The sequence below is a fragment of the Amphibacillus sp. MSJ-3 genome, assembly GCF_018919165.1.
In the GTDB taxonomy this organism is placed as follows: Bacteria; Bacillota; Bacilli; order Bacillales; family Amphibacillaceae; genus Amphibacillus.
Window position 1 is genome coordinate 1 of record NZ_JAHLQM010000013.1, and the last position, 57671, is coordinate 57671.

Below are 57671 nucleotides of genomic sequence, written 5' to 3' on the forward strand. Positions count from 1 at the left end.
TATAAAATTAGCGGGTGAAATACGCGAGACTCCTACGGGAACAGCACGACCTGAAGATCCACCTAGTCAAGCGAACTGTGCTTGACTAAGTTAGCTGAAGGCGTGCCCGTGGAAAGGGAACGTATTTCACCTGCGGGTATTCATTTCTATTTCGTAAGAAATGTCACTTATTTAATTTCGACTCATTAGAATCTCTGACCAACACCATTTGACATAGAGCCAAAAAGAAAAAAGCCCTTGATATACAAGGGCTTTTCGCAAATTTCCAAGGAAATTTTTCTGTGTTTATTTTCTAATTTCTTTAATACGCGCTGCTTTACCACGACGATCACGTAAGTAATATAGCTTAGCACGACGTACACGACCACGGCGAGTAACTTCAATCTTATCTACTCGTGGAGAATGTACTGGGAAAGTACGTTCTACTCCAACACCGTAAGAAATTTTTCGCACAGTGAATGTTTCACTAATTCCACCGTTTTGGCGCTTAATAACAACACCTTCGAAAATTTGGATACGTTCACGAGTACCTTCTACAACTTTCACGTGAACCTTTACCGTATCACCTGCACGAAAATCAGGTCGATCTGTACGAAGTTGATCTTTTGTAATGTCTGCAAGTAATTGTTGCATTTGTATACACTCCTTCTTAACTAATGCTCATGACCATTAAATATGTCAGCGGAACATCGTTTTATAGCAAAAGCTTTCAGTTTTGCCCGACAGTAAATATATCATATATAGTAAAGACTTTCAAGAGATATTTAGAGATTATTCAATTTCATCCAACCATTCTTGTTCCTCGGTTGTCAATGGGTAATCTTTTAACAGATCGGGACGACGCTGCTTGGTTCTTTCTAAGGACTTTCTTCTACGCCATTCTGTAATTTTCTCATGATGGCCAGACCGTAATATTTCAGGTACTTGATAGCCATTAAAATTAGCTGGTCGAGTATAATGAGGGTGTTCTAATAATCCTGTTGAAAAGGAGTCTTCAATAGCTGATTCTTGATTGCCTAATACTTCAGGTAATAAACGAACAACACTATCAATAACAGCCATCGCCCCTATTTCCCCACCAGTTAAAACAAAATCACCAATTGAAATTTCATCAGTAACTAAATATTCTCGGATCCGTTCGTCATACCCTTCATAATGGCCACAAATAAAGATAAGATGGTCTTCCTTCGCTAGTTCTTCTGCCTTCTTTTGATTAAAACGTTCACCTTGCGGACACATAAGTATAATCCGAGGTGACCCTCCTGGGTTTTCTTTGATTGCTTCTACAGCAGAAAATATCGGTTGTGGCATTAACACCATGCCCGCGCCACCGCCATATGGATAGTCATCCACTTTATGGTGCTTATTAGCTGCATAATCTCTAAAATCAATTGTCTGATATTGCATAGCTCCACTCTTTTGAGCATTTTTCATAATTGATGATTCCATGACACCAACAAACATTTCTGGAAATAAGGTCAGAATATCAATTTTCATTAAGATAACAGCCCTTCCATCGGTTCGATCACGACATATTTATCCTTAACATTTACTTGCTTAACAATTGGTTCAATATATGGGATTAACAAATCCTTGTCATTTTTCCTTTTAACTACCCAAACATCATTGGCGCCTGGTGCTAGTATCTCTGATATAGAACCTAGCGATTCACCTGTAGTCGTCCGAACTTCACAGCCAATAATTTCATGGTAATAGTAGCTTCCTTCTTCTAATGGATGTAGATCAGCTTCGGAGACTTTTAGAATTCCTTCTTTAAAGTGTTCAACATCGTTTATTGAAGTTAGCCCTTCAAATAATAACATATCAAATTGTTTATGTTTTCTATGGCTCTGAATCTTTACTACAATTGGTTCTTTCTGATCTTTTAGAAATAGGTATAGCTGATTCCCTTGTTTGAAACGTTGTTCAAAATCGGTAATACGCACGACTTTAACTTCTCCCTTAATGCCATGTGTATTCACAATTTTGCCTACATTAAAAAATTGTGTCATTTCATCACCTACTTATAAATACATTTAAAATTATTGATTGTTTATAGACAGAAAACAGGGAAAGATGATCTTCCCCTGTTTTACATGATATCAAGATAAATACGTTTTTTTGTCTCTGATCCAACCGCATAAACAACAGTTCGAATTGACTTTGCAATTCTCCCATTTTTACCAATCACTTTACCTACATCATTAGGATGTACAGTTAAATGATAAACAATCTTATTTGTTTCCTCTTTTTCTGTAACTTCGACAGCTTCAGGGTGATCTACCAATGGTTTAACAATTGTTGTTATTAAGGCTTTCATGTTATCACGCTACCTTACTTTTGATTTTTCTGGTCGTGGAACTTTTTCATGATGCCTTCGTTAGAGAATAAGTTTCGTACTGTATCGCTTGGTTTTGCACCATTTGCCATCCAGCTTAATGCTTTTTCTTCATCCAATTTCACTTCAACCGGATCAACTACCGGATTGTATGTGCCAATTTGTTCAATAATACGTCCGTCACGTGGTGAACGTGAATCTGCAACGACTATACGATAGAATGGGTTACGTTTAGATCCCATACGTTTTAAACGAATTTTCACTGCCATGTTTAGCACCTCCATTAAATAATGTTTCTCACAAGATAAGATTGTATCAGATTATCTTTAGACTGTAAAGTGTTTTTACATTACATCAGTGGAAAATTGAAACCTTTTTTACGTTTTCCTTTTTTGCCACCCTGCATACCGGAAAACTGTTTCATCATTTTCTTCATTTCATTAAATTGTTTTAAAAGACGATTAACTTCAGAGATAGGGCGCCCCGATCCTTTCGCAATACGTTTCTTGCGGCTTGAATTCATTAAACTTGGATCCTTTCGTTCTGCCTTTGTCATCGATTTAACAATAGCCTCAACGTGAACCAATTGTTTTTCATCTACTTGAACATTTTTAAGGCCCTTCATTTTATTAGCTCCAGGTATCATCCCTAGCAGTTCATCTAAAGGCCCCATACTTTTTACTTGTTCCATTTGTTCAAGGAAATCATCAAAATCAAAGCTTGCGGAGCGTACCTTTTCTTCCAATTCCTTCGCTTTCTTTTGATCGAAATTATCTTGGGCTTTTTCAATTAGTGTTAAAACATCACCCATTCCAAGAATACGGGATGCCATTCGCTCTGGATGAAATGGCTCTAACTCATCTAATTTCTCGCCCACACCAATAAATTTAATCGGTTTATTCGTAACTGCCTTAATTGATAAGGCAGCCCCACCACGTGTATCACCATCTAATTTAGTTAAGACAACTCCCGATAGGTTCAATTGCTTGTCGAAATTCTCAGCAACATTAACTGCATCCTGCCCTGTCATAGCATCTACAACTAAAAATATTTCATCTGGAGCAACACTTTCTTTTATTTGATTTAATTCATCCATTAATTCATCATCTACATGTAAACGACCTGCCGTATCGATGATGACATAATCATAGTGTTCTTCTTTCGCATATTCAACCGCTTCTTTTGCAATTTCAACAGGGCTTACTTCTGTCCCTTTTTCAAAAACAGGAATATCTAATTGCTTACCTACTGTTTGCAATTGATTAATTGCGGCTGGTCGGTAGATATCAGCTGCAACAAGCAAAGGTTTCCGGTTATGCTTTTTCCGTAATAAATTTGCTAACTTACCTGTTGTCGTTGTTTTTCCCGCCCCTTGTAAACCAACCATCATAATTACAGTTGGCGGACGCTCTGCGACAGCAATTTTACTTTGTTCGCCACCCATTAAAGCGGTTAATTCTTCCTTAACAATCTTGATTACTTGTTGACCAGGTGTTAAACTTTCCATCACCTCTGAACCAACAGCACGTTCTTTTATGCGTGCAACAAAGTCTTTAACTACTTTAAAGTTAACATCTGCCTCAAGTAATGCCAAGCGAACTTCACGAGCCATTACTTTAACGTCTTGTTCACTAACTTTTCCTTTACCCGTCATTTTTTTTATGGTACTTTGTAGACGGTCAGCTAAACCTTCAAATGCCATAGAGGAGATCCTCCTAATCTAATTCTCTTAATATTTTTATCAACTCAAATATTTTATCTTGTTCGTTGTGAAGCGCGGCTTCTGATAATTGTTCTAAAACCGTTTGCCGTTTAACAAATTTATCATATAATTTTAGCTTTTCTTCATAGTTTTTAAGCATGGATTCCGTTCGGCGGATATTGTCATAAACTGCTTGCCTTGAGACTTTATAGGCTTCTGAAATTTCCCCTAAGGAATGATCCTCCAAATAGTAGAGCTCCATATAATCACGCTGTTTCGGTGTTAATAATGCTTGATAAAAATCAAATAAAAAATTAATCTGCGTTGTTTTTTCTAACATATCAGCACCCCTTGTTAAGTAAAGAACCTTTACATTTAGCATAGTAATCGAACAGGGACCTTTTTGTCAAGTTTAACAAAGTGAAACCACGGGTAAGTTAGGCTATCAAAAATTTGGGTCCTATCCACCATTTACTCAACTGATCAAAGCATTTCCACCGGATCACGATTTACCTTATTTTTAAAAATACTTATTTTACATCATCTCTGAAAATAAGCCATAGACGAAGGCATTCGGGTCAAATACTTCTAAATCAGTCATTTGCTCTCCTAACCCAACAAGCTTCACTGGAATATTCAATTCTTTTCGAATAGCCAAGACAATGCCCCCTTTAGCTGTTCCATCAAGTTTTGTTAAAACAATACCAGATACATTCGTCGCTTGAGAGAACTCTTTCGCTTGACTTAGGGCATTTTGGCCAGTTGTTGCATCCAATACGAGTAAGACCTCATGTGGGGCATCAGGAATTTCCCGCTCAATCACACGTTTTACCTTACTTAACTCATTCATTAAATTAACTTTATTCTGTAAACGACCTGCGGTATCACATAATAGAACATCTGCACCCCTTGATTTTGCAGCTTGAATACCATCATAGATGACGGCAGCTGGGTCACTTCCAGCACTCTGCTTAATCACATCACAACCTGTTCGTTCACCCCAGACATCTAATTGTTCAATTGCACCTGCTCGAAATGTATCGCCAGCAACTAATAGAACCTTTTTCCCTTCTTGCTTAAGCTGGTATGCTAGTTTCCCAATCGTCGTTGTTTTTCCAACGCCGTTAACCCCGACGAATAGGATAACTGATAAATCATTTGCTTTAATATTTAAAGCAGATGTAGATGTATCTCCTTCTGTATAAATGGTGACTAACTTTTCGGAAATAACCTCTTTTAGTTCATTCGTTTCTTTAATATTTCTTCGTTTAACTTCCATTTCAAGTTCTTCAACTAAATCCATTACAGTATTAACTCCAACATCAGCCGAAATTAATATTTCCTCAAGTTCTTCAAAAAAGTCCTCGTCGACTTTCCGATAACGAGCGATTAAATCATTTAACTTTGTTGAAAAGGATTGCCTCGTTTTTTCTAATCCGGATTTATATTTATCTGACACTTCCTCCGCTTCATTCGAAGAGGTAAACTTATCTTTTAAATTTTTAAAAAAGCTCATTTCACATACCCTTTCTTTACTTTGTTTCTAATAATTGATCGGTTTCTTCAAGTTTAACAGAGACAAATCGTGATACACCTGATTCCTGCATAGTTACACCATACAGAACATCCGCTCCCTCCATCGTTCCTTTACGATGTGTAATAACAATGAATTGCGTTTCTTTACTATAAGTTTTTAAGTAATGGCTAAAACGCTCAACATTTGCTTCATCTAAAGCTGCTTCAACCTCATCTAGCACACAAAATGGAACGGGTCTAACACGAAGGATAGCAAATAAGAGCGCAATTGCAGTTAGGGCCCGTTCGCCACCTGATAAAAGAGCCAGCTGTTGTGCCTTTTTCCCTGGTGGCTGTGCTTTTATTTCAACACCAGTAGTAAGTAATGAACTAGGGTCAGTTAAGGTTAACTCTGCATGCCCACCACCAAATAATTGCCGGAAAACATCAGTAAATTCATTTTTGATTTGCGAAAAAGTTTCATCAAAACGTTGTTCCATTTCCTGATCCATTTCATTAATAACTGCGTAAAGTGTTGTTTTTGCCTCTTGTAAATCAATTTGCTGTGTCGTTAAAAATTGATAGCGTTCTGCAATTCGGTCATATTCATCAATCGCGCCTAAATTAACTGTACCTAATTCTTCGATTGTGCGCTTAATTAGTTTAACCTTTTTACGTAATAATTGTAGATCATCGGTTTTTTCATAGCATTCTTTCGCCTTCTCAAAACTCAACTCATACTCTTCTTGTAACTGAATTAATCGATTTTCTAATTCTACATCTAAACGATTTGCTTTAACTTCTATTGCTTGCCTTTCAGTTATTAACGCTTGTCTTTCATCCTGTAATAGGCGATGTTTTGCTTCACAATCTGAAAGAGTTTTCGTTAACATCATTCGTTCTTTTCTTTTATTTTGGATTGTCTCTGTAACAGTATGTTTTTCATCTTCATTTATTGCAATTTTTTGATCGATATCTGAGATATGCTCGATACCTGCTTCAATTTGAACGATCTCAGCTATCTCCACTTCAACTTGTTTAATGGTTGTTCTTAAGTTAATTAGTTTTCCTTCTAAACTGTTGACCTTTTCAGTTTGGTAAGAGAGTTCCTTTTTTTCTTCCGCTTCTTTAATTTCTAGTGCTTGAATTTCTGATTGTAACTTTGCTTTGTTCTTTTCAAAGTCTTCCTTTTCTTTAGTTAATTGCTCAACACGTTTATTTATTTGTTCGATTTCTCGTTTTAATTCTGATAGACTTGCCTCATTTTCCTGTTTTTCTGCTTCTAACCGACGATATTCAGCTACCCTTTGTGCTTGATCTTGCTGGGCAATTTTCAATTCCTTTTCATAGTGCGAAAGTTGAATTTGATTAGAGTTCAGAGCTCCATCGTTTTGTTGTAAGTGAATCTTAGCAGTTTCCCTCTTCTCACTTAACTTCGCTAATTCTTCATCGTATTGTTTAACTAAAGTTGACTTTTCTTCAATCTTTTGTTTGAACACATCTGTGCGTTGTTGGAATTCTACAATCTTGTCAGATAAGGTTTGTAACTCCTTATCTCTTGTAAACAATGATTGGTTCGTAGCTTTTCGTGCACCGCCAGTCATTGATCCCCCTGGATTAACAATATCACCTTCTAGAGTCACTACTCGATAACGACGATCAATAAGCCTAGCTATCTCGTTTGCATCTTTCAAAGTCTGTGCAATAATCGTATTACCCAGTAAATAATCAACGACAATTTGGTATGGTGCATCTGTTTTAGGTATTTCACTGGCTATAGCAATAAAGCCAGGATGTGTTTTTAGTTTTGCTTGATAATGATTAGGTATTATTTTTGCCTTAATAACGTTTAATGGAAGAAAGGTTGCCCGACCTTTGTTTTGTTGTTTTAAATAGTCGATCGCTTCACGTCCTGCTTTTTCATCAGCAACAACGATCTGTTGCGCCTGATTTGCTAAAGCTGTTTCTAATGCAATTAAATAGCGTTCTGGTATCTCAATTAATTCGATAACAGCCCCGTGAATAGAATTGATCCTTCCTTGCTCCCTAGCCTTCAACACTGCTTTTACTCCAGAATAAAAACCTTGAAAGTCCTCTTTCATTTCATCTAACATTTCTTTTCTGGATTGCAATCGATCAATTTGCCGGATTCCTTGTTCAAGCTTTGATTGCATATCAAATAATATTTCTTTCTCTTGATTATATCTCATCGTTTTGTTGTTAATTTCTTCGTTCAATTGATCGATTTCAACTTTTATCTCTTGATCTTTCTTAACTAGCTTCTGTTTCTGTTGTTGTAGTTGCTTATATTCATTGTTATGAGTCGATTGTTTAGATAAATCTACTTCTTTTTGGTTTGTCATGCGGTTAAGTTGTTGATCAATTGTCTTTAATGCATGTTTTCTTGTTGCCTGTTGATTAAGTTTTTCAATATAATCAGCCTTATAGGATTCAATTTGATCGTCTAATTCACCTTGATCAAGGCTTAAGTGTTGTTGTAATTTATTTAATTCATCAGATGTACTTTTTCTAGTTTCTTTAATCTGGACTAACTTTTTATTTTCTTCGTTGTATTGTTCTTCGGTTTCCTTAACTTGTTCAGTCAAATCTGATAATTGGAGGGTTAACTTTTCCTTGTTTTCTGTTGTATGCTTTGCCCGTTCTAAAATCACATTTTTTTGTCCTGTTAACTTTTCAAAAGACTCAGTTAAGGTCAATAACTTTTGCTGATATTCTTCGACTATTTGATCAAGTTGTTCAATTCGATGCTGTTCTTTTTCTACTTGAGCGGCTTTGACTTGCAGGTCAACCGTAATTTGATGTTCATCCTCTTTTAAATGATCAATTTTCGTTAAATATTCCTGCCACTCATTATGTAGGGTTTCAATTTCGGTTCGTAATAAAGTAATTTCAGCTTCCTTTAGTTGACCTCTTTGAGTTAGGTATTCTTTTGCTTTTGATGACTGTTGCTTTAATGGTTCTAATTGCCCTTCAATTTCAAAAATAATATCTTCAACTCGATTTAAATTCTCTTGTGTTTCAGCGAGTTTATATTCTGCCTTTTTCTTTCTATTTTTATACTTTAATACACCGGCTGCCTCTTCAAAAATTGTTCTTCGTTCTTCTGCTTTCGAACTTAATATTTCTTCAATTTTCCCTTGGCCAATTATTGAGAATGCTTCTCGCCCTAAACCAGAGTCTAGAAATAAATCAATGATGTCTTTTAGGCGGCAAGACTGTTTATTTAGATAAAATTCACTTTCACCAGATCGATAGACACGTCGCGTGACACTTACTTCTTGATAATCGATTGGTAAGGTTCGATCTTGATTATCCAAAATGAGTGTAACCTCTGCTACATTTAACGGCTTTCTAGTATCACTTCCTTGAAAAATGATATCTTCCATTTTTGAACCGCGTAATGATTTAACGGATTGTTCACCTAACACCCAACGGATCGCATCGGTTACATTACTTTTTCCACTCCCATTTGGGCCGACAACTGCTGTTACCCCAGGGACAAAGTCAACCGAAATGGGTTCAGCGAATGATTTGAATCCAACAGACTCTAATCTTTTTAAAAACATATTTTTCACCTATTCCATTAAAAAATGACAATCATCTCTTTATATTTCAACTCATTTATTTTATCATAAAGAGAGTCATGTTAGAAGGCTAGATTGCTGAGGAGGGGAATAATGGACTTATCTACTGCATCTGAAGAGAATTTGTCATATATTTTAAACGAGATCGGAAGAAAGTTAGATGTCGTAAACATGGCATTGCTTGATCCCGCGGATTATAATATCGACAAATACCAGGATTTAAAGTGGTTATACGAACATATCAAAAATAAAGATTCGTTAAGTATTTCTGAAACACAGGCTTTTATTGAAGAATTAGCCAGTATTCGTAAATAAGATAACCGTTGGCTAGCTTTTACGATCGATTTCATAAAAACTAGCCAACGTTCAACTAAATAGAATTCTGTTGTTTATCTAATGCCTCTTTAGCGGCACGTTGCTCGGATTCTTTCTTTGTCCGACCATGTCCGATACCAACTATTTCTTTATTTATTTTAACATGAGCAATAAACTCCCGATCATGCGCAGGGCCATTTTCAGCAACAATCTCATAGTTTATCTCAGCATGTTTGTTTTGTTGAATAAGTTCTTGAAGTTGGCTTTTATAATCTAATGCGTGTGAGAAGGCACCTTCCCTTACTTTTGGATAGATATGTTTACGGAGAAAGTTGATAACATCTTCAAACCCCTGGTCTAAGTACAGCGCACCAATAAAAGCTTCAAAGACATCTGCTAATAATGCTGGCCGTTTCCTCCCGCCAGTACGTTCTTCACCTTTACCTAGTAAGACATAACGATCAAAATTTAAACTTAGGGCAAATTTAACTAGAGCTGGTTCACACACAATAGCTGCTCGAAGCTTGGTCAATTCTCCCTCCGGTTTATTTGGATAAATACGATATAAGTATTGGGAGATTCCCAATTCAAGAACTGCGTCGCCTAGAAATTCTAAACGTTCGTTATCATGATGCATTCGATTTCTATGTTCATTCACATATGAGGAGTGGGTAAAAGCTTGAGTAAGTATTTTTTGATTTTTAAATACAATCCCAAGTTCATCTTGTAAGAGCTTAAAATCCATTACATTTAACACCTCCTTTTTTCTTTAGCGCAGATTAACTGACTGTATGACCATTTCAATTATACAATGGAAATCACCGGCTTATAAATGAGGGGGAACAGTCAGTGAAAGATGGGGAAAACCTACACTGAGTGAAGATTTACTTTATTATATTAGCCTTTTTTAAGCGAAAATGCAAAAATTATCAATTATTTAAACAAAAACAAAAGGGAATCTTTTATATGACTGTTGATCTACTTGCTTTTTATCAACTATTTGATCCAGACAATCAAAATACCCATTCATCAACAAATAAATTGGTGAACTTCTAACACGATAAAGAAAAAAAGTGACGAGAGAAAATGCTGTTGATAAACTTAAGATGATACTAGTCATCAGAAGATTAAGCTAGACGATGCTACCTTAAAATAATTAGCTACAACTTGACAATGTGATATCTTCTAATCTTTCTATGAAAAACAAGCACTTTCACTAAAGAAAATAAGTGAAAGTGCATTTTTCTAATATCTGTTTAAGCTTGGCTGTCTATGTATTTAACAGCATCGCCTACTGTTTCAATTTTTTCAGCTTCCTCATCAGCAATTTCCATATCGAACTCATCTTCTAGTTCCATAACAAGCTCAACAACATCTAATGAGTCTGCTTCCAAATCGTTTTGGAAAGAAGCGTCCATCGTTACTTTATCTTCTTCAACATCAAGACGATCAACCACGATTTGTTTTACTCTTTCAAATGTATCTGCCATTTCTTTCACCTCCTTCAAATCCTATGTATAAACTTACATAACCATACCACCATTAACACTTAAGGTTTGACCAGTGATATAATTAGCATCATCAGAGGCCAAAAAGGCAACAGCCTTTGCTACATCCTCAACCTGACCAAGTCTTTCAAGTGGAATTAACTTAAACATTTCCTCTTTTAGTGACTCGTCTAATTGGTCAGTCATCTCTGTTTCGATAAAACCTGGTGCGACCGCATTAACTAAAATATTTCGCGAAGCTAACTCCTTGGCAGCTGTCTTTGTCATGCCAATAACAGCTGATTTAGCCGCTACATAATTTATTTGACCTGGGTTACCAGTCAAACCAACTACAGATGAAATATTAATTATTTTTCCTGATCTTTGCTTCATCATCTGTCTAGAGACAGCCTTCATACAAAAGAAAACACCTTTTAAATTTGTATCGATCACTTGATCAAATTCTTCTTCCTTCATTCGCATTAACAAATTGTCTTTCGTAATCCCAGCATTATTAACGAGTACATCTAATGATCCCCACTCTTTGATAACCTTGCTAACCATTTCTTTAACTTCTGTCTCATTAGAAACATCAGCTTTAATTACAATTGCCTGTTGGCCACGTTTCTTAATTTCTTCAGCTACTTCCTCCGCTTTCGCTTGATTACCTGAATAGTTAATAGCAATCATATAACCCTTATTCGCTAATTCTAATGCGATAGCACGACCAATACCTCTAGAAGCACCGGTCACTAATGCAACCTTACTCGTCAATTTATTCGCCTCCTTGATACCAATCGATAAAAGTTTGAAGTGATGAATCATCTTGTACTGAAAAAACAGTTGCTCGGCGGGAGACTTTTTTAACAAGACCAGTTAATACTTTACCACTACCTACTTCTACAAGAGCATCTAAATCATCATTTAATAATTGTTCAATAATTTCATGAAATTTAACTGGTGAATAAAGTTGTTTGACCAAGAGCTCCTTTAATTGGGCCGCATTTGTCGTCTTTTCAGCTGTTACATTTGAATAAATAGCAGTCGAAGCTTCAGAAAACTCTAGGTTTTCTAAAATTTGTTCGAATCTCTCTGCTGCTGGTTTCATTAATCTCGAATGAAAAGGACCACTAACATTAAGTGGAATAACACGCTTTGCGCCAGCCTCTTTAAGTGAGTTTATAGCTTGTTCTATCCCCGATTTCTCGCCTGAAATAACTATTTGACCCGGACAATTTAAATTAGCTATATCAACAAGCTCTGACAATGTACTAAGTTTGGATTCAATCGTTGCTTGATCTAATCCAAGTACTGCGGCCATACCGCCATCACCATCAGGATAAGCTTCTTCCATCAGTTTGCCACGTTGATGAACAAGAATAAGTGCTTCTTCAAAGGAGAGCACTCCAGCGGCAACTAGTGCACTATATTCACCCAAACTGTGACCAGCTAATACTGTCGGACGGATACCCGCGTCTAATAATTCACGATAAATTAGCGTACTGACTAACAACAAAGCAGGTTGAGCATATGACGTTTTTGTCAATTTCTCCTCAGGACCTTCTAGCATAATTTCAGATAATGAAAAGCCTAGTAAATCATCTGCTTGTTGAAATAATTGCTGGTTGTTGGAATTTGAATCAATAAAAGATTGTCCCATACCTACCCGTTGAGAACCTTGGCCTGGAAAAATAAATCCTACTTTTTTCATGCTAGTCCTCCTTGTTCATCTCATGAATTGTATTCTCTATAATCTTAGTTACTTCATTTTCAACCATATAACTAGTTTGTTGAATCGCACTAAAAATAGCCCGACCATTAGATGATCCATGCGCTTTAATGACAGGTGCTGCTAAGCCAAATAACCCGGCACCCCCGTACTCAGCATAATCGAGTTTGTTTTTTAATTGTTTTAAATCTTTTTTTAATATACCCGCTGCTAATTTCGTTTTTAATGATGACATGAAAGTATCTTTTAAAAGACTAAACATCATTTCGGCTGTTCCTTCAATCGTTTTCAAAGCAACATTCCCACTAAAACCGTCAGTAACAACTACATCAGCAACCCCTGATAAAATATCTCGTGATTCAACATTTCCGATAAAATGAATTGGAGCAGCTTTTAACAAATCATAAGCTTGTTTTGCTAGTTCGTTCCCTTTTCCTTCTTCGGTTCCAACATTTAATAAACCAACACGTGGTTTGTTAATTCCTCTTACCTTTTCACTATATATTGAACCCATTATTCCATATTGGAGTAACTGTTTCGGTTTAGCATCAACATTCGCTCCAACATCTAAAAAGACAAATCCTTTGCCGTCAAGTGTCGGTAAAGTTGGGCTTAATGCAGGGCGTTCAATTCCTTTGATACGACCTACCTGGAAGAGACCTGCACTCATTAAGGCACCTGTATTTCCTGCTGACAAACAAGCATCTGCCCGACCTTCTTTTACTTCATTCGCCATTAAAACAAGTGAGGCATTTCTTTTTTTTCGAACTGCTTTTACAGGCTCATCATCACCAGTAATAACTTCTGTTGTATGTAGAATAGAAATCCCTTCCTCATTTGTTAGGAATGGCTTAATTTTATCTTGATCTCCTACTAAGGTTATCTCAAGGTTGGCAATTGATTTAATTGCTAACATCGCCCCTTCTACTACGGATTGAGGAGCATTATCGCCACCCATTGCATCAATAACAATTTTCATTCATTCAACTCCTCTGTCATTTTCCTTCGAACGATACATCGTAAAGTGTCCTGAAAAAACGAGTTCTTGATCAACAAAACTTTCGACAAACACACGTGATCGTCGATGTTTTTCTAGTGTTTCAACATGTGCCTTAGCAATAACACGCTCACCTTGTTTCACTTGACGTAAAAACTTAATTTCTGCTTTTTCTGTTAGTGCAAGATCATCATCAATCACTGCAACAGCAAGTGAATTTGCCTGAGCAAATAAATGATGTCCCCGAGCGATATCATTTCGGGTAAATACATGTTCCTTTCTAATATCTAGAATGGAGATTGCACGGTGGTCTAATTCAAGATCAATAATTTCACCAATCACATCATCAAGTGGTAATGCTTTTACCGTTTCATTCCATTGATCCTTTGCAACAGACTTAATCCGTTCTCTTAATTCTGGAATGGCTAACTCCATTCGATCTAGACGAATGGTTTGAATACTAACAGAAAAGGCTTTTGCTAACTCTTCGTCTGTAATAAATGGTGTCTCTTCTATTTTTAATTTAAGACGTTCTTGTCTGAGTCGTTTAGGTAATCTCATCTTTACACCACCTGTATATTGTTCAATGCTTCCTCTCATTCATCAGATATAGCATTTCATAGTCCTTTAATTTTGACAAGCAAACCACAAATAGCCTTGATTTTTTAATCTTATGACTAGGTACTAATAGTAATATAGCGGAGAATTTATTATTTTGCAACCTTTTTTTAATCAAAGCCATCCGTGTATTCGGATAAAAGGTCTTTCATATATTGGTTTAGTTGATTATATTCAGAATCATTTTCCAATAGATTATGCAAAATAATATCTACTGCATCTTTTCTGGCTGTTTCTAATGTACGATAATCATGAATAGGGTCTGCCAGCTTAAATTCTGGTAAACCACTCTGCTTGCTACCAAAAAACTCCCCAGGTCCTCTTAGCTTTAAATCGTGTTCAGCTAATTCGAAGCCGTTTGTTGTTTCAGTCATAACACGCATTCGTTCTTTACCTATTTCACCTTTGGGATCGGCAATTAAAATACAATAACTTTGTCTTTCACCCCTACCTACGCGTCCTCTCAGTTGGTGTAATTGGGATAAACCAAAACGTTCAGCATCATAAACAACCATGATGGTTGCATTTGGAACGTTAACTCCAACTTCAATAACAGTTGTAGAAATTAAAACATTTATTTTATTGTCTGCAAACTCTTGCATGACTTGTTCTTTTTCGATATTAGTTAAGCGACCATGCAATAAACCGGTTCGAATCGAGCCAGAAAATGTGTTTGATAAATGTTGGTATAGATCAACTGCATTTTGAATATCAATTTTATCTGATTCTTCAATCAATGGAGTGACTATATAAGCTTGTCCACCCTTTTTGATCTCCTTTTCTATAAATGTAATAATACGCGGGAACATAGATTCTTTCACCCAAAATGTTTCAATTTCTTTTCTTCCTTGTGGCATTTGATCAATGATCGACATATCCATGTCTCCATAACTCGTAATCGCCAAGGTTCTAGGGATAGGGGTTGCTGTCATAAATAATATATCTGGATCAATCCCCTTTTCACGTAACACCTTTCGTTGCTTTACTCCGAATCGATGTTGCTCATCAACAATAACTAAACCTAGATTAAGAAAGTTAACTTCATCTTGAATTAGGGCATGTGTCCCTACAATAATATGAATCTTCCCTTCCCGGATCGCAGTCAATCGCTCCGATCGTTGTTTACCTTTGATCGAACCCGTTAATAATTCAACATTTACTATACCAGCAAATAAATTTGACAGAGATCGATAATGTTGCTCCGCCAATATTTCAGTCGGTACCATGATAGCTCCTTGATAACCCGCTAATACCGAGCTATATAATGCAATAGCTGCTACAATCGTTTTACCTGACCCAACATCCCCCTGCAATAAACGATGCATTCGATAGGGCGATTTAAGATCACTCAGAATTTCATTTAAGGCTTTTCCTTGAGCTGCTGTTAATTGAAATTGTAATTGTTCGATGAATTGTTCTACTTTCTTTTGATCATAAATCTTTGTATTTCCTAGCGTACGTTCGCGATTATACTTCCGTATAACTTGCATTTTTAACTGAAAAATTAATAATTCATCATAAATGAGTCTTCGTTTTGCTTGTTTCAAGTGATTTACATCTTTAGGAAAGTGTATTTGTTCAATCGCAAAGTGACGATTAAATAACTTATATTCAGTTAAATATTTTTCCGGTAATATTTCAACAATTTCATGACTGTATTTTTCTAATGCTTGTTTAATAATTTTTTTAAATTGTTTTTGGGTAATTATTTGTCTTAACAAATAAACAGGTTCTATCTCTGCTGTTTGGTCCTTTTCACCTGTACGATAATGACTGATTGTTATTTGCTGTCGATGTTGATCCCATTTACCAGTGACAATTACGTTTTGATTGACTTTTAAGTGTGATTTGGCAAAAGCCCGATTAAATATAATTCCTTTGACAACCACTTCTCCTACTTGCAGTGAAACAGTCAAGCGGGATTTTTTGTATCCATAATATGTAACAACTGGTTCACTCAAGACGATTCCTTCTATAGTTGCTTTTTGTTCATGAACGAGTTCAGATAATGGCAAGACCTCGAAATTGTCATATCGAGAGGGGAAAGTAGTGATTAAATCCTCAACACTATGTATGTCTAATTCAGCAAGTTTCTCAGTTAGTGCTGGTCCAACACCTGTTAGGTCACTTACTAATCTCCTTTGCATTTACCTTATACCTCCTAAAACACTTTCTAAATGATATCAGTGATCTCTACACCAATCTTAATTGATCTTATACGTTCGTTTTAAAGATGTGGTAATCACAATGCATTCTAATTTGTTTAGATTAACAACCCATTTCAGCTTGGTTGCTTCTACTAATAAAGTGAAGTTTCATTCAATGGGTTTTTCTTCATCCCCCACTGATTTCTACTACCACAAGGGAATGACCTAATGGCCCTTGAACCAATCAGGCCTTTAGTATCAGTTGATCTCCCACTTACAATCTTTAGTTACCTTAAAAATATTGAAATAGGAGGCTTACTGACAATTACATTCGAAAAAAATCAACTTTATTTTGAATCACTATAATTATACATGGATTTCCGCCATAATCCCATTGATAATAACAGAACAAAATAAAAAGTGCTTCGAATCATGTTTCGAAACACTCTCATAATATATAAAAAATAACATTTGACTTGTCTATTTATTCGACAGAGAAAATATAAGCATAAATTGGTTGATTCCCTTTATGAATTTCTACTTCTACCTCTTCAAATTCTTGTTCAATATACTCTGCCAGCTCATTTACTTCTTGATCAGTCACATCTTCACCTTGAAGAATTGTAATAATTTCATCGTCTTGATCAATCAGTTCAGACAACAGCTTTTTAGTTGCCATAAACTTATCTGGATCAGTCGCTTTAATTTTCCCATCAAGAAGCCCCATGAAGTTCCCATTTTCTATTGCTAAGCCATCAATTTGTGTATCTCTAACAGCATAAGTAATTTGACCTGTCTTAACATGCTGACAAGCCTCAGACATATTCGCTTTATTCTCATCCAGGCTCAAGTCAGGATTATAAGCTAAAAGCGCACTCATTCCTTGAGGGATTGTCTTTGTAGGGATAACGATAACTTCATCATCACTTAGTTCTGCTGCTTGTTCGGCAGCCATAATAATATTTTTGTTGTTCGGTAAAATAATGACTTTTTCAGCATGCGCCTCTTTGATCGCTTCTGTAATGTCCTGAGTGCTTGGGTTCATCGTTTGTCCACCAGCCATTACAACTGTTGCTCCCAGACTTGTAAGTAATTCTTCTATTCCAGATCCCACGGCAACGGACACAATACCATATTCTGCTTTCGGTTTCTTTGAATCAGCAGCTTCTTTTCGACCAACAATTTCACTATGCTGCTCACGCATATTTTCTACTTTTAACTGGACAAAGCTACCAAACCGTTGGGCTAAGTTCATTGCTTCACCAGGATATTCAACATGGACATGAACACGAACAAAATCATCATCTGAGACAACTAGTAAGGAATCACCTAATGCTCCTAATTCTTCTCGAAAAGCTTCTTCATCATATGGATTCTTCGCCAATTTATCTTGTTCAAATTTAACCATGAATTCTGTACAATAGCCAAACTCAATATCTTCAGTATTCATAAAGTCTTGATTTGATTTATGATGTTCTGCACTTACCATATCTTCCATTGAGACTAGATCCAAATTAACTTCTGGTAAAGGTTCACCTTTTAACGAGGCTAAAAATGCTTCGTAAATAATCACCAAGCCCTGCCCACCACTATCGACAACGCCAACTTCTTTTAAAACAGGTAGTAATTCTGGTGTACGCTCTAATGATACTTTAGCTGCTTTTGTTACCTGTTCCATAAATTCAATGAGATCATCCGTTTCCTCAGCAACCTTTTCAGCTTCATTAGCCGTATCTTTAGCAACTGTTAAAATCGTACCTTCTACAGGTTTAATCACAGCTTTATAAGCTGTTTTCACTCCATTTTGTAGACCTTTCGCCATTGTTACTGTTGTTAATTCATCTAAATCAGTCACACCTTTTGCAAAGCCACGAAATAATTGAGACAAAATAACCCCTGAGTTTCCTCTAGCTCCCATAAGCAGCCCTTTTGCAAAAGCATTCGCCACTTCTGAAACATTTCCGTTAATAATTTTTTTAACTTCATTTGCTCCAGATGTCATTGATAAATTCATATTCGTTCCCGTATCACCATCTGGTACGGGAAACACATTTAATGCATCTATCATATCTGCATTATTAGAAAGGTGACTTGCACCTACCAACACCATCTCGGCAAGTTTTGCACCTTCTATTTTCGTTAATACCACAACAACTTCCTCCCTTGTCACTCAAGCAAAATCTAACGATTGATCGATTTTTTTGAAAAATTATTTATTCCGCTTGAACACGTACACCTTGAATATAAATATTTACTGCATCAATTGCTAAGCCTAATGTTTTATCTAACGTATATTTAACTTGAGACTGCACATTATTTGCGATTTCAGAAATTTTTGTTCCATAACTTACGATGATATACATATCAATAGAGATTTTATCATCTTCTTGACGTACCACAACACCTTTAGAGAAATTTTCTTTTCTTAATATTTCAGCAATGCCGTCTTTAAGTTGATTCTTAGAAGCCATTCCGATAATGCCATAGCACTCAATAGCAGCACCACCTGCAACAGTAGAAATAACCTCGTTTGTAATCGTTACACGACCATCTTTAGTCGTTAACTCAATAGACATATTATTTAACCTCCTTGGTTAGTTACAACTTATTATTACTAGATATCAAAATTTAATAAACATTAATAATCTCTAAACATTTTACAATACTTTTCGTAATTATAAAAGGATTTTAGTAAATTAACCTTATTTTCCATAACTTTTGATTGCTGTTTTACACTATTACAATGGCGGAAAAAACATTTACTGTCAAGTTATAATCCTTGATTATCTTTAAATCATACGAACCTAACAACCGTTAAAGGTGAAATTATCAATTGCATTTCTTTATTAATTGTGATAAATTATATAAGTATGAAATGAGATAGCTGTATTTGGGAGGGATTAATATGAGTCGTAAATGTGTTGTTACTGGACGTAAAACGGGTGTAGGAAATAAACGTTCACACGCCTTAAATGCAAATAAACGTAAATGGAAAGCAAATGTGCAACGCGTGCGTATTTTAGTAGACGGTAAACCAAAACGTGTTTATGTTTCAGCGCGTGCTCTGAAATCTGGAAAAGTCGAACGTGTATAATTTATATTGTTAGGAAAACTCGTATTCACTTTATATAGCGATTACGAGTTTTTTCGTATGGTTTATCTACAATAATTATTAGTTAAGTGTGACTTGTCCATATTTTTTTAGAACAAAAAGCACCTTATTGTCCAAGGTGCTTTTTGTTTCCCTTATTTTTCCTTCCCATTCCCTTGCCATATACCAATAAAAAAACGTACAATTCCTCCAAGAAATTTTGGGAGTTTTATCGTATAAAAACGCATTTGAACCCCTCCTAACCATATCTAGCAATACAGTGAACGTCTTACACTAAGGCTTAAACATGTTCACTACTCTTTATCACTATTAATATGCCTGAGTCAAAAGAAAAATAACCAGATTGATGAGTCAATTGATTAGATAAAGTTAAGGAGTCTCCTCTTCTAATCGTAGCTTCTGTTAAAGGATAATAAAAGTTAACTAAACTTAAATTTGTTACTTGCTCACTTAGAGATAGAAAGGAGATTTTTTGATCTAACTTTGTTTGATTTATTTCATACTTGCCTGGAAAATAAACAGTGATCGTATTTTGCCAATCTACGATTGAAGCACAAATTTGTTTTTTAGCCAATTGCTCAAGAAGGTAGATCGAAGATAATTCATGATCCTTCCTCCCTCCTGTCACCCCAAATATATAGAGTTCGTTTACACCGATTTTTAGAGATTCATTAACAGCTAATTCTAAATCTGTTAAGTCCTTCTCAACCGGATAAATCGAAAATCGTTGCGCGGAATTCTTGATTTGTTTTAATTCTGTTTCACTAACTGAATCAAAATCACCAATTGCTAAATGAAGTGGCAAATGATTTTCTAGCAAATATAATGAACCCCGGTCACAGCCAATCCAATAATCAATCAAATGGCCATAATCAGAAAGGTTTGCTAATAGTTGATGGGGACCACCTGCGACAATACCAATTTGTTTCATTCAACCACCTACTTATTAATTGCAGATCTAATTTCTTGAATGGCTTGAGCCCGATTAGGTTGATTAAAAATCGCACTCCCTGCAACAAATACATCTACTCCTGCTTTCGCACATAGATTTGCAGTAACTGGATTAATTCCGCCATCAACTTCAAATTCAATATCTAGGTTCATTTCTTTACGCCATCGATCCGCTTGCTTTACCTTCTCTAATACACTTGGAATAAAAGTCTGACCACCAAATCCCGGATTAACAGTCATAAATAACAGTAAATCAAGTTCAGGAAAAATGGCTTTAGTCACTTCTATTGGTGTCGCAGGATTAATAACTAGACCTGCTTTTTTCCCATGTTCTTTAATTGTCATAATCGTTCGATGTAAATGTTTGCATGCTTCAACATGAACAGAAATAATATCAGCTCCAGCATCAGCAAATGCTGAAATGTATTGATCAGGGTTGTCGATCATTAAGTGAACATCAAGAGGTAAATCTGTTGTTGGGCGAATCGCACGCACAACCAAAGGACCAATTGTAATATTTGGAACAAAATGTCCATCCATGACATCAACATGGATATAATCCGCACCAGCCCTTTCGACTTCTTTAATATCATCACCTAATTTTGAAAAGTCAGCTGATAAAATTGAAGGAGCAATCTTTTTCATGATTAGTACCTCGGCTTTCTTGATTTAATTTCTTGATAAAAATCTAAGTAATGCTGATAACGGTATTCCTTTATTTCTTTGTTTTCTAAGGCATCCTTTACCGCACATTGGGGCTCATTAATATGCATACATCCCCTAAATTTACATTGATCTCGATATTGATTGATTTCTCGAAAACAAAAAGGAAGGTGGTTCAATTCGATTTGGTCAAAGTCAAGCGAACTAAATCCTGGTGTATCAGCAACCATCCCACCTAAAACTTCAATTAACTCAACATGTCTTGTTGTATGTTTGCCACGACCTAGACTACTAGAAATTTCACCTATTTCTAAAGCCAAAGCAGGATTCAGTAGGTTTAGAAATGAAGACTTCCCCACACCAGATTGACCAGCAATCACAGAAATTTTGTCTTTTAATAAGTCAGTAAATAAAGCCAAATTAGGTTCCCATCTATTTGACAATAATTTAACGCGGTAGCCTAATTTTTGATAACTTTTTACATAATCATTGATTATTTCTTGTTCATCTTCTTTTACTAAATCCATTTTTGTGATCAAAATAATCGGTTCGATTTGATGAAATTCAACTAATACTAAAAATCGGTCTAGGAGTTTAGTACTAAACTGTGGTTCCTTGGCTGATACTGTAATTAATGCTTGATCAATATTAGCGACTGGCGGACGAATTAACTCATTTTTACGAGGTAATAGGTCTATCACATACCCATCCGTCAAATTAGCCGCTTCAAAAATAACCTTATCTCCGACGAGTGGGGTTTGTTTCTTTTTTCGAAAGAGCCCTCTCCCTTTACATTGATACGTTATCCCGTCACTTAATACATAATAAAATCCGCTAAGCGCCTTGATAATTTGACCTTCTGGCATTAATCAATCTCCTTCCACATCTTCATAAACAATTGTTTTTTGAATAATGACTTGATCATCTCGTTCAATTTTATAAGTTGCATCGGTATCAGGGGCAATGACTAAACGAATCTTAAATTCAGTATCTTCACTGATTGAATCTGTTTCGTAAAGGTCCTTCAAGTCGTGATTCATATCATCAATATAAATTCTAACTTCTTGATTCTTAGGTGTTTGATCTTCCTCATCTGATAGATTTTGATCGCCCGTATATGGGACAGTAACAGTGAGATTATGTGTAATTGGAGATTGTTCTTCTTCCCCTAACGAAACAACTAAGTTAACAATTGAACCTTTTTCTAGATCTGTTCCCGCTTGTGGTGAATGTCGAATAATCTTCCCTTCATCTACAGTTGATGAATGTTCCTCCGTTATATTAGCAACCAACCCTTTATCTTCTAGGTACTTCTCAGCTGCATCAAGGTTCATTCCATCAAGATTCTCTAATTCAATCTCCTCTTCACCAATACTAACATTAAAAATAATGACGGTCTCTGAAGGAATGACTCCACTACCCGGATCTGGTTGTTGACCGATGATCTGACCTTCTGGTTGATCAGAATGTGAATCCGTTCGTTCTACTGGCAAATATCCTTGCTGTTCTAATATCCGTTTGACTTGTTGATAGGACTGTCCAACATAATTTTGTAATTCTACTGGTTCAGGCCCTTGGCTTACATATAACTTGATCACCGTTCCTTCTTTAACTGTCGAATTAGGTTTTGGATCTGTTCTTTCGACATACTCTGGTTCAACATCGTCAGAGTAAACCTCTTCCGTTTCGGCCTCTAAGCCAAGTTCTTTTAATATATCAATGGCATCGTCTACGTGTTCACCTGTTAAATCCTGTAATTCAATATCATCCGGTTGTAATAAATCTGGTAAAACAAATAAGGCAACGAGACTTGCAATTAAAAAAGTAAACAAAATGATCGAGAGCCAAATAACAATTTTTTTCTTTTTAGATTTCTTCTTTTTTTGTTTTTTCTTCTTTAAATCATCTGGCTTTAACTTGATTAAACGCGTAGATTCATGATCGATTTTATTCTTAACAATTGTTTGATCATTATCTGTATTCTCATCCATTTGTTCATCAGTTAAAATAGGAATTACTTTTGTCGAATCACCTGGTTCACTTGGTGGTATATAAGCCGGTTCATTGATTCGATCAGGGTCTAAAGCTGTCATAAGGTCCTTCTCAAAATCAGCCGCTGTTTGATAACGTTCGAATGGATCCTTTGTCGTCGCTTTTAAAACAATATTCTCTAAACTTTGTGGAATCGTTGGATCCTCTTCACGCAACGATGGTGTTTGAGTTTGTAAATGTTTTAAGGCTATTGAAACAGCTGATTGACCATTAAATGGTATTTCGCCTGTTAACATTTCAAATAAAACAATCCCCAAGGAATAAATATCAGAGTTTTGATTTGCCACTCCACCTCTAGCTTGTTCAGGGGACAAATAATGAACGGAGCCTAAAATGGAATTTGTTTGCGTTAATGATGTGGCTGTTAGCGCAAGAGCAATACCAAAATCAGTTACCTTTGCCACCCGATTTGAATCAATCAAAATATTTTGTGGTTTAATATCTCGATGGACAATATGGTTCGTATGCGCATGCTCTATGGCAGAAGTAATTTGCAACATAATTTCCACACAATCTTCTATCGGAATTGGACCATAGCGCTGGATATACTCTTTTAAGGTTAACCCCTCAATATATTCCATCACCATATAATAAATATCATCTTCTTCACCAACATCATAAATACTCACAATATTAGGATGAGATAAACTAGTAGCAGATTGGGCTTCACGATGAAAACGAGTGATAAATTCTTCATCATTGGAGTATTCAAGGCGCAAAACTTTGATAGCAACATCTCGTTCTAGAATATTATCAAACCCTAGATAGACATTAGCCATCCCACCTCCACCAATTCGCCTTTTTACTTGATAACGTTCATTTAATAGACGACCTTCTAACAAGAGGAATCACCTTCCTCACTCGTTGAATATTCTAATAAAGCTAACGTGATATTATCTTCACCACCAAGCTCATTTGCTCTATTAACCAAGTCTTCGGCAATTTCCTGGAGTGGCTTATTTTTGGCTAATCGTTCTTTCAACTCCAAATCTGATACTTTATCAGATAAACCATCCGTACATATTAACAAGCGATCTCCTAATCCCCACTTAATTGTAAAAACATCCGGGTCTATCGACTCATCTGTTCCTAGTGCCTTGATCAGAACATTTTTACGTGGATGAACATCTGCCTCTTTTTTTGATATTTCTCCAGTTCGCACTAATGCATTAACAAGTGAATGATCCTCAGTGATTTGTTCTAAATGTTGATTTAATAAGTAACAACGACTATCACCAATATGAGCAATCGTTATTTGGTCATCAAGGAAAATTGTTGCAATGACAGTAGTCCCCATTCCTTTGCAGTCTGCGTTTTTCTCAGCATACTGATAGACCTTCTGATTTGCTAAATGCATGCGATTAACAAGCCATTCTTCTGCTTGCTCAATCGTTGTGATCTTTTCGTTTTCTCGCCACTGATCTAAGAAGAAATTCCTGACAATTTTACTTGCAATATCGCCCGCTTTGTGCCCGCCCATACCATCAGCAATCACACTTAAAGTTTGCCTAGCCTTATTTTTAAATAATCCACCAGCATCTTCATTTTGCTCACGAACTTTTCCTTGATCAGTTAAAAAATACTGTTTCATCTAATTTCTCACCTCTTAATATCAAATACCGTCTTATTCACGGTTAAATGAATTAATCTCTTGTTTCTTTCTTAAACGGGTGATAAAGAATCCGTCAGAGTTAAAATCATCAGGAAAGATTTGGACCCCAACTTGTGATACGCCTTGGGAATTGTTTAGAAACTTAGGCAAGTCGGTAAAAAAATCAGGATCAATTTCAAATGTCTGATGATATGTCATTAAAAACTCACTAATAACTGCTTCATTTTCTGTTGGATCTAGTGTACATGTACTATATATAAGTTTACCATCCCTTTTCAGTAATGGCGCAATACTTTCTAGTAATTCATACTGAACCTGCGCTAATGCTTCAACATCAGCTTCTGTTCTTGAGTATTTAATATCTGGTTTGCCACGAATCACACCAAATCCTGAACAAGGCGCATCAATTAAAATCCGGTCAAAAGTTTCCTGATCATATACATTAGCCAATTGCCGTCCATCGATTGCTTTTGTTCGTATATTTAACAATCCCAGTTCTTCTGCTTTATTTTGAACAAGATTGACTTTCTTTTGGTGGAGATCATGGGCATGTACACGGCCTGTATTCTTCAGTTTTTCCCCTATATGAGTCGCTTTACCACCTGGAGCGCTACAGGCATCTAATACGATTTGGTCAGGATGAATGTCCATCATTTCTACAACAAGCATAGAGCTTTGATCTTGAATTGAAAAGACTCCTGATTTAAATAATGGATGTGATAAAATACGGCCTTTCATAACAACAATACCTTGCTTGGAAAATTGGGATGCTTCAACATAATAGCCATCCGCCGTTAATTGTTCCATTAAGTTATCCCTAGACATTTTTAGGGGATTAACACGAATACTAATTGGTTTTGTGTTCAGGTTTGCCATACAAATAGATTTTGCTTTCACCTCACCAAATGCATCGCTCCACCGTTCAACTAACCAATAGGGATGACTTGTTTCAATTGCAATACGCTCAATAGGATCTTCAATCTGATCAAAGCTTGGGAAGCCTTGCCGTTGCGCCTCTCTTAATACACCATTTACAAACTTTCCAATCCCTTGATGACCTTTCAATTTAGCGATTTCAACCGCTTCATGAATAATTGCATGATCAGGTATTTTATCTAGATAATGCATTTGATAAAATGATAAATATAGTAACCATTTTACCCACTTTTCTACTTTTTTCTTCGGATTGACAAAATGCTGTAAAAAATAGTCCAATGTGAGCTTTCGTTGCAATGTTCCATAGACGAGCTCAGTGAAAAGAGCCTGATCCTGTACTGACCAGTCCATCTGTTGGATTGTCTGATCAATGATTAAATGACTAAATGCCCCACTATCACCGACTCTAATTAACACTTCTAAAGTTTTTGTTCTCACTTCATGCTTATTCATGATTTAGCCCCAATCTCTGACCAACCTTAAATAGGTCACCACTGCCATTCAAAAAGTCCTTAACTGACATCCGTTTTTTTCCTGAAAGTTGAATATCTAGCACTCTTATTGCACTTTCCTGTCCACAAGCTATGATCAAAGCATCATCAGTTATATCAACAATTTCTCCAGGGCAGGCAGATTGACTAATACTTGCTATTTCTGCCCACCAAATTTTAAGGTTTTTCCCCCCAATGGATGTACTAGCAACCGGCCATGGGTGTAAGCCACGAATTTGATTGTAAATAGCTTCTGCTGAATTTGTCCAATCAATTTTCTCCTGCTCCCTTGTAATGTTTGGAGCATAGGTTGCTTCCATATCATCTTGTTCTACTGCTTGAATGGATTGGTCAAAAATCCTTGGTAAAGTTTGTTTTAAAAGTTGGGCACCAGCTTCCGACAATTTATCATGAAGAATACCCACATGATCTTCATTTTCAATAGGGACGGTAACTTGTGACAAAATTGCACCAGCATCCAATGCCTCTACCATATACATGATCGTAATCCCCGTTTCTTTCTTTCCTTGCATAATCGCATAATGAATAGGCGCACCCCCCCTAAGCTCAGGCAATAATGAGGCATGGACATTTATACATCCATAAGTAGGTGCATCAAGGAGTTCCTTCGGTAATATTTGACCAAATGCTGCTGTTACAATTAGATCAGGTTCATATTTCACAATTTCTTGATAGGAATCCCGAATTTTCTCAGGTTGAAATACAGTAAGATTATGTTTTAAAGCTTCGACTTTTACTGGTGGAGCCGTTAATGTTCGCTTCCTACCTTTTGGACGGTCTGGTTGAGTTACAACTAAAACCACCTCATAACCATCTTTAATGATTTGCTGTAAGATAGGAACTGAAAAATCAGGCGTCCCCATAAATACGATTTTTTTCATTATAAAACCTCTCTCTACATTAACTGATTGGGTTGAAGATCAATTTGAATCATTAAGTCCTCTTTACGCATCATTTCCTCATAATAAAGTAATATTCTTGCCAACACATTTCTTTGATTCGGTTCGTACTTGTATTTTACCACGCATTGAAAACGATAGCGATTCTTAATCCGTTCGATTGGTGAAGGCGTTGGGCCTAGTATCTTCGCCTCGTTTGATAGGTGCTTTCTCAATAATTGACTAATCGTTCTCATCACTTCTTGTGCTTTATTTACATTTTGATGAGAAACCGTAATTAATGTTAAATAATAATATGGTGGGTATTGAAATGCTTTTCTTAAAGCCATTTCCCGAGCAAAGAAACCCTGATAATCATAGTTCTTTGCATATTCAATACTATAATGCTCCGGTGTATAGGTCTGAATAATGACCTTCCCTTCAAGTTCGTGACGACCTGCCCTTCCACTTACTTGAGTTAATAATTGAAATGTCCTTTCAGCAGCCCTGAAATCTGGAAGATTTAATAAACTGTCGGCAGCTAAAACACCAACTAAGGTGACATCAGGAAAATCTAACCCTTTAGCAATCATTTGTGTCCCTAATAAAATATCAGCTTGTTTTTGGGCAAACTGCTTAAGTAAACGTTCATGTGAACCTTTCCTTCTAGTTGTATCAACATCCATTCGAATGACCCGCGCTTCCGGAATCAACTGATTGATCGCTTCTTCTATTTTTTGAGTTCCTGTTCCAAAATAGCGAATCGTTTCACTTTCACAACTTGGGCATTTAGTCGGAACAACTTCATGGTAATCACAATAATGACATTTCAAGTAGTTTTGTTTACGGTGATAAGTTAAAGAAATATCACAATGCGGACATTGAATGACATGACCACAATCACGGCACATCACAAAAGTCGAATAACCACGACGATTTAAAAAGAGGACAATTTGTTCCTTTTTAGCTAGACGATCTTCAATCGTTTCCTTTAATTTTCTTGAAAATATTGTCCGATTTCCAGCATGTAGCTCATCCCGCATATCAATGATATCTACTTCGGGCATCTCACTAAAATTGCTTCGTTCAGGCATTTGTAATAATTGATAAACTCCCTTTTTAGCACGTGCAAATGTTTCTAATGATGGTGTTGCACTCCCAAGAACAACCGGACAATTATGGTGTTCAGCCCGTTTAATTGCGACATCTTTTACATGATATCTAGGATGATCTTCTTGCTTGTAGCTTGCTTCATGTTCTTCGTCAATAATAATTAAACCGAGATTTTCAAAAGGGGCAAAAATAGCGCTTCGCGCACCAACAACAACTTTAACCTCTTTACGTTGAACTTTTCGCCATTCATCAAATCTTTCACCTTTAGATAGAGCACTGTGCATGACAGCAACATCGGAACCAAATCGCCCTTTAAAACGTTTGACCATCTGAGGTGTAAGTGAAATTTCTGGTACTAATACAATTGCTTCTTTATTTGCTCTAATTACATGGGCGATTGCCTGTAAATAGACTTCCGTTTTTCCACTCCCTGTTACACCATGTAAAACAAAGACTTCATGCATTTGTTTACTGCATGTGTCAATAATTGATTCTAAAGCATTCCTTTGTTGCTCTTTTAATTCTAACGGTTTCGTCTGTTCAATATTTTCATCATCAAATGGTTGGCGATAAACTTCTTCTTCAAATAAAGTAATGAGCTTTTGGTCAATAAGTGGCTGAAGTGTTGGTCTCGTCGTTTTCAATTGCGCCAAAAAAGTTTTTAGTGCTATCGGTTTATCCAGGCTAGCCAAATACTCAACAAGGATACGTTGTTTTTTTGCTCGATTGGATAAGTTTGCTCCGTATTCATCAAGTTGTTCAATTGTTGCACTTCTTTTTAACATCATCTGTTTCTTATAATTATCCTTACGATTAACTTGATAAATCATTTCTAAATCACCATCAGCAATACTCTTTTTGATCAGGGTCAGTGGTACATTTAAATCATTTAAATCTTCGACATCAAGATAATCTCTTCCAGAAAACGCTATTTCTAATTGTTCAGGTAATAAATCGGTTGTCAGTCGGTGGACCTGCTTTTGGTATTCCGCCTTCAACGCCTGTGGTAACATCGCTTGGAAAGTAGAAATATAGAAGCTCATCGTATAATCAGCAAGCCATTTTCCCAATTGAATTAGTTCTTTCGTTAATATTGGCGAAAAATCCATTAGGCTTTTGATTGCTTTTAACTGCTTAACATCTGAATGCTCGGCTAATTCTAAGACATAGCCCATGACCGTTCGCGGACCAAATGGGACAATAACACGCATACCAATTTCGATCGTGCCTACTAGATGAGCTGGTATCAAATAATCATAAACTCTGTTCGTTTGTGATGCCGGGACATCGACAACGACTTTGGCAATGTTCACGATCTTTCTACTCCTATTTGTTTTGCGATATGAGTAAGGAGTTGACTGGCAATCGACAACTTACTTGTTTGATCAATTTTAATTTCTGTTCCATCTTTCATAATGATGAGAACTTCATTATTATCTGCACCGAAGCCAATTCCTGGTTTAGAAACATCATTGATGACAATCGCATCCAAATTCTTTTTGCTTAATTTATCTTGACCATATTGCTCCACATTCCTAGTTTCTGCCGCAAAGCCAACCAAATATTGATGCTCCTTCATCTGTCCTAATGACAACAAAATATCTTTATTTCTTTTCAATTCTATTGTCATCTGTTCAGCTTGTTTTTTTAACTTTTCTTGGTATTGTATTGCAGGTCGATAATCAGATACCGCTGCCGCTTTAATCACAATATCTTGATTTGGATAATAGTTTAGAACTGTTTGATACATTTCCTCAGTTGTAACGACATCGATTCTCTTTACCCCTCTTGGTGTAGGTAAAGCAACTGGTCCCGAAACAAGTGTAACATCGGCCCCCATATTAGCTGCTACTTCTGCAATAGCAAAGCCCATTTTTCCTGATGAGTAATTTGTTAAATATCTGACCGGGTCAATTTTCTCTTGTGTAGGTCCAGCAGTAATTAATAATTTCTTCCCTTCTAAAAGTTTCCCTTCTGTAAGACTTTTCTCTAAGTAGTTCACAATCTCTTCTGGTTCTGCTAATCTTCCTTTTCCTGTATAACCACAAGCTAAATAGCCTTCATTAGGATCGATGAGTCGAACACCTCGTTTTTCTAATACAGCAAGATTATTTTGAACAGCTGGGTGCTGATACATATCTACATTCATTGCTGGTGCAATATAAACAGGAGCTTTGGTTGCTAATAATGTTGTTGAAAGCATGTCATCAGCAATGCCATTAGCGTATTTACCAATTATATTCGCTGTTGCTGGAGCAACAATAAATAAATCCGCCCAGTCAGCTAGATCAATATGTTGGATTTTTTTTGGATCAAGCTCATCAAAAGTATCTAAATATACGGGTTGTCTAGAAATCGCCTGAAATGAAAGGGGAGAGACAAATTGTTGTGCACCCTTAGTTAAAATAACTTGGACAAGCGCACCCGCTTGTGACAATTTACTCGTTAAAGCTATTGCCTTATAGGCAGCAATACCGCCCGTAACACCTAAAACGATTTTTTTATTTGTTAACATTTGACCGCATCCTTTGTTCAATTTGATTAATGAGTTTTATAGTTATTATAGCATGTATTCATGTTGAACATAGTTAGTCTTGAAATGCACTTCATTTTTGGAGGAAGGGAAAATAAAGAATATACCCCTCGTCTGTCAAATGGCAAACGAGGGGTACATTTTAAGACGTATTTCCCACTGTCTTTTTTACTATTTATCCGCAGGGATATGCGTTAGTTTTCCTGCGTAAATTTCTTCTAAAGCTATTCCTACATTTTTCACTGACTTCGGATCTTCAATTTGCAGGATTTTATTGTCTTTAATTTGGCGTGCACGTCGCGCTGATAGTGTAACTAATGTGTATTTTGAATTAATCTTTGTCTGTAATTGGTCAATTGATGGCTCCAACATCATGATTCGGTCACCTCCAACAGTTTTTTATATTGGCTTGCTACACGTTCTCGTCTACAATGTTCACTTTTTACGATGGCTTGGATTTTATCTACTGCGTGTTCAACATAATCATTAACAACGACATAATCATAAGCATCCATCAGTTCAATTTCATCTTTAGCTGCTCTCAATCGATTCATGACAAGTGTTTCTGTCTCAGTTCCTCGACTAATAATTCGGTTCTTTAATTCTTCTAAGCTTGGTGGTGATAAGAAAATAAAGACTCCTTCCGGAAAATTCTCTTTCACTTGAAGGGCTCCTTGAACCTCAATTTCAAGAAAAACATCCTTTCCTTGATCTAGAGTCTCGACTACATACTGACGAGGTGTACCATAATAATTATTCACGTACTCAGCATACTCAAGTAATTGATTGTTTTTTATCATTTCTTCAAATGCTTCTTTAGATCGATAAAAATAATCAACACCCTCTTGTTCACCTGGTCTCTTCGAACGTGTAGTCGCTGAGATAGAATATTGCATAGTTGTTTCCTTTTCAAATAATGCTTTTCTTACCGTTCCCTTCCCAACACCGGATGGCCCAGATAAAATAAATAAAATCCCTTTCTGCTTAATCAACAATTGTATCCCCCTAAATCCAAATTATCAACATCATTTCATTCAGCCACACTATAAAATACTTTTAATTTGAATAGTAAAGTGAACCTTCACTCTGCGAAGAAGATTCTTCATCCCACACTGGGCGTTAGATGTATGAATCGAGCTTTTACTGACTGTTGATCCCGCTAATGATTCCCCTTGTATAATTGAAGTGGGTTTCTTATAGTCGTTAATCTATGATAAATTCCATCTATCAGTAAAAATAAGTTCAACTTTCGTCTTCTTTACCTTATGAGCATAAAGCATTAAATCATATAAAAATGGTTTGACCCTTAAATGATGGCTATACGAATTGTATTGTCGCTATTCATCGAGTTCCTCTTCATGGATGAGTACACGTTGGCCAACCGTTTCTGGTTGTACCGCTGAAAGCACAATATGGTCACTATCTGTAATTATAACAGCACGAGTTCGACGCCCGTAAGTAGCATCTATTAATTTATTATTATCTCTAGCTACTGAAATAATTCTTTTAATCGGCGCTGATTCTGGTGAAACAATTGTTATAATTCGATTTGCTGAAACTACATTTCCGAAACCAACATTAATTAATCTTAAATTCAAATAAATTCTCCTTTCAGACCCAATTCCGTAATCAGCCCTTAATTAAAACTTATCTTTCTTATTATAGTATAAATTTGCAAAATTTAAAATGCTAATTCTATATTTTGAAGCTGTTACACTATTATATCAATTGTTACCGATTATTCGATCACATAAACACTGATCATTGAATCCTTACATTTATTTTATTCTTTGATAAAGTGAAAACCTGCTCAGTAAATGACCTCATCTTTCACTGGGTGTTAGATCAACAAAGTGGGCCTTTAATGATCGTTGATCCTCTACTTATCATCTTGCAAGATTGAAGTCGGGGGCTTACAGTCAGTTAATCTTAGCTTGATTTCCTTTTTTTATCTTCTCAACTTAGCCTAATCCAATTTCAATGTACATTATTATTTCGCTTGTAATATGCAACGAATGACTTCCGATAAAGCCATAATAAAAAGGATAGTCTAAGTTGGCTATCCTTTTTTACCAATCTATTATACACAAAGGGCTATCGGTTTGTAAAACCAAATAGAATCGTCGGTAATGAACTGAATAAAAGAATCGTAAACCAATCTCTCCCTGTTAAAGCAACCGTATAAAAGATAACTTGAAATTTACCAATGTAAATGACTGGGATTAATAAAGCGAAGGAAGATAAAACAGCCACGATTAAGTATCGATTACCAAATGGATTACGACTAAATATAGACCGATGACTTCGACAATCGAACACATGAATTAATTGTGCCATGACTAAAGTTATAAAAGCAATTGTTCTTGCGTAAGTTAGCGATTGTGCTCCATTTTGATAAGCAATAACAAATGCTAGAAAACTAACGATCCCTATTAAGAATCCCCTCGACAAAATTTTATAGCCAAGTCCCCGTGCGAAAATCCCTTCTTTTAATGGACGTGGGGCTTGTTCCATTAAATCTCTCTCGGATTGATCCATACCTAATGCTAAAGCAGGCAAACCATCGGTGACCAAATTAATCCATAATATTTGAACAGGCAATAAAGGGAGGGGGTATCCAGCAAGCATTGCAAATAACATAACTAGGATCTCACCAACATTTGAAGCTAATAAATAGCGAATGAATTTCCTAATATTCTCATAAATCTGTCTTCCTTCCTCAACAGCAGCAACGACTGTTGCGAAATTATCATCTAATAGAATTAAATCGGAAGCTTCTTTAGCTACATCTGTTCCTGTTTCCCCCATACTAATTCCAATATCACTTGCTTTTAAAGCAGGCGCATCATTAACACCGTCTCCTGTCATCGCAACAACATGTCCATTACTTTGTAGGGCTTGAACAATTCGTAATTTATCCTTTGGTGTGACGCGGGCAAAAACATAAATATCATCTACTTGTTGTGCTAAGTGCTCATCGGACATTTGATCAAGTGTTTCTCCAGTTATAAGTTGCCCTTTTGGAGGGATAATTTTTAATTCCTGAGCAATCGCCCTTGCTGTCTCAGCATGATCCCCTGTTATCATGATTGTTTTTATTCCAGCAGACTTACATTGTTCAATTGCCTGTTTTGCCTCTGGTCTCGGTGGATCAATCATCCCGATTAATCCCATAAAGATTAAGTCATCCTCAACTTGTTCGACATTAATATGACTGATATTAGAAAGCGGCTTAATGCAGAGTGCGATGGTACGGTAAGCTTTTTTGGTCATCCCATCTATTTCTGCTCTAACTTTTTCTCGTCGTCTATGATCAAGCCTAATGATTTGGCCGTTTTCTTCTATACGATTGGCTCTTTTTAATAATAAATCGGGTGCACCTTTTACAATGCCTAAATATTGATCATTATTTTTCACCACTACGGACATTCTTTTTCTAGTTGAATCAAATGGAAAGTCAAGAACCCTATTGATGTGATTATTTCGAATTAAATTTAGATCTTTTTTTGCTGCGGCCATCATAATTGCAACCTCTGTTGGATCACCTTCAATTATTGTGTCGCTAGGCTTTTCAACTAGTTCTGCATCACTGCAGATTGAAGCATAGCTTAAAAAACGCTCCAACATTTTTGCTTCTGTCTGATTTTTTGCTGGAGTAAATAAACCAGATAATTGATAACCACCACTAACTTCAAATTTACGCTGATTTAAAAACAATTCAACAACAGTCATCCGGTTTTCCGTTAATGTACCTGTTTTATCTGAGCAAATTACCGAGGTACTGCCAAGTGTTTCAACCGCACCTAATTTGCGAACGATCGCCTTTTTTTTAATCATCCGTTGAACACCAAGAGATAGAACAACAGTTACAATCGCAGGTAAACCTTCTGGAATAACAGCAACAGCTAAGGAGATTCCAGATAGAAACATTTGATAAACCGGATTTCCCTGCCATATTCCTATTGCCACAACTAGCGATGTTAGAAAAATAGAAACAAAGATCAAAATTTTACCTAAATTCTGTAGTCTTTTTTCTAAAGGTGTTTTTTGTTTTGGAGCTTGAACAATTAAATCAGCAATTTGTCCAACAACTGTTTCCATACCCGTAGCAACAACCACACCTATTCCATGGCCTGCTGTAACCAAGGAACTCATAAATGCCATATTTTTTTGATCTCCAATATTTAATTTTTGTTGACTAATCACTTCGCTTGTCTTAGCAATGGGTAAGGTTTCTCCCGTTATCGCTGACTCTTCTATCGATAAATGTACACTTTTTATAATTCTCATATCTGCTACTACACGATCACCGCTCTTCAAGCGGACAATATCTCCAATAACAATTTCATTTGAGGGAATCGTCACCCACTGACCGTCCCTAAGAACATTAGCCACTGGATTTGCCATTTGTTTTAGTTTAGCGAGTGACTTCTCTGCACGTTGCTCCTGCAAAAAGCCTAGTAAGCTATTGATCAAAACAATGATTATAATAACAATTGCATCAACGATTTCACCTAAGAAAGCTGCAATAAATGTTGCAATTAAAAGCACAATCACCATAAAATCTTTAAATTGTTTAAAGAAAAGGGTGATTCCTAATTGACGTTTCGGTTCAACGAGTTGATTCTTACCGAATTGTTTTAATCTTTGTTTGACTGTCCTATTAGATAATCCACTATCAACTTGACTACCTAGATGATTTAATATGTCATGAACGGTGTTTGCATACCATTTCATAAAGTATCCCCCCAATACCTTTCGCTCGTATTGATCATATGCATGTCCCATTCAAAACATGCTATAATATGTGAAACGAGGTGATTACTATGGCATTTGACGGTATTGTTACTCATGCAGTAGCAAAACAATTGAATCAAGAACTTGCTACTGGTCGAATCTTAAAAATATTTCAACCGACTAGTACAGAATTAATTTTATTAATCAGAAATAATCATGAGAATTATCAACTTTTATTATCAGCACACCCAAGCTATGCACGTCTTCATTTAACTAAGACAAAATATCAAAATCCAGCTGAACCACCGATGTTCTGTATGGTCTTAAGAAAACATCTAATTGGTAGCTATATTGAAGCCATTGAACAATATAAAAATGAACGGATTATTGAGTTTTATTTCCGCGGAAAAAATGAAATTGGAGATAAAGTTAGAAAAAAACTGATCATTGAAATCATGGGGAAACATAGTAATATTATTTTACTCGATCAGGAGAATGACCATATACTCGATAGCATTAAACATATATCTCCGAATCAAAGTCGCTATCGGACTGTCTTACCTGGACAAATTTATCATTATCCACCACACCAAAATAAATTAAATCCTTTTGAGATGGATCAATCTACCATCTTAAAAATTCTTACCGAATCAGATAAAACATTAGCAGAAACACTTGTTCTTTCTTTTATGGGAATCTCACCTCTCTTTGCAGATGATATCTTAAATTGTGCAAAAGAGTCTACTCCTGAAGCTGTTACCGAGCAATTTCTCAAACGACTTACTCAAGTTAAAGAAAACAAGTTATCACCAGTTATCAATCGAGATAAGAAAGAAGACTTTCATGTATTTAAACTTGACTCTTTTAAGGGGGAAATTGAAAGATTCGAAACAGTTAGTGAATTACTTGATTTATTTTATCAAGACAAAGCCGCCCGTGATCGTGTTAAACAACAAGTTAGTGACTTAAGCCGATTATTAAAAAACGAATTAGAACGTAATCAACGGAAAATAAAAAAACAGCAACAATCTTTAAATAAAGCAAAACAAGCAGAACAATATCAAAAACAAGGTGAACTCTTAACTGCTCATCTACATTTAGTTAAAAAAGGTGATCAGCAGATCACGGTTACCGATTACTATGACCCAAATCAAGCTGAGCTAACGATTCCATTGAACCCTAATAAAACACCAAGTCAAAACGCACAAAGTTATTTTAAAACCTATCAAAAATTAAAAACATCAAAAAGTAAACTTAAGATAGAAATTAGAAAAGCCAAGGCTGAAATCAATTACTTTGAGCAATTGATCCAGCAATTGGATCAAGCACGTCTCGAGGATATTGAAGAAATAAGAAATGAACTAAGAGAAGAAGGCTATTTAAAAGAAAAGCGTGGTAATAACAAACGGAAGAATAAGTCGAAAAAACCAAGCCCTGAACAGTTTTTTGCTTCTGATGGAACACCTATTTATGTCGGACGAAATAATAAGCAAAATGACTATCTAACAACTAAGATGGCTGAATCTCGGGATATTTGGCTACATACTAAAGATATTCCTGGTTCACACGTACTTATTCGCTCACATATACCAAGTAAAGAAACGCTTGCAGAAGCTGCACAATTAGCCGCTTTATTCTCTAAAGCAAGTCAATCCTCTAAAGTCCCAGTGGATTATACAGAGGTGCGTCATGTTAGAAAACCGAATGGAGCTAAACCAGGCTATGTTATTTATGATCAACAAAAAACATTATTTGTCACTCCAGATCGATCCTTGATTAATCAATTAAAAGAAAAACCTAAAGAAAGCCAGTAAAATTAACTGGCTTTCTTACATGACCAAAACTAGAATCTAAAGTGAACCTTCACTCAGTAAGTTTACCAAAAAAAGGCGAATTTTTTTATTTTGATGACGCAAGCGCAATTTTTACTCAGTGAGACTAGTTATGTCCCAGCATCATTTTATAAACAAGAAGGTATTCCCCCTGTTTTGACTCATCAACTTCAATATTCTTTTTATATTCACTGTAAAAATAGTCATGGTTCCTTGTAACTCCATGCCAATTAGACCCGCGGAAAGCGACCACCTTGAGTGAAAATCAACGGTGCATCCTACTAGGTAAGTTGTTTGACTTTTAATGACTAACCTTGAATTAGGCTTTAAGTCATATTATACAACATAAAAAGCAACCTAGATCTGACCTTATAGATCCAAGTCGCCTTTTTACTTTTTCAGTGGCCTCGTCGGTAGTTAATTTTTGATCTTAACTTCGGGGTGTTTGATCACCATATAAGTTTCTTCTTTAACCTAGTTGATTACACCAATCAATCAGACTTTTCGCCTCGGCTTCAGTAATTTCCCCTTTATTAACCAGCAATTCAACTAATTGATTAAAATTTGCTAGTGTATAGTAAGGTATATTTGCTTGATTGAAAACATCATTAGTTCTTTTTAGTCCATAACTAAAAATAGCAAAGACCGCTTCTACAATACCTCCAGCCGCTTCAATGGCTTTAACAACAGAAAGTACTGATCCTCCCGTTGAAATTAAATCTTCAACTACCACCACATGATCCCCTGGTCGAATAACACCTTCGATTTGATTCCCTTTTCCATGTGCCTTTGCTTGGCCTCTGACATAGATCATTGGTTTATCTAATCGATCGGCTAGCCAAGCAGCATGTGGAATCCCCGCTGTCGCACAACCAGCAATAACATCAATCTTTAATTGTTTTGTTTTGATTTCTTCAATGAAACCTTCAATTATTTTATTTCTAATCTTTGGATAAGAAATCGTCAAACGGTTATCACAATATATGGGTGATTTAATTCCTGATGTCCAAGTAAATGATCGATCAGGTTTAATTTGAATCGCATCAATTTCAATTAGTTCTGTTAATATGTGATTGGTTAACTCTGTCATGCATTCCACTCCTCTTTTGCTGTTAAATAAGCCTTTTTTGGATGATCGGCTAAGGTAATACTCCGACCGATCACGAGTGCATCTGCCCCGTTTCTTTTTGCCAAACTTGGAGTTGCAACCCGTTTTTGGTCATTTGAATGACTATTTAATAGTCGGATTCCTGGGGTGACCGCTAAGAACTGATCACCACAAACTGCTTTTAATGCCTTGACTTCATGAGCCGAACATACGACTCCATCTGCCCCATTATCTTGTGCAAGTTTAGCTAAATGAACAACTGTCTCTTCAACTGAACTTTGAATTTTTAATTCTTGTTTAAGTACCTCTTCTTGAATCGAAGTTAATAAGGTAACAGCTAATAAATCTGGTATATTTGAGCCGTTTGCACCGTCAAGAAGTCCCGCCTTCGCAGCCTGAATCATTTCACCACCACCTAAGCCGTGAACATTAGTCAATGCAACGTCTAACTTAGCAATATTCTTCATTGCCTTATAAATGGTTGTTGGAATATCGTGAAGTTTAATATCTAAGAAAACCTCATGGCCACGATCACGCAACCGTTTCACAACATCTGGTCCTTCTCGATAAAATAACTCCATCCCCACTTTTACAGCAACTTGATCAAGTTGATACTTTACTAAAAATAACTCCGTCTCTTGCCAGTTTTTAAAATCTAAAGCAAGATATATTGGACGATTCATTAATGATGCCCCCCTCCAATTGCTTCCTTTGCCGAGCTAAAGCCGTACTTTGCTAAACAAGCTGGTAATTGATCAATTATATCCGAACAAATCATCGGATTCTGAAAATTAGCTGTCCCTATTGCAACAGCACTAGCACCAGCTAGTAAGAACTCTAACACATCCTCAACTTTTGATACCCCTCCCATACCGATGATTGGGATTTTAACTGCTTGATAGACTTGGTAGATCATTCGGATTGCAATTGGCTTAATTGCGGGGCCTGTTAAACCACCTACTTGATTTGCTAATAGGGGTTGTCTCCGATTTAAGTCTATTTGCATACCTGTTAATGAGTTGATCATTGTAATTCCATCTGCTCCAGCTTGTTCAACAGCTTTAGCAATACTAACAATATCAGTTACATTTGGTGATAATTTAACATAAACAGGAACATGACTTGCATTTTTAACTCGTCTAGTTACTTCAGCTGCAACTTCAGGGACTGTTCCAAACTGAACACCACCCTCTTTCACATTTGGACATGAAATATTCAGCTCAATTGCTGCAATATCAGTTGTCTGACGTAAACTTTCAGTCACACTTTCGTACTCGTCAATTGTACTCCCAGCAACATTAGCAACCACCGGTAAATCATACTGTTTTAAAAAAGGGAGTTCTTCCTTGATGATCTTTTCAACTCCTGGATTTTGAAGACCAATCGCATTTAACATTCCCGAATAGGTTTCCGCAACTCGTGGTGTTGGATTTCCCAAACGTGGTTTAAGCGTTGCTGCTTTTATCATAACTGCCCCTAATTTACTAAGATCATAAAATTGACAGTATTCTTTACCAAAGCCAAAACAACCTGAAGCTGGCATAATCGGATTTTTTAAGTTTAGCCCTGGTATCTCTATTGATAAGTCCATTATAAAATCACCTCATTTACTTTAAACACCGGACCATCCACACAAACCTTTTTGTATTTTGATTTGTCTGCCGATGACACGATACAAGCATAACAAGCTCCAATCCCGCAGCCCATCCGTTCTTCAAGAGAAATATAGCCCGGGAAATGATTCAATTGATTTTGAACTGCTTTTAACATCGCCTTTGGTCCACAGCTAAAGTAATAGTCAAAATCAAGTGTTTCCTTCTCAATAACGTCTGTGACAAAGCCCTTGCTACCATAGCTACCATCATTTGTCGTTACATAGCATTTTCCCATGCGATTAAACTCATCATGATAAAAAACGTCATCCTTAGTTTGGAATCCTAAAATTGTTGATACTTCAACATCTTTTTCAACTAACTTCTTCGCAAGATAATAGAGCGGGGGAACCCCAATACCGCCACCGATCAAAAGTGCCTTGCTAATCTTAAGCTCATCAATTGGATAACCATTTCCACATGGAATAAGGACATCCAGTAACTGACCTGGTTGTAGTTGCGCTAAAGCTTTCGTTCCATCACCAAACTGTTTAAATATAACTGTTAGAATTTGCTTTTCAATATCGATATTAGCGATTGAGATTGGGCGTCGAAGCATGTGTTCCGTTCCATGATTGACTCTAATATGAATGAATTGTCCAGGTTGAAATTTGCTTAATCTTTCTAAGTCCAGTCTTAGATCAAGTTTAACTGTTTGGTTAGCGATAAAGTCGATTCCGTCGATTACAACCTTTAATTGTTCCATTAGCGAATAACCTCCTCTTTATCAACGACTGGTTGAACAGTAAACGTAGTAGAGTCGATCACATCTAATATGGCTATTGCCGTATCAAGGCTTGTTAAACAAGCTATCCCATTTTCTACTGCCGTACGTCTAATTTTAAAGCCGTCAGAACGTGGTTTTTTTCCGGATGTAAGTGTATTGATCACAAATTGCACTTTCTTTTGCTTAATCTTTGTAAGCAAATTGACTTTTTCTGAACCAATTTTCCCAACCTCTTGAACCTTTACACCATGTGTATTTAAATACTGTGCCGTTCCTGATGTAGCAAATATATCAAATCCAATGCTTTGAAAACGTCTTGCAATCGGTAAAGCCTCTGCTTTGTCTTTATCGGCAATAGTCATTAAAATCGCACCTTCAAATGGAATGGCTAACCCTGAAGCAGTTAAACCTTTAAACAGTGCCTTAGCTAATGTTTTATCCCTACCAATGACCTCCCCAGTAGACTTCATTTCTGGACCAAGTATTGTATCAACACTCTTTAGTTTTTCAAATGAAAAAACAGGTACTTTTACTGAAACATAGTCGGCCTCAGGTAACAAACCGCTTTGATAACCTAATGCTTGTAATTGGTCACCCAAAATAGCTCTCGTAGCCAATTTGGCCATTGATAGTCCTGTGATTTTACTTAAGAAAGGAATCGTTCGACTTGCACGTGGATTAACTTCTAATACATAAACTTCTTGTTTATGCACAACAAATTGAATATTAATTAATCCTTTAATCTTAAGAGATTCAGCAATTTTAATCGTGATATCAATCAGCTTTTGTTTTGTCGTTTGATCAATTCTTTGAGTTGGATAAACAGCAATCGAATCACCTGAATGGACACCAGCTCGTTCTATATGTTCCATTATTCCAGGGATTATTGTTGTTTTACCATCGCTAATCGCATCAACCTCAACTTCAATTCCTGTTAAATATTTATCAATCAGCACAGGATGTTTTCGTTTAATATGGGTTGTTTTTTCCAAATATGTTTCCAGTTCATTTTCATTATAAACAATTTCCATTTGACTACCACCGATTACATACGATGGTCTGACAAGAACCGGATAACCAATTTGTTTTGCTACTTCAACCGCTTGATTGAGTTCTAAAACGCTCTTTCCTTTTGGTTGTGGTATGTTTAATTTTGATAATAACTGTTCAAATTTATCTCGATCCTCTGCTCGATCAATGCTTTCAAGTGATGTCCCTAATATCCGAACGCCCCTTCTAGTTAAACCTTCGGCCAAATTAATTGCTGTTTGACCACCAAATTGGACGATGACTCCCAAAGGTTGTTCCAACTGAACCACATGCATGACATCTTCTAAAGTTAAAGGTTCAAAATATAGCTTATCAGAGGTACTAAAATCTGTTGAAACCGTTTCAGGATTACTGTTAATAATGATTGCTTCATATCCCTGTTCTTTTAAAGCTAAGACAGAATGAACTGTTGCATAATCAAATTCGATCCCTTGTCCAATTCGGATCGCTCCTGAACCGATTACCAAAACTTTCCTCTTTGAGGAACAAATAGACTCCTGTTCCTCTTCGTAGCTACTGTAAAAGTAAGGTGTATTTGATTCATATTCAGCTGCACATGTGTCTACTTTTTTATATACTGGCTGAATATCGAAGTCCTTTCTTTTATTATAAATATCATCTTCAGATAATCCTGTTATTCTTGCTATTTGTCGATCAGAAAAGCCTATTTTTTTTGCATTTAATAATTGGTTAAGATCAAATTTATTCAATGCTAATTGTTTTTCAAACTCGATTATATTTTGAATTTTAGTTAAAAAGTAGCGATCTATTCTTGTTAATTGGAAAATTTCCTCAACATCAATATGACGACGAAATAGTTCAGCAATGATAAAAATCCTTTGGTCATCTGTTGCCATCAGCTTTCTCTTTAAATCTGATGTCGGTAGATTAACTAAGTCAGCTTGATAAAAGTCCCCGTCAGTAAAGTCTAAAGAGCGAATCCCCTTCAAAAATGACGTTTCGAAAGTTCTACCAATTGCCATTACCTCACCCGTTGCCTTCATTTGTGTCCCTAGTGTCCGATTGCCATTGGTAAATTTATCAAAGGGGAATCGCGGAAATTTTGTAACAACATAGTCTAGGGTAGGTTCAAATAAAGCATATGTTGTCTTTGTCACTGGATTGATGATTTCATCAAGAGTCAGACCAACTGCGATTTTGGCTGCAATTTTTGCTATCGGATATCCTGTTGCTTTAGAGGCTAAAGCAGAAGAACGGCTGACACGAGGGTTAACCTCAATAATGTAATAATTAAAGCTATCTGGATCAAGGGCTAATTGAACATTGCAGCCTCCTTGGATTTTTAATGCTCTTATAATTTTCAATGATGCTAGGCGTAATAATTGATATTCCCGGTCACTTAAGGTTTGTGATGGGGCAACAACGATCGAATCACCAGTATGAATTCCAACTGGATCAATATTCTCCATATTACAAACAACGATAGCTTGATCATTTTGATCACGCATGACTTCATATTCAATTTCTTTATATCCCGCAATATTTCGTTCTATCAAGCATTGATGAACGGGAGATAGACTCAATCCACCACGAGTAACTTCCTTTAATTCTTCTTCGTTATAACACATGCCACCACCTGTTCCACCAAGGGTGTAGGCTGGTCTTACAATTAAAGGATATCCTATCTTTTCTGCAAATAATAATGCCTGATCAACCGTGTTAACAATCTCACTTTCAGGAACTGGTTCATTTAAGTCGTGCATAAGTTGACGAAACTTTTCCCGGTCTTCAGCTAATTGAATCGCTTCTAAACTTGTACCGAGTAATTCAGTTTGGTATTTTTCTAGCACACCATGCTCGTCTAACTCAATTGCTAAATTTAAGCCAGTTTGTCCACCTAGGGTAGGTAATATTGCATCTGGTCTTTCCTTACGAATAATTTTCGTTAAGTAGTCAACTGTTAGGGGCTCCATATAGACTGTATCTGCAACTGTTTGATCTGTCATAATTGTTGCTGGATTTGAGTTGGCTAATACCACTTCATAGCCTTCTTCTTTTAAAGACTGACAAGCTTGCGTTCCAGAATAATCAAATTCAGCGGCTTGTCCAATAATAATTGGACCTGATCCAATCACTAATATTTTTTTGATATCTGTACGTTTCGGCATTAAATGATCCCCTTTCTATCGGTGCTAAATTGACTAATCTCTATTATAAATTGGTCATATAGGTCTTTTGTATCTTCAGGTGCTATCGTGCTTGTCGGCAAATATTGAACCGAAAAAGCCGGTCTATCTTGATGGCGTAATCCCATTACAGTTCCATCGTTTAAATCACTATGTGTTAAGATGAGCTTGGTATCCTTAAGTGATGATTTAGTCACTTTATAAATATGATTTTGACTAGTTAAACACGTCTTTTTACTCATTATGTTTTTCACAGGGCGATTTGAGCCATGATGGCCGAGATCCATTTTTTCTGTATTAGCTCCACATGCTAGAGCCAATAATTGATGCCCTAAGCAAACCCCAAATATCGGGAATTGATCGATCAAGTCTCGAATGGTTTCGATTGCTTCTGGAAGATCTTTTGGATTGCCGGGCCCATTAGATAACATAACACCATCCGGTTTTAAGACTTGGATATTTTCAGCTGTATAATGGTATGGAACGACAGTCACATGACAATCTCGTTTGATTAATTGACGGATAATACCATGTGTCATACCATAATCAATCAAAATGATATGTTTACCATCCCCTGGGATTACATATGGACTTTTTGTCGAAACTTGTTTGACCTGATCGGTGACAGGTGGTTCCCACTTAACTTCAACATCATCAATTTTATTTGAATATTCGGTTAATACAGCCCGCATAATCCCATTTTTACGAATATGTTTCATTAATTGTCTCGTATCAATACCAGCAATACCGGGAATTTTATTAGCTTTTAAATAACTATCCATCGATTGATCTGAGCGAAAGTTTGATGGATGCTCACAGATCTCCTTTACAACTAGTCCATGTAAGGATGGCTGAACAGATTCAAAATCTTCACGATTAATGCCGTAGTTTCCGATTAAAGGATATGTCATTAAAACAATTTGACCACAGTAAGATGGATCTGATATGGTCTCCTGATATCCAGTCATTCCATTATTGAATACTAACTCTCCTTGTTTTGATCCTGAATAGCCAAATGCCTTCCCGATAAAACGGGTCCCATCTTCTAATATCAATTGTCTCTTCATATCATTTCAACCTCCCGATAAACGATTTGGCCATTTACAATTGTTAGTAGGGGTTTCCCAGTAACATCCCACTTAGCAAATGGTGTGTTTCTTCCTTTTGATTGAAAAGCTTCTGGAGTAATTGACCACTTGTGATCTAAATCAATTAGGACAATGTCTGCGTCTTGTCCGATCTCTAGTCTCCCTTTTTGTAAAGCAAATACATCAGCAGGCTTTATCGTCATCCAATCAATAAGCTGCTTAAGTGTACACTTACCCGTTTGTACAAAATTTGTATATAATAGTGCAAATGCTGTTTCTAGCCCAACAATACCAAATGGTGCTTGTTCTAACGTTCTTGATTTTTCAACGGCAGTATGTGGGGCATGATCTGTTGCAATTAAATCAATCGTTCCATCAAGTAACCCCTCCCATAGCGCTTCTTGATCTGCTCTTGATCGTAAAGGTGGATTCATCTTAAAGTTTGTATCTCTCGTCTTAATATCAGTTTCATTTAACAATAGATGATGTGGTGTTACTTCCGCAGTCACATGAATTCCCGCTCGTTTAGCATCACGAATCACACGAACAGATTCTTTTGTGCTAACATGACAAACGTGATAATGGCAACCAGTCGCCTCAGCAAGTAACACATCACGCGCAATTTGAACAGATTCACAAATGGAAGGTATGCCGTTAACACCCAATCTTTCACTAACCTCACCTTGGTGAACACTTCCATTATTAATTAATGAATTATCTTCACAATGGGCAACAATTGGTTTATTTATCTGCTTGGCAAATCGCATCGCCGCCAACATCTGGTCTGCTGTTTGAATCCCGACACCATCATCAGTAAAGGCAAACACTCCCTGGTCTCCAAGACTTTGAAAATCAACCAGTTCCTTTCCTTGTAAGCCTTTTGTTATTGAACCATATGGAAGAACATGAACGCGTGCGTGTTTATTGATTCTTTCTAAAATACCTGCCAGATTTTCCTTACCGTCTGGTACTGGATTTGTATTGGGCATCGCACAAATTGTTGTGTAACCACCATTAGCAGCGGCTCTTGTCCCTGTTTCAATGGTTTCTTTCGCTTCCCCACCTGGTTCACGTAGATGGACATGAACATCAATAAAACCTGGGGCAATTAATTTTCCATCCGCTTCAATAATGATATCATCAGGTTTTTTAGTAATATGCTCTGATATATCGGTTATTTTCCCCTGTTCAATTTTTATATCTATTTTTTTTGCCTTAATATGAGTTAACATGTGCGTACATTGTTTGATAATTGTCGCCATTTTCTTGCCCCTCCTTATTTAATAAATAATCAAGAACCGCCATTCTTGCATAAACTCCATATTCCATCTGTTTGAAAATCCTCGAACGTTTGCATTCAACTAATTGATCATCAATTTCTATATCTCGATTGACTGGGGCCGGATGCATAATGATTGCATTCTGCTTCATCCGCTTTTCCCGTTCAATTGTTAAACCGTATTTGTTTAAATACTCATTTGCTTCAACAACTTTTGGTTGATCATGTCGCTCTGATTGAATCCGCAGTAACATCACGACATCACACATTTCAATAGCTTCATCTAATTCAACATAAGGAAAATCCAATCGATCATCTTGCCATTCTGGTTTAGACGAAAGATATACATTAGCACCTAATGTGCGAAGTGCATATGCATTTGACCGTGCAACACGGCTATGAATAATATCACCAACGATAAGTACATTTAGGCCCTTCAAATCACCGAATTCTTTGTACATTGTATATATATCTAGCAAGGATTGTGTTGGGTGTTCACCTGCACCATCACCAGCATTAATTACTGGTACATCTAACTGTTCAGCTAACTTCTGTACAGCATTATCTAAGGAATGTCGAATAACAATTGCCTCTGCACCAATTGATATAACAGTCTTTGCAGTATCATAAACAGATTCTCCTTTACGTACACTTGAGTAATCGACTTGGAAGTCAATCACCTCAAAACCTAATTTTCTCTCAGCTACTTCAAAACTTAATTTTGTCCGCGTACTTGGTTCATAAAATAAATTTGTAATAAAACGTTTTTTATCCTTTTCCTGTTTTGGTAGCTCTCCCTCAGCAAACCGATCTGTTTGTTTAAGTAAGTACATTATTTCATCTGCAGTTATGGCTTTCATTGAGACAAAGTTATTCATTCATATTCACCTCGTTAAATAATTTTTTTCATACGTATTTGCTTATAAAAAAGACTAGCTATACCAAAGTGGGCTAGTCTATAAATGGTTATTCTTGTGTTTGATTTGACTCAAACATATTTCCATTGCCATATCCAGATTCTTTACCTGGCAATGCTAAATTTAGGATAACGCCAATGATAGCTGCAAGTGCCATCCCAGCAAATTCAAAGTTTAAACCAAAGATGGAGAATCTGATTAAAGCCCCGCCTATACCGATTACCAATATTGTTGAAGCAATAATAAGATTACGATTGTTCCCTAAGTCTATTTGGTTATCAACAAGCATTCTTAATCCACTTGAAGCAATAATTCCAAATAGTAATATTGAAACGCCACCCATTACTGGAGAAGGGATTGACATAATGACATCTGCAATAATACCAATAAATCCGAAGATAATAGCAAGCACAGCAGCTCCAGCAATCACAAAAACACTAAAGATTCTAGTAATGGCTAAAACGCCAATGTTTTCACCATAAGTCGTATTTGGCGGCCCACCCAAACATGAAGCAATGATAGTAGCAACTCCATCACCTAAAAGCGAACGGTGTAAACCTGGTTCTTTAATAAAGTTTCGTCCAACTACTTTTGATAGCACCATTTGATCACCAATATGTTCATTTATTGTAACAAGTGCTATCGGAACCATAACTGCAACAACACTCCAGTTGATGACTTCAAAAGGCGAGTAGTGAACAAAAGGTATAACAAACTCAGGTAATACAAAGACAGCACCAAAGAACTCCCCAACTGAATTTGCACTAATAATTTGATTCCAACTTTCAGATATAGCTGTCGTATCAACAATTCCAACAATAAGTGCATATATATACCCTACAATAATTCCGATTAAAATGGGGATTAAGCCGAAAAAGCCTTTAAAAAATAGTGAACCTATGATTGTTACTAGTAAAGTAAGCATAGCGACTGAAAAGTGTTTCCCACTATAAGCCCCATCAACATTCATTGCCATATCAATTGCAGTCGGTGCTAAACCAAGACCGATTACAATGATGACTGGTCCTACAACGATTGGAGGTAAAATATTCATTAACCAATCCAAACCAAAGGCAGCAATTAATAATGCAAGTACACCATAGACTAAACCAGACATAAAACTACCGACCATTGCTGCTGGAACACTGGCATCATTAATCGCAGTTATAAGCGGTGTAATAAAGGCAAAACTTGACCCTAGGTAAGCAGGGATCTTTCCTTTTGTTATAAGTAAATATGCAAGTGTCCCTGTTCCACTTGAAATAAGTGCAACTGATGGGGATAAGCCGGTAAGAAACGGAACAAGCACCGTTGCACCAAACATTGCAAACAAATGTTGTAAACTCAACATCAACCATTTTGATTTTTTCGGAACATCTTCTACATCCATTACCATATCCAATCTTTTCATCTTATACTTCCTCCTCTTTCTATCCCTTAGGCCAATTAATTATTCTAAGCAATCTTAATGATTAAAAATCTTTTTAATAGCTATCAAAAAACCTCTTTGCAAAGTTGCAAAGAGGTTTTTAAAGCATGTGTAAACACAGCTATCCCTATACAACCTTGCAAGCCTCACGGGGCTCGATTTAAAGGTTTCTATGAACAGTTCTTTATTTTTGATAAATACTAACTAAATCTGTACCATCCGTTTCTTCTAACGTCACATTCACAACCTCAGACTGAGCGGTTGGAATATTCTTTCCTATAAAGTCAGCTCGAATGGGTAGTTCCCGATGACCGCGGTCAACTAATACGGCTAATTGAATTTGGGCTGGGCGACCAAAGTCAATCAATGCATCCATAGCAGCCCGAACAGTTCGACCTGTATATAAAACATCATCAACAAGAATGACCTTTTTCTGATCGATATCAATACGGAGCTGGTCAATATTTACTGTTGGCTCTGCTTGTTCAGTAACATGGCTCAAATCATCACGATAAAGCGTAATGTCTATTTCACCAATCGGAACTTCGATCCCTTCGATCTGCTTGATTTTTGATTGTAACCTTTCAGCCAGAGGGATTCCTCGTGTCTTTATTCCAACTAAAATAAGATTTTCAACACCTTTATGGTGCTCAAGTATTTCATGTGCAATTCGTGTCAATGCTCGATTAATAGCTGGTTGATCTAAGACATCTGCCTTCCTTTTCACTACTCTATACCTCCTCTTAAGCTGATTAAAGTTATTTTGATTTCACAATGATAATCATAAAATTCACATAAAAAATCCCTTTTCTCCGCGTGGGAAAAGGGATTTGAATAAACGATAGCTATCCAAATAAACGATTCATTCCTTTTCAGCCTCACGGGACTGTAGTTAAAGGTTTTCTTATTAAACTTATTATTTCAGATTTTTAATGCAAAGTCAATAGCTTTCTCGTGCTTTTGCTAAATAGTGATTAAAGCTTGCTGGTGGGTCAACCTTAAATTCAAGCCACTCCTTCGTTTGTGGATGTTGAAAGGCTAACGCCTCCGCATGTAGAGCTTGACCATCACCCTTAATTGATTTTCTTTGTCCATATTTAGGATCTCCAACAATTGGGAAGCCAATATATTTCATATGGACGCGGATTTGATGCGTACGTCCAGTTTCAAGCTTACACCTGATTAGAGTAAACTTTTGATTTATACGTTCAATCACCTCGAAATGAGTCACTGCTTCTTTACCATTCGAGACAACTGACATGCTTTGGCGATCTTTCGGATTTCTACCAATCGGCGCCTTAATTGTACCATATTCATGTGGAATCGCACCATGAACGAGTGCAAGATAAGAGCGTTTGACCTTTCTTTGTTTAAGTTGATCTGCTAATGCCAGGTGGGCCTGATCATTTTTGGCAACAATTAATAGACCGCTTGTATCTCGATCAATTCGATGAACAATACCAGGGCGTATTTCTCCATTGACTTTTGACAGGTGTTCAGTATGAAATAAGAGTCCATTAACCAGTGTTCCAGAACGATGGCCAGAAGCTGGGTGAACCACCATTCCTTTTCTTTTATTGACAATAATGATGTCATTATCTTCATAAATAATATCTAAATTAAGTGATTCAGGTTCTATTTGTATCTCTTCTACCTCTGGTTCTTCCCATGTAACGATCTGTCCAGTTTGACAGCGATAATTAGCTTTTACTATTTTCCCATTTACCTTCACTAATCCCGCCTTAATCCAATTTTGAATTTGTGCCCTTGATGAATCAGTTAACAGCTTACTCAATAACTTATCTATCCGAATATTTTCATTGGCCGAATCTATCACATGTTCATTATACGTCATTTTTTTTAGCGCCCTTTCCAAACTCATCTTTGACAATTATAATCCCAATTATAATGACTCCAATAACTAGTGCAGAATCAGCAAGGTTAAAAATAGGGTAGCTATAAGAACCGAAATAAACATCAATAAAATCAACAACTTCCTGATACATTATTCGATCGATAAAGTTACCGATTGCACCACCTAGAACTAGTCCTAAACCTACACCGAGCCATCTATTTGTTTTTGCATATTTTTGGATGTAATAAACGATCATGGCGATAACAATCACAGTAATAATATAAAAAAACACCATTTGGCCCGCTAAAATACCCCATGCTGCCCCTGAATTTCGATGCGAAGTTATGTATAAGAAATTGTCAATAATCGAAATGCTCTCTTTTACTTCCATATTCGTTAAAACAAGCCACTTTGTAAATTGGTCAATCAAAATAGTTAATAAAGCTAACAAATAATAAATCATCTATACCCTCCATCATCCAACGTCATATATTTGCATTTTAGCATATTTATAATTGAAAAGGGAAATAACTTAAAGGAATTTCTTTCAACTTATTTAAAATGGATTAGTAAAGCGTTCAGATAGTGAAACTAACTGAACGCTTTTAGTATTTTTAATAATATTCTTCAACAATACTTGCACATCTATCACAAAGATCTGGATGTTGATTATCTTTTCCAACTGTATCAGAAACTACCCAACAACGATCACATCTATCTTCATTATACTTTTCAACTTGTACATGAACATAATCATATCCACCTGGCTGATCGCTGATCTCAGTTTCAAGTTCAACTTTTGAAACAATAAATAATTGGTCAAGTCGATCGATGTCAGTTAGTAAAGCTTTTGTTTCTTCATCCTTTGGAGTAAGGACAATTTTTGCTTCAAGCGATTTACCAATCACCTTATTTGCTCTTGCTTCTTCAAGTGCTTTTAAGACATCATCTCGAACAGCTACAAAATGATCCCATTTTTCAATTAGAGCTTGGTCATTACCTATCTTACGAACTTGAGGCATATCTGTTAATTGAACATATTTTTCTTCTTTATGCGGTATATGACTCCAAACCTCTTCAGCCGTATGTGTTAGTATTGGTGTAATCAATTTGACCAAGCTGATTAAAGTTTCATAATAAACCGTTTGTATCGAGCGACGTCGATGGCTGTTCTCTGGCTCAATATAAAGAATATCTTTAGCAAAATCTAAATAGAAAGCACTTAACTCCTGTGAACAGAATTGATGGACTTGATTGTAAACCATTGAAAAATCATAGTTATCATAAGCATTTAAAACTTTATCTATAACCTGTTGTAATTTAACTAACATATATTGATCTAATTCTTCAAGTTGGTCATCTGCTACTTTATTTACATTCGGATCAAAGTCAGCTAAGTTACCTAGTAAAAAGCGGAATGTATTTCTAATTTTACGGTAACCTTCAGATGTTTGTTTCATAATATCATCTGATATACGAACATCTGCTTGATAATCAACAGATGCGACCCAAAGTCTTAATATATCTGCACCGTATTGTCTCATTATTTTTGCCGGTACAACAACATTACCAACTGATTTACTCATTTTACGTCCATCACCATCTAGTACAAATCCATGACTTATTACAGTTTTATATGGGGATTTACCAGTTACAGCAACAGATGTTGAAATTGAAGAATTAAACCAACCGCGATATTGATCCGATCCTTCTAAATAAATATCAGCTGGTCTTTTTAATTCTTTATTCTCTGACAATACCCCTTGATGTGATGAACCAGAGTCAAACCAAACATCCATTATATCCATTTCTTTAGTGAATGTTCCACCAGGACTATGTTCAGATGTAAAGCCATCTGGTAACAAGTCTTTTGTCTCCCATTCAAACCAGATATTAGACCCATGTTGACGGAATAGATTAGCGACATGGTTAATTGTTTCATCAGTAATAATTGGTGTTTGATCCTCTCCATAAAACACTGGGATCGGAACACCCCAAACTCTTTGTCTTGAAATACACCAATCTCCACGATCTTTTACCATGTTAAACAGACGTGTTTCACCCCATTTAGGTAGCCAATTCACTTGACCGATTTCTGCTAGAATATCAGAGCGGAAATCTTTGATTGAAGCAAACCACTGATTCGTAGCACGATAAATAACCGGTTTCTTTGTTCGCCAATCGTGTGGATAGGAGTGCGTAATAAATGATAGTGAGAGTAGTGCACCCTTAGTTTCTAATAAGTCAGTAATTTCTTTATTGGCGGCATCATAGAATAAGCCCTCAAAGCCTGGTGCCTCAGCTGTAAAGACCCCTTTTTCATCGACTGGACAAAAAGCTTCCAAGCCATATTCCCGTCCAACATTAAAGTCATCCTCACCGTGACCGGGTGCAGTATGAACGAGTCCAGTACCACTATCAAGCGTTACGTGATCAGCCAAGATGATTAATGAATCACGATCATAAAATGGATGTTTAGCAACAAGTCGATCAGCTTCACTTCCCTTGAAGGATTGAACAATATGATAGTCTTCCCACACAAGTTCTTTAGCCACTGATTCCAAGAGTTCCTCTGCAACGATTAACTTCTCGCCATTTACCTTAACAACAACATAGGTTAGATCTGGATGAACAGCAATTGCTAAGTTAGCAGGTAAAGTCCATGGAGTTGTTGTCCAAATTACAAATCGCTCATCTCCAGTTAATAATTCTCCACCTTCTTTTACATCAAATGCAACATAAATAGACGGAGAACGCTTATCTTGATATTCAATTTCAGCTTCTGCCAATGCGGATTCAGAAGACGGTGACCAATAAACAGGTTTTAAACCTTTGTATAGATACCCTTTTTTAGCCATTACTCCAAATACTTCAATTTGTGCTGCTTCATATTCTTTGTGTAACGTAATATAAGGATTATCCCAATCCCCACGTACTCCTAATTGTTTAAATTGGGTTCTTTGATTATCAATTTGTTTTAAAGCATAATCAGTACATTTTTGTCGAAATTCTGCCGTCGACATTTTTTTTCGATTAACCTTTTTCTTAGCTAATGCCGTCTCAATCGGTAAGCCATGAGTATCCCAGCCTGGTACATATGGTGCATGGAAACCCGTCATCGATTTATATTTCACAATAAAGTCTTTTAAAATTTTGTTTAAAGCATGTCCCATGTGAATATCACCATTTGCAAATGGTGGGCCATCATGTAGTACAAATAAGGGGCGACCTTTTGTTCTTTCCTCGACCATTTGATAAAGATTATCTTGCTCCCATTCTGCTTGCATCTTTGGTTCTTTGTTCGGTAGATTCCCTCTCATCGGAAAATCTGTTTTCGGCATTAATAGCGTTTCTTTATAATCCATTAATGATCCCTCCTAATCTCATTCTGTCCAATAATGATTGGTTTAACAATAGAAATAGCAACTTTCCCCACTTGTGATAGCTTGCTTGATTCTTTTAGAAAATAAAAAAGTTCCCTAATCCCAAAAGGGACGAGAGAACTCGCGGTACCACCCTAGTTAGCTATAAAAAAACATATAACTCACTTAAATCATCATAACGGGATGTCGACCGTCCTATTTTACTTACACCATTGTTCAAATAGGAAGCTTGAGAATGATCTTCAATTATCTTCTTATACTAGGCTCACACCATTTCCTAGTTCGCTAAAATAAGGGGAAATAATTTACTCTTTCTCGCATTGCTGTTCAAATTGTTTGTTTTTTTAAAAAATTAAAATATAATCTCATCTATGAATTATATGTAATCATAGTGAATTCGTCAAGGTGAATTACTTGAAATCTTATTCAGACTCCTCTACTTCATCTTCCAAATCATCGATCTTTAAAAGTTGATCCCAATCTTTATTATCAACAAGTTCAAGTTGTGCTTCAACAAGCATTTTTAACCGTGTTCGAAAAACTTTACCCTGTTTCTTTAATTCCTCTACTTCAATTTCAATTCGTCTTGATTTTTCCAAAGCTTCATTGATTATTCGATCTGCATTTTTTTCTGCTTCCCTAACGATCAACGTGGATTCTTTTGTAGCATTTCCTTTTATTTCTTCCGCTGTTTGTTGGGCAATTAAAATAGATTTGTTTAAGGTTTCTTCGATATTGGTGAAATGACCCAATTGTTCTTGTAAATTCTCTACTTGACGTTTCAGCTCTTTCTTTTCACGAATTACAATTTCAAAGTCTTTAATTACTTGATCTAGAAAATCATTCACTTCATCTTGATCGTAACCCCTTAGGCCTCTAGTAAACTCTTTATTATGAATATCTAATGGTGTCAACGGCACAATGGCCACCTCCTCAATCTTTTAATTGCTGTTGTTATTATATTTCGACATATATATGCAGATTTCCTGCTAATAAAGTGAATCTTCACGCAGTAAGGGAGTTTTTCATCTTCACTGAATGTTAAATAAACAAATCAAGCTTTCACTGACAGTTGATCCGCGAAAAACAATCCTCCTAATGACTTAATCGCGCATAATTAATCCGCCATTTTTGCTTCTTAGTTTGTCCAATGATTTGATTTAATCGACTTCGACCTTTTCCGCGACACGAAATGATATCTCCTAATTCAACAAGAAAAGAAGGATCTTCCACAATCTTAAAGTTGACTTTGACTAAATCTTTTTTTATTAATTCTGTTGCTTGTGTTCTTGAGAGATGATAAAAATGTTTTAAAATAACATCTAAGCGGAGCGAACTAACTGTTGTTTCAAATGTCTTCCAGTCATCCTTGATTAAGATTGCTTGACTAATCGGGATTTTTTTAAATTGAATACTTGCTTTTTTGATTGAAGTTAAGTGTGTAGCAACATATTCACTAATATCAGCACTAGTAATTATTTGAATCCGACCATTATTAGAATCGATAGCCAAATCGCCTAGTTTTTTACGCATAATGCCTAATGATAAAAAAGCACCTAATACATCACGATGCTCAATATTAACAAATTTAACTGGGTAAGAAGCTGTTAATATATCAATCGGGAATGATTCATTTGATACTGTTTCATAATAAGGAGCTAAAAGAGCCTGTTTTCGTTCTGTACCTTCAATGCCACCAAAAAAATGCAAATTTATTTCTTCATCTTGACCAATGATACTTTGATAAATATATTGCTCCCGTGGATCTAAAAAGTCACTATATTTGAGTATATATTGACGTTCAACCTGTTCCCTCCAACTCAAAACCTGATCTATAAAAGGTTGCTCATCTTTACGAAAATGTTGGTAAATATCCATCTTATTTAGTGATCACCTGAAAAATCCAAATAGTACGTCAAGGCCACTTGCAGCAAATTCCAAAACAATTAATGCAACAAGGCCAGAAAAGTCAACCATACCAAGCGGAGGGATCATCTTTCGAAAAGGTTCCAAATAAGGTTCTACAATACTTGCTAAAAATTGGCCAATTGATGATTCTCGCGAACCAGGGAACCACGACATTAAAATATAAATTACAATCGCAAATTGATATAAATTAACTAATCTAAAAATTAACACTTCAATTAGATCCATCTATTTACCACCTTTGTTCCATTTCTTCATCTTCTATAACCTGAGTTATGTTTCCTGTTATCTCTACATTATCTGGTGTACATAAAAAGGTATGTGGGCCTAATTTTTGAATTTCACCTGATACAGCATACACTGTTCCACTGAGGAAATCGACAATGCGCTTGGCTTGTTGATAATCAACGCGTTGCAAATTAATAATAACTGATCGACGATTAACAATATTATCGGCAATATCTTGAGTTTCTTCATATGATCTTGGCTCAGATAAGACAACCTTTGCTTGAGGTTGTACCGATTTTAAACTAACAATATTCTTATTCTCATGTCTATCACTTCGTCTCATGATTTCTTCAGTCTCAGCTGGTTCAATTTCCTCATAATATTCTTCATCTTCTACTGAAAAAAGTGTGCGAAATTTGTTTTTAATGCTCATTTTATCACCTTTACCCTTCTGTTCCGACGATACGATTACCTATTCGAATATGGGTTGCTCCCTCTTCAATTGCAATCTTATAATCATGACTCATTCCCATCGATAGGCCTTGGCACGGTGCATGTGGGTAATTTTTCCCCACAATATAATCACGCAGTTCCCGGAGCTTCCGAAATACCTGGCGTAAAATAATTTGATCGTCTGTATATGGTGCCATTGTCATCAAACCGACGACCTCTACATTAGGAAAGTCCGCCAATGATTCAATAAAAGATTCTACTTCGTTTGGTGCGATACCATTCTTTGTTTTTTCACCACTTACATTTACTTGAACAAAGCAAGGTATTCTTCGCTTAGCTCGTTTATTTATTTCTTTCGCAATAGATAAGCGATCTAGTGCATGAAAATAGTCCATTTTATCAACAATATCTTTTACTTTTCGCGATTGTAAATTTCCAATGAAGTGCCAAATAACATCTTCATTCGTACAAGCCGCTTGTTTTTTTGTTAAACCTTCTAATCTATTTTCAGCAATATTGACAATCTTAGCGTCAATAACTTCCTTTGTTTGTTCTATTGTAACATATTTTGTCACAGCTATCAGTGTAATTTCATCGGTTGATCTACCGACTTTTTGGCAACTTTCTTTTATCTCTTGTTTAACTTTTTCAATATTACTTTCTATGGTCACAATGCTCCCCCTTTTATAAGCATTAACGACAACCAATCAAACCAAGCATTCGGCCTGTCCTACCATGACACGACGATAAGAATAAAATTCCGTAGAATCGTATGTATATTGTTCACTGACTAAGAGGTTTGTTAGACTTTATCCCTTGGTCGATTAACATATATAGATTTTTTTAAAAAAGAATCAATTAAACACTGGTCGTCATTATCAATTATATTACTTACATTATTCTAATAAGTAGGTGGAATTTAATCTATGATATCTTGATTTACCTGATATCGAGCAAAGCCAATCGATGGATCAATTGTGATAAATAGCCTATGAATGTTTACGCCTTCTTTCATCAATCCTTTAGCTATTTCACCGGCAATTCC

54 protein-coding genes and 1 other annotated feature (1 of these 55 running past the window's edge) are annotated in these 57671 nt (G+C 36.2%); of the genes, 3 read left to right on the forward strand and 51 right to left on the reverse strand.

Annotated features, from left to right (window positions below; genetic code table 11):
- Positions 1–285 precede the first annotated feature (285 nt).
- From rplS to smc, 9 genes are all read right to left on the reverse strand, one after another.
- The gene (gene rplS, locus KQI76_RS05345; protein ID WP_216399286.1) at positions 286–633 is read right to left on the reverse strand and encodes a 50S ribosomal protein L19; all 348 of its coding nucleotides are present in this window, start codon (positions 631–633) and stop codon (positions 286–288) included.
- 138 nt (positions 634–771) lie between these two features.
- Complete coding sequence (trmD, locus tag KQI76_RS05350) at positions 772–1497, reverse strand: tRNA (guanosine(37)-N1)-methyltransferase TrmD (protein WP_216399287.1); 726 nt, start codon at positions 1495–1497, stop codon at positions 772–774.
- Positions 1497–2012, reverse strand: a complete 516-nt coding sequence (rimM, locus tag KQI76_RS05355; RefSeq protein ID WP_216399288.1) for a ribosome maturation factor RimM — start codon at positions 2010–2012, stop codon at positions 1497–1499. Before rimM ends, trmD begins: the two co-directional genes overlap by 1 nt.
- Before the next feature lie 80 nt (positions 2013–2092).
- Positions 2093–2320 (reverse strand): KH domain-containing protein, encoded by a 228-nt coding sequence (locus KQI76_RS05360; protein WP_216399289.1) that lies wholly within the window; start codon positions 2318–2320, stop codon positions 2093–2095.
- 14 nt (positions 2321–2334) lie between these two features.
- Positions 2335–2607, reverse strand: a complete 273-nt coding sequence (gene rpsP, locus KQI76_RS05365; protein ID WP_216399290.1) for a 30S ribosomal protein S16 — start codon at positions 2605–2607, stop codon at positions 2335–2337.
- An 80-nt stretch (positions 2608–2687) separates the two neighbouring features.
- Positions 2688–4040, reverse strand: coding sequence for a signal recognition particle protein (gene ffh, locus KQI76_RS05370; protein WP_216399291.1), 1353 nt, complete (start codon positions 4038–4040; stop codon positions 2688–2690).
- Positions 4041–4053: 13 nt separating this feature from the next.
- Positions 4054–4380 (reverse strand): putative DNA-binding protein, encoded by a 327-nt coding sequence (locus KQI76_RS05375; protein ID WP_216399292.1) that lies wholly within the window; start codon positions 4378–4380, stop codon positions 4054–4056.
- A gap of 195 nt (positions 4381–4575) precedes the next feature.
- Positions 4576–5556, reverse strand: a complete 981-nt coding sequence (gene ftsY / locus KQI76_RS05380; protein ID WP_216399293.1) for a signal recognition particle-docking protein FtsY — start codon at positions 5554–5556, stop codon at positions 4576–4578.
- A gap of 16 nt (positions 5557–5572) precedes the next feature.
- Entirely contained in the window at positions 5573–9142 is a 3570-nt protein-coding gene (smc, locus tag KQI76_RS05385; RefSeq protein WP_216399294.1) for a chromosome segregation protein SMC, read from the reverse strand.
- 111 nt (positions 9143–9253) lie between these two features.
- On the opposite strand from smc, the gene KQI76_RS05390 reads away from it, so the two are divergent.
- Positions 9254–9475, forward strand: coding sequence for a DUF1128 domain-containing protein (locus tag KQI76_RS05390; RefSeq protein WP_216399295.1), 222 nt, complete (start codon positions 9254–9256; stop codon positions 9473–9475).
- Positions 9476–9530: 55 nt separating this feature from the next.
- Here KQI76_RS05390 and rnc read toward each other — a convergent pair whose 3' ends face one another.
- From rnc to KQI76_RS05435, 9 genes are all read right to left on the reverse strand, one after another.
- The gene (gene rnc / locus KQI76_RS05395) at positions 9531–10220 is read right to left on the reverse strand and encodes a ribonuclease III (RefSeq protein ID WP_216399296.1); all 690 of its coding nucleotides are present in this window, start codon (positions 10218–10220) and stop codon (positions 9531–9533) included.
- A gap of 511 nt (positions 10221–10731) precedes the next feature.
- A complete protein-coding gene (locus tag KQI76_RS05400) occupies positions 10732–10965 on the reverse strand; it encodes an acyl carrier protein (RefSeq protein ID WP_216399297.1) in 234 nt (77 codons plus the stop codon).
- 33 nt (positions 10966–10998) lie between these two features.
- A complete protein-coding gene (gene fabG / locus KQI76_RS05405; protein WP_216399298.1) occupies positions 10999–11787 on the reverse strand; it encodes a 3-oxoacyl-[acyl-carrier-protein] reductase in 789 nt (262 codons plus the stop codon).
- Positions 11738–12673, reverse strand: coding sequence for an ACP S-malonyltransferase (gene fabD / locus KQI76_RS05410; protein ID WP_216399299.1), 936 nt, complete (start codon positions 12671–12673; stop codon positions 11738–11740). The genes fabG and fabD overlap by 50 nt, the downstream gene beginning before the upstream one ends.
- A 1-nt stretch (position 12674) precedes the next feature.
- A complete protein-coding gene (gene plsX, locus KQI76_RS05415; protein WP_216399300.1) occupies positions 12675–13670 on the reverse strand; it encodes a phosphate acyltransferase PlsX in 996 nt (331 codons plus the stop codon).
- Positions 13671–14249, reverse strand: a complete 579-nt coding sequence (gene fapR / locus KQI76_RS05420) for a transcription factor FapR (RefSeq protein ID WP_216399301.1) — start codon at positions 14247–14249, stop codon at positions 13671–13673. It lies immediately after the preceding gene.
- 167 nt (positions 14250–14416) lie between these two features.
- Positions 14417–16453: an ATP-dependent DNA helicase RecG gene (gene recG, locus KQI76_RS05425; protein WP_216399302.1), complete on the reverse strand. Its 2037-nt coding sequence runs from the start codon at positions 16451–16453 to the stop codon at positions 14417–14419.
- Positions 16454–16937: 484 nt separating this feature from the next.
- Positions 16938–18602, reverse strand: coding sequence for a DAK2 domain-containing protein (locus KQI76_RS05430; RefSeq protein WP_216399303.1), 1665 nt, complete (start codon positions 18600–18602; stop codon positions 16938–16940).
- Positions 18603–18666: 64 nt separating this feature from the next.
- Positions 18667–19029: an Asp23/Gls24 family envelope stress response protein gene (locus KQI76_RS05435; RefSeq protein WP_216399304.1), complete on the reverse strand. Its 363-nt coding sequence runs from the start codon at positions 19027–19029 to the stop codon at positions 18667–18669.
- Positions 19030–19358: 329 nt separating this feature from the next.
- Here KQI76_RS05435 and rpmB point away from each other — a divergent pair, with 329 nt between their 5' ends.
- On the forward strand, positions 19359–19547 hold the full coding sequence (rpmB, locus tag KQI76_RS05440) for a 50S ribosomal protein L28 (protein WP_216399305.1): 189 nt from the start codon (positions 19359–19361) through the stop codon (positions 19545–19547).
- Positions 19548–19699: 152 nt separating this feature from the next.
- Here the strand turns inward: rpmB and spoVM are convergent, their stop codons facing one another.
- From spoVM to KQI76_RS05510, 14 genes are all read right to left on the reverse strand, one after another.
- Positions 19700–19792: a stage V sporulation protein SpoVM gene (gene spoVM / locus KQI76_RS05445; RefSeq protein WP_216399306.1), complete on the reverse strand. Its 93-nt coding sequence runs from the start codon at positions 19790–19792 to the stop codon at positions 19700–19702.
- A 53-nt stretch (positions 19793–19845) separates the two neighbouring features.
- Positions 19846–20496: a thiamine diphosphokinase gene (locus KQI76_RS05450; RefSeq protein WP_216399307.1), complete on the reverse strand. Its 651-nt coding sequence runs from the start codon at positions 20494–20496 to the stop codon at positions 19846–19848.
- Between the two features lie 8 nt (positions 20497–20504).
- Positions 20505–21161, reverse strand: coding sequence for a ribulose-phosphate 3-epimerase (gene rpe / locus KQI76_RS05455; RefSeq protein WP_216399308.1), 657 nt, complete (start codon positions 21159–21161; stop codon positions 20505–20507).
- A 2-nt stretch (positions 21162–21163) separates the two neighbouring features.
- A complete protein-coding gene (gene rsgA, locus KQI76_RS05460) occupies positions 21164–22045 on the reverse strand; it encodes a ribosome small subunit-dependent GTPase A (protein ID WP_216399309.1) in 882 nt (293 codons plus the stop codon).
- Between the two features lie 3 nt (positions 22046–22048).
- Positions 22049–24073: a Stk1 family PASTA domain-containing Ser/Thr kinase gene (pknB, locus tag KQI76_RS05465; RefSeq protein WP_216399310.1), complete on the reverse strand. Its 2025-nt coding sequence runs from the start codon at positions 24071–24073 to the stop codon at positions 22049–22051.
- The gene (locus KQI76_RS05470) at positions 24067–24822 is read right to left on the reverse strand and encodes a Stp1/IreP family PP2C-type Ser/Thr phosphatase (RefSeq protein WP_216399311.1); all 756 of its coding nucleotides are present in this window, start codon (positions 24820–24822) and stop codon (positions 24067–24069) included. Before KQI76_RS05470 ends, pknB begins: the two co-directional genes overlap by 7 nt.
- A 33-nt stretch (positions 24823–24855) precedes the next feature.
- Positions 24856–26232 (reverse strand): 16S rRNA (cytosine(967)-C(5))-methyltransferase RsmB, encoded by a 1377-nt coding sequence (rsmB, locus tag KQI76_RS05475; RefSeq protein WP_216399312.1) that lies wholly within the window; start codon positions 26230–26232, stop codon positions 24856–24858.
- Positions 26225–27172, reverse strand: coding sequence for a methionyl-tRNA formyltransferase (gene fmt / locus KQI76_RS05480; RefSeq protein ID WP_216399313.1), 948 nt, complete (start codon positions 27170–27172; stop codon positions 26225–26227). Before fmt ends, rsmB begins: the two co-directional genes overlap by 8 nt.
- Before the next feature lie 14 nt (positions 27173–27186).
- Positions 27187–29595, reverse strand: a complete 2409-nt coding sequence (priA, locus tag KQI76_RS05485) for a primosomal protein N' (RefSeq protein WP_216399314.1) — start codon at positions 29593–29595, stop codon at positions 27187–27189.
- Positions 29592–30797 (reverse strand): bifunctional phosphopantothenoylcysteine decarboxylase/phosphopantothenate--cysteine ligase CoaBC, encoded by a 1206-nt coding sequence (gene coaBC / locus KQI76_RS05490; RefSeq protein WP_216399315.1) that lies wholly within the window; start codon positions 30795–30797, stop codon positions 29592–29594. The genes priA and coaBC overlap by 4 nt, the downstream gene beginning before the upstream one ends.
- Positions 30798–30986: 189 nt before the next feature.
- On the reverse strand, positions 30987–31187 hold the full coding sequence (gene rpoZ / locus KQI76_RS05495; RefSeq protein ID WP_216399316.1) for a DNA-directed RNA polymerase subunit omega: 201 nt from the start codon (positions 31185–31187) through the stop codon (positions 30987–30989).
- Positions 31187–31807, reverse strand: coding sequence for a guanylate kinase (gmk, locus tag KQI76_RS05500; protein WP_216399317.1), 621 nt, complete (start codon positions 31805–31807; stop codon positions 31187–31189). The genes rpoZ and gmk overlap by 1 nt, the downstream gene beginning before the upstream one ends.
- Positions 31808–32152: 345 nt before the next feature.
- Positions 32153–32413: an extracellular matrix/biofilm regulator RemA gene (remA, locus tag KQI76_RS05505; protein WP_216399318.1), complete on the reverse strand. Its 261-nt coding sequence runs from the start codon at positions 32411–32413 to the stop codon at positions 32153–32155.
- A 496-nt stretch (positions 32414–32909) separates the two neighbouring features.
- On the reverse strand, positions 32910–35552 hold the full coding sequence (locus tag KQI76_RS05510; RefSeq protein ID WP_216399319.1) for a cation-translocating P-type ATPase: 2643 nt from the start codon (positions 35550–35552) through the stop codon (positions 32910–32912).
- An 89-nt stretch (positions 35553–35641) separates the two neighbouring features.
- Here KQI76_RS05510 and KQI76_RS05515 point away from each other — a divergent pair, with 89 nt between their 5' ends.
- Positions 35642–37366, forward strand: a complete 1725-nt coding sequence (locus KQI76_RS05515) for an Rqc2 family fibronectin-binding protein (protein ID WP_216399320.1) — start codon at positions 35642–35644, stop codon at positions 37364–37366.
- A 487-nt stretch (positions 37367–37853) separates the two neighbouring features.
- On the opposite strand, the gene pyrE is transcribed toward KQI76_RS05515, so the two are convergent.
- The 19 genes from pyrE to KQI76_RS05610 all read right to left on the reverse strand — a co-directional run.
- Positions 37854–38474, reverse strand: coding sequence for an orotate phosphoribosyltransferase (gene pyrE, locus KQI76_RS05520; RefSeq protein ID WP_216399321.1), 621 nt, complete (start codon positions 38472–38474; stop codon positions 37854–37856).
- On the reverse strand, positions 38471–39175 hold the full coding sequence (pyrF, locus tag KQI76_RS05525) for an orotidine-5'-phosphate decarboxylase (protein WP_216399322.1): 705 nt from the start codon (positions 39173–39175) through the stop codon (positions 38471–38473). The genes pyrE and pyrF overlap by 4 nt, the downstream gene beginning before the upstream one ends.
- Entirely contained in the window at positions 39175–40083 is a 909-nt protein-coding gene (locus KQI76_RS05530; RefSeq protein WP_253288822.1) for a dihydroorotate dehydrogenase, read from the reverse strand. Before KQI76_RS05530 ends, pyrF begins: the two co-directional genes overlap by 1 nt.
- Positions 40083–40850: a dihydroorotate dehydrogenase electron transfer subunit gene (locus KQI76_RS05535; RefSeq protein ID WP_216399323.1), complete on the reverse strand. Its 768-nt coding sequence runs from the start codon at positions 40848–40850 to the stop codon at positions 40083–40085. The genes KQI76_RS05530 and KQI76_RS05535 overlap by 1 nt, the downstream gene beginning before the upstream one ends.
- Complete coding sequence (gene carB / locus KQI76_RS05540; protein WP_216399324.1) at positions 40850–44050, reverse strand: carbamoyl-phosphate synthase large subunit; 3201 nt, start codon at positions 44048–44050, stop codon at positions 40850–40852. Before carB ends, KQI76_RS05535 begins: the two co-directional genes overlap by 1 nt.
- A complete protein-coding gene (locus KQI76_RS05545; protein ID WP_216399325.1) occupies positions 44050–45135 on the reverse strand; it encodes a carbamoyl phosphate synthase small subunit in 1086 nt (361 codons plus the stop codon). Before KQI76_RS05545 ends, carB begins: the two co-directional genes overlap by 1 nt.
- Complete coding sequence (locus KQI76_RS05550) at positions 45132–46418, reverse strand: dihydroorotase (RefSeq protein WP_216399326.1); 1287 nt, start codon at positions 46416–46418, stop codon at positions 45132–45134. The genes KQI76_RS05545 and KQI76_RS05550 overlap by 4 nt, the downstream gene beginning before the upstream one ends.
- Entirely contained in the window at positions 46372–47313 is a 942-nt protein-coding gene (locus tag KQI76_RS05555; protein ID WP_216399327.1) for an aspartate carbamoyltransferase catalytic subunit, read from the reverse strand. Before KQI76_RS05555 ends, KQI76_RS05550 begins: the two co-directional genes overlap by 47 nt.
- 88 nt (positions 47314–47401) lie before the next feature.
- The gene (locus KQI76_RS05560; protein ID WP_216399328.1) at positions 47402–48763 is read right to left on the reverse strand and encodes a solute carrier family 23 protein; all 1362 of its coding nucleotides are present in this window, start codon (positions 48761–48763) and stop codon (positions 47402–47404) included.
- Between the two features lie 202 nt (positions 48764–48965).
- Positions 48966–49508 carry a bifunctional pyr operon transcriptional regulator/uracil phosphoribosyltransferase PyrR gene (gene pyrR / locus KQI76_RS05565; protein ID WP_216399329.1) on the reverse strand — a complete coding sequence of 181 codons (543 nt, stop codon included), beginning with the start codon at positions 49506–49508 and terminating at the stop codon, positions 48966–48968.
- A 213-nt stretch (positions 49509–49721) separates the two neighbouring features.
- A complete protein-coding gene (locus tag KQI76_RS05570; protein ID WP_216399330.1) occupies positions 49722–50636 on the reverse strand; it encodes an RluA family pseudouridine synthase in 915 nt (304 codons plus the stop codon).
- A complete protein-coding gene (lspA, locus tag KQI76_RS05575; RefSeq protein ID WP_216399331.1) occupies positions 50626–51099 on the reverse strand; it encodes a signal peptidase II in 474 nt (157 codons plus the stop codon). Before lspA ends, KQI76_RS05570 begins: the two co-directional genes overlap by 11 nt.
- A gap of 151 nt (positions 51100–51250) precedes the next feature.
- Positions 51251–54001, reverse strand: coding sequence for an isoleucine--tRNA ligase (gene ileS, locus KQI76_RS05580; protein WP_216399332.1), 2751 nt, complete (start codon positions 53999–54001; stop codon positions 51251–51253).
- Positions 54002–54123: 122 nt separating this feature from the next.
- Positions 54124–54349: a binding site (T-box leader), on the reverse strand.
- 92 nt (positions 54350–54441) lie between these two features.
- Positions 54442–54939, reverse strand: a complete 498-nt coding sequence (locus KQI76_RS05585; protein WP_216399333.1) for a DivIVA domain-containing protein — start codon at positions 54937–54939, stop codon at positions 54442–54444.
- 175 nt (positions 54940–55114) lie between these two features.
- On the reverse strand, positions 55115–55897 hold the full coding sequence (locus KQI76_RS05590) for a YlmH family RNA-binding protein (protein ID WP_216399334.1): 783 nt from the start codon (positions 55895–55897) through the stop codon (positions 55115–55117).
- Positions 55898–55909: 12 nt separating this feature from the next.
- Positions 55910–56173, reverse strand: coding sequence for a YggT family protein (locus KQI76_RS05595; RefSeq protein ID WP_216399335.1), 264 nt, complete (start codon positions 56171–56173; stop codon positions 55910–55912).
- A 4-nt stretch (positions 56174–56177) separates the two neighbouring features.
- Positions 56178–56606, reverse strand: a complete 429-nt coding sequence (locus KQI76_RS05600; RefSeq protein ID WP_216399336.1) for a cell division protein SepF — start codon at positions 56604–56606, stop codon at positions 56178–56180.
- Positions 56607–56616: 10 nt separating this feature from the next.
- Positions 56617–57297: a YggS family pyridoxal phosphate-dependent enzyme gene (locus KQI76_RS05605; RefSeq protein ID WP_216399337.1), complete on the reverse strand. Its 681-nt coding sequence runs from the start codon at positions 57295–57297 to the stop codon at positions 56617–56619.
- 248 nt (positions 57298–57545) lie between these two features.
- A protein-coding gene (locus tag KQI76_RS05610) for a laccase domain-containing protein (protein WP_483860944.1) crosses the window boundary here: on the reverse strand, positions 57546–57671 show its end. The gene runs 126 nt beyond the window's last position; only the last 126 of its 252 coding nucleotides appear in the window; its start codon lies beyond the right edge, outside the window; it ends in the stop codon at positions 57546–57548.

Bases quoted from the DNA above. Each gene is read 5' to 3' on its own strand.
- rplS (WP_216399286.1), bottom strand. From the start codon at position 633: ATGCAACAATTACTTGCAGACATTACAAAAGATCAACTTCGTACAGAT.
- trmD (WP_216399287.1), bottom strand. From the start codon at position 1,497: ATGAAAATTGATATTCTGACCTTATTTCCAGAAATGTTTGTTGGTGTC.
- rimM (WP_216399288.1), bottom strand. From the start codon at position 2,012: ATGACACAATTTTTTAATGTAGGCAAAATTGTGAATACACATGGCATT.
- KQI76_RS05360 (WP_216399289.1), bottom strand. From the start codon at position 2,320: ATGAAAGCCTTAATAACAACAATTGTTAAACCATTGGTAGATCACCCT.
- rpsP (WP_216399290.1), bottom strand. From the start codon at position 2,607: ATGGCAGTGAAAATTCGTTTAAAACGTATGGGATCTAAACGTAACCCA.
- ffh (WP_216399291.1), bottom strand. From the start codon at position 4,040: ATGGCATTTGAAGGTTTAGCTGACCGTCTACAAAGTACCATAAAAAAA.
- KQI76_RS05375 (WP_216399292.1), bottom strand. From the start codon at position 4,380: ATGTTAGAAAAAACAACGCAGATTAATTTTTTATTTGATTTTTATCAA.
- ftsY (WP_216399293.1), bottom strand. From the start codon at position 5,556: ATGAGCTTTTTTAAAAATTTAAAAGATAAGTTTACCTCTTCGAATGAA.
- smc (WP_216399294.1), bottom strand. From the start codon at position 9,142: ATGTTTTTAAAAAGATTAGAGTCTGTTGGATTCAAATCATTCGCTGAA.
- KQI76_RS05390 (WP_216399295.1), top strand. From the start codon at position 9,254: ATGGACTTATCTACTGCATCTGAAGAGAATTTGTCATATATTTTAAAC.
- rnc (WP_216399296.1), bottom strand. From the start codon at position 10,220: ATGGATTTTAAGCTCTTACAAGATGAACTTGGGATTGTATTTAAAAAT.
- KQI76_RS05400 (WP_216399297.1), bottom strand. From the start codon at position 10,965: ATGGCAGATACATTTGAAAGAGTAAAACAAATCGTGGTTGATCGTCTT.
- fabG (WP_216399298.1), bottom strand. From the start codon at position 11,787: ATGATTCATCACTTCAAACTTTTATCGATTGGTATCAAGGAGGCGAAT.
- fabD (WP_216399299.1), bottom strand. From the start codon at position 12,673: ATGAAAAAAGTAGGATTTATTTTTCCAGGCCAAGGTTCTCAACGGGTA.
- plsX (WP_216399300.1), bottom strand. From the start codon at position 13,670: ATGAAAATTGTTATTGATGCAATGGGTGGCGATAATGCTCCTCAATCC.
- fapR (WP_216399301.1), bottom strand. From the start codon at position 14,249: ATGAGATTACCTAAACGACTCAGACAAGAACGTCTTAAATTAAAAATA.
- recG (WP_216399302.1), bottom strand. From the start codon at position 16,453: ATGCAAAGGAGATTAGTAAGTGACCTAACAGGTGTTGGACCAGCACTA.
- KQI76_RS05435 (WP_216399304.1), bottom strand. From the start codon at position 19,029: ATGTCTATTGAGTTAACGACTAAAGATGGTCGTGTAACGATTACAAAC.
- rpmB (WP_216399305.1), top strand. From the start codon at position 19,359: ATGAGTCGTAAATGTGTTGTTACTGGACGTAAAACGGGTGTAGGAAAT.
- spoVM (WP_216399306.1), bottom strand. From the start codon at position 19,792: ATGCGTTTTTATACGATAAAACTCCCAAAATTTCTTGGAGGAATTGTA.
- KQI76_RS05450 (WP_216399307.1), bottom strand. From the start codon at position 20,496: ATGAAACAAATTGGTATTGTCGCAGGTGGTCCCCATCAACTATTAGCA.
- rpe (WP_216399308.1), bottom strand. From the start codon at position 21,161: ATGAAAAAGATTGCTCCTTCAATTTTATCAGCTGACTTTTCAAAATTA.
- rsgA (WP_216399309.1), bottom strand. From the start codon at position 22,045: ATGCCAGAAGGTCAAATTATCAAGGCGCTTAGCGGATTTTATTATGTA.
- KQI76_RS05470 (WP_216399311.1), bottom strand. From the start codon at position 24,822: ATGAAACAGTATTTTTTAACTGATCAAGGAAAAGTTCGTGAGCAAAAT.
- rsmB (WP_216399312.1), bottom strand. From the start codon at position 26,232: ATGAATAAGCATGAAGTGAGAACAAAAACTTTAGAAGTGTTAATTAGA.
- fmt (WP_216399313.1), bottom strand. From the start codon at position 27,172: ATGAAAAAAATCGTATTTATGGGGACGCCTGATTTTTCAGTTCCTATC.
- coaBC (WP_216399315.1), bottom strand. From the start codon at position 30,797: ATGTTAACAAATAAAAAAATCGTTTTAGGTGTTACGGGCGGTATTGCT.
- rpoZ (WP_216399316.1), bottom strand. From the start codon at position 31,187: ATGTTGGAGCCATCAATTGACCAATTACAGACAAAGATTAATTCAAAA.
- KQI76_RS05510 (WP_216399319.1), bottom strand. From the start codon at position 35,552: ATGAAATGGTATGCAAACACCGTTCATGACATATTAAATCATCTAGGT.
- KQI76_RS05515 (WP_216399320.1), top strand. From the start codon at position 35,642: ATGGCATTTGACGGTATTGTTACTCATGCAGTAGCAAAACAATTGAAT.
- pyrE (WP_216399321.1), bottom strand. From the start codon at position 38,474: ATGACAGAGTTAACCAATCACATATTAACAGAACTAATTGAAATTGAT.
- pyrF (WP_216399322.1), bottom strand. From the start codon at position 39,175: ATGAATCGTCCAATATATCTTGCTTTAGATTTTAAAAACTGGCAAGAG.
- KQI76_RS05530 (WP_253288822.1), bottom strand. From the start codon at position 40,083: ATGGACTTATCAATAGAGATACCAGGGCTAAACTTAAAAAATCCGATT.
- KQI76_RS05535 (WP_216399323.1), bottom strand. From the start codon at position 40,850: ATGGAACAATTAAAGGTTGTAATCGACGGAATCGACTTTATCGCTAAC.
- carB (WP_216399324.1), bottom strand. From the start codon at position 44,050: ATGCCGAAACGTACAGATATCAAAAAAATATTAGTGATTGGATCAGGT.
- KQI76_RS05545 (WP_216399325.1), bottom strand. From the start codon at position 45,135: ATGAAGAGACAATTGATATTAGAAGATGGGACCCGTTTTATCGGGAAG.
- KQI76_RS05550 (WP_216399326.1), bottom strand. From the start codon at position 46,418: ATGGCGACAATTATCAAACAATGTACGCACATGTTAACTCATATTAAG.
- KQI76_RS05555 (WP_216399327.1), bottom strand. From the start codon at position 47,313: ATGAATAACTTTGTCTCAATGAAAGCCATAACTGCAGATGAAATAATG.
- KQI76_RS05560 (WP_216399328.1), bottom strand. From the start codon at position 48,763: ATGAAAAGATTGGATATGGTAATGGATGTAGAAGATGTTCCGAAAAAA.
- KQI76_RS05570 (WP_216399330.1), bottom strand. From the start codon at position 50,636: ATGACGTATAATGAACATGTGATAGATTCGGCCAATGAAAATATTCGG.
- lspA (WP_216399331.1), bottom strand. From the start codon at position 51,099: ATGATTTATTATTTGTTAGCTTTATTAACTATTTTGATTGACCAATTT.
- ileS (WP_216399332.1), bottom strand. From the start codon at position 54,001: ATGGATTATAAAGAAACGCTATTAATGCCGAAAACAGATTTTCCGATG.
- KQI76_RS05590 (WP_216399334.1), bottom strand. From the start codon at position 55,897: ATGGATATTTACCAACATTTTCGTAAAGATGAGCAACCTTTTATAGAT.
- KQI76_RS05595 (WP_216399335.1), bottom strand. From the start codon at position 56,173: ATGGATCTAATTGAAGTGTTAATTTTTAGATTAGTTAATTTATATCAA.
- KQI76_RS05600 (WP_216399336.1), bottom strand. From the start codon at position 56,606: ATGAGCATTAAAAACAAATTTCGCACACTTTTTTCAGTAGAAGATGAA.